A 55,043-nucleotide genomic window follows, 5' to 3' on the forward strand; every position below is an offset into this window, starting at 1 on the left:
GATGTAGTCCTCGCCGCGCGCGAGCGCCCGCGGGCAGCTCTCGCAGCGTTCGCGCACCGGCGTGTAGGAGGTCGAAGCGCCGTGGCGCACCGAGACCAGATAGCCTTCGCCGACGAAGATGTGGGTCTCGCCAAAGGCAATGCGCCCCTCGATCAATTGCGCGGTGCGCGCGACGATGAACAGGGCCTCGCCATATTGCTCGATCTTCGGCCGTTGATGGGCGTGGTTGGCGTCCTCGATCGCGAGGTCGTGCAGGTCGAACTGCTTCTGCACCGCGCCGAGCAGCGCCATGTCGGGCTCGTGCAGCCCGATCCACACGACATGGCCGGGCTTGGCTCGCCAGCTCGAGGCCTCGCTGATGGCGATATTGGCCACCCGGCGGCCGTCGACATAAGCGCCGGCGGCGACCACGCCCTCGGCGGATACTGCTTCGGCGAGAGATGCGGGCAGCGACGGGACGTTCATGGCTTCAATCCCGGTCAAATCGAGCGGCCAAAGGCGCGTGGCTATGGCCTGTGTACAAGGACGCTCCGCAACGCTAGCACTGGTAAAATCCCCGTCAAATGGTTATGTCTGTTCGCGAATTGGCCCGTTGGCCAGCTTCGATTCCCAGCCGCGTCGGAACCCTGCCATGAAAGCCGCCATCCTCGTCTTTCCCGGAATCAACCGCGAGCGCGACATGGCGCGCGCGTTGAGGCTGATCTCCGGCAGCGAGCCCGCGATGGTCTGGCACGCCGAGACCTCGCTGCCATCAGGCACCGATCTCGTCGTCGTGCCCGGCGGTTTCTCCTACGGCGATTATCTGCGCTGTGGCGCGATTGCGGCGCGTGCGCCGGTGATGGATGCGGTGCGCGACTATGCGGCCAAGGGCGGCCTCGTGCTCGGTGTCTGCAACGGTTTTCAGATCCTCTGCGAGTCCGGCCTCTTGCCGGGCGTGCTGATGCGCAACGCGCGGCTGAAATTCATCTGCCGCGACGTGCATCTGCGCGTCGAGCGTTCCGACACGCCGTTCACCCGCGGCTACAATGCCGGCCAGGTGATCCGCGTGCCGGTCGCCCATGGCGAGGGCAATTACGAGGCGGACGAAGAGACCATCAAGCGGCTCGAAGGCGAGGGGCGGGTGCTCTATCGCTATTGCTCCGCTGCCGGCGAAGTCGACGATTTCAACAACATCAACGGCGCCGCGCATTCGATCGCCGGCATCGTCAACGACCGGGGCAACGTGCTCGGCATGATGCCGCATCCGGAAAACCACGTCGAAGACATCATGGGCTGCACCGATGGTCGCGGCTTGTTCGCCGGTCTCGCCCAGCATCTGGAAAAAGCCGCGTGATTTCGCGCGTCGTGAAGCGTGCTCTCGCCGCGATCGCGGCGCTGGCGTTCGCGACATTTTCGGTAGCGACTTGCGCATCCGCGCAGGATTATCCCAAGCGTCCCATCACCATGATCGTGCCGTTCGCGGCCGGCGGCACCTCGGACGTGATCGCGCGCGCGGTGGCCGAGCAGATGGGCATCGCGCTCGGCCAGACCATCGTGATCGAGAATGTTGCCGGTGCCGGCGGTTCGACCGCGCTGGCGCGGGCCTCCCGTGCCGAGGCCGATGGTTATACGATTGCGATCGGCAATGCCGGCACCAATGCCGCGACCTACACGATCTATCCAAAACTGCCGTTCACGCCTGATTCCTTCGTGCCGATCGCGATGGTGGCGAAGACCTTCGGCATCATCGCGCTGCGCAAGGACTTTCCGGCGAAGGACCTGAAAGAGTTCATCGCCTATGCCAAGGCCAATCCGGGCAAGATCAATCTCGGCCATGCCGGCGTCGGCTCCTCGAACTATCTGATCTGCAAAAGCTTCGTCACAGCAGCCGGGATCGACGCGACGCTGATCGGCTATCGCGGCGCCGCGCCTGCGCTGACCGACGCGGTCGGTGGCCAGATCGACGGCGTCTGCGACGCGGCCGCCTCGGTGTCGCAGTCGATCAACGACAAGCTGGTGAAGGGCCTCGTGGTCGGCTCGACCGTTCGGCTCTCAACGCTGCCGGATCTGCCGACCTCGGCGGAAGCGGGCCTGCCCGAGTTCGAGGCACAAGGCTGGAACGGCCTGTTCGCGCCCAAGGGCACGCCGCAGGCCGTCATCGCCAAGCTGAATGCCGCGGCGCGCACAGCCGTCGAGACCGAAGCGGTGAAGAAGCGCTTCGCCGACCTGTCGACCGTCGCCCCCGATGCCGACGAACACGCGCCCGACGTGCTGCAAAAGCTCGTGACGCGCGACGTCGAAAAGTACCGCAAGATGCTGGCGGACGACGCCAACAAGTAGCCTGGCCAAGTTGCCTGCCGGCGGCCGGTGTATGGCCGCCCGGAAGCTTACTGGAGCACAGGAATGCGGGCGATGACCTTGATCTCGAAGTCGAAGCCGGCCAGCCAGTTCACGCCGACGGCCGTCCAGTTCGGATAGGGCGGCTCGCCAATCTCTTCGGCGCGAACGGCCATCACCGTCTCGATCTGGCTCGCCGGATCGGTGTGGAACGTGGTGACATCGACGACATCGTCCAGCGTGCATCCACCAGCGGCGAGCACGGCACGCAAATTGGCGAACGCGCGTCGGACCTGGTCCTCGAACACCGGTTCGGGTGAGCCGTCCTCGCGGCTGCCGACCTGCCCCGACACGAACAGCAGGTCACCGGAGCGGATCGCTGCGGAGTAGCGATGCACTTGGTAGAGCGCGTGGCGGTTGGCGGGGAAGATTGCCTCTCGCTGGGGCATGGCAGGAGCCTTTCAATCGATTGGTGGAGGCGGCTGGAGCGTGGGCGCTCCAGGGGTGGCGCATCACGGGGGTTTCAGATACGGTTCGTATGTGAGCCATAGTTCACATACGAGGCGTATGTCAAGAGGGTAAGGGGCATGGCGAAAGGAAAGCGCGCCGAGGCCATGGCGGAAAATCGGGCCAAGCTCATCCGCGCCGCGCGCGCGGCATTTGCCACGCAGGGCTATGCGGACGCATCGATGGACGAGCTCACGGCCGCCGTCGGTCTGACGCGGGGCGCGCTCTATCACAACTTCGAGGACAAGAAGGGGCTGCTCTGGGCCGTCGTCGAGCAGATCGATGGTGAAATGGCGGAGCGGCTCCGCATCGTCCGGGAGCAAGCGCCGAGCCCTTGGCTGGGCCTGCTCGCGGAGGGAAGCGCCTATATCGAGATGGCGCTCGAACCCGAGATCCAGCGCATCATGCTTCTGGATGGACCTGCGGTGCTCGGCGATCCCTCCAAATGGCCCGGCGAGAACGCCTGTCTCGAGATCACCATGCGCACGATCCGCGCGCTGATCGAGGAGGGAATCGTGAAGCCGGTCGACGTCGAAGCGGCGGGGCGGTTGCTGAACGGGGCTGCACTCAGCGCCGCCTTGTGGGTCGCGGCAGCCGACAATCCCAAGAGCGTGATGAACAAGGCCGTTGATGCGTTTCGAGCGCTGGCGAGCGGATTGCTACGCGAGGCGCGTGAACCCGCCTAGGTTTTGCGACGACTGACTCCTCGTCACCATTACGGCGCGCGTTCGGGTTCGCTGAATTTTGCCGGTTGAAGCAACTCAAAGTTGTATCGGCTCGATTGCGATATCAGGAGGCCGGCTGTCGTTGTGCTTTCCGGATGTCACATGCCCGTTGCTTTGGTCGTTCTGCTGCTCGATCTCACGCTGATCTATCACGCCTCGCGAACCGGACGGTTGCGGCCCTGGGCCTTCATCATCCTGCTGGTGCCGATGATGGGTGCGATCGCCTATATCGCGGTCGAGCTCATTCCCGAATGGTTTTCCAGCCCCGGCGCGCGGCAGGCGCGCCAGCGTGTCGCCAATCGCCTCGATCCGGAGAAGCGCTATCGCGAGCTGTCCGACCGGCTGGCCGGCACCGACACCATCGCCAACCGCGCGGCGCTGGCGGAAGAGTGCGCGAATATCGGCCGGTTCGGCGAAGCGGAAGAGCATTATGATCACATCCTGAAGCTGCCGATGGGCCACGATCCCGCCTACGCGCTGCGCAGGGCGCAGGCGCAATTTGCCGCCAGCCGCCCGGCCGATGCGCTGGCGACGCTGGACGATCTGCAGAAGCAATGGCCCGATTTCGATTCCGCCGACGCGCATCTGCTCTACGCCCGCGCGCTCGCCGAGGTCGGACGTGTCGACGAGGCGCTGGAGGAATATCACGCGCTCGCCGACTACTTCCCCGGCGCCGAGGCGCGGGTGCGCTACGGCATGCTGCTGCAAACGGTCGGCCGCACCGCAGAGGCGCGCATGGTCTTCAACGAGCTCCTGATCCAGATGCGGCGCGCGCCGAAATATCTGCGCAAGGCGCAGGCCGAGTGGCTGTCGATCGCGGAGAAGCAGTTGTCGGCGTGAGGAGTCCGGCCCGCGTGAGTTGTTTTGATGCCTTGGGCGATTCCTTTTGATTGTTCGGCCCACATTTGAGAGAACGTTGTGCCCGCTAACGTCGCCGAGCGGCGTCGTCATTCGCAGCAACGCCAGGAAGCATGCAACATGGTGAGTGATACAAACGTCCGGGCTGGTCAGTGCCATTGCGGGGCGGTGCGTTTCGAGGCGTCGCTGAGTGACGGTTTCAATTCGATCCGCCGCTGCACCTGCTCTTACTGCCGGATGCGCGGTGCGGTCGTCGTCATGGCGGAGATGGGCGGCATCAAGTTCCTGAAGGGCGAGGATGCGCTGACGAGCTACCGCTTCCATACCGGAACAGCGCAGCATTTCTTCTGTTCCCGCTGCGGAATCTACACGCATCATCAGCGTCGATCGGACCAGAATCTGTATGCTGTCAACGTGGCTTGCCTCGACGGGGTAAGTCCGTTCGATTTTCCTGAGGTGCCCGTCATGGACGGTGTCAATCACACCAACGACACAGGAAAACTGACGCGCCGTGCAGGTACCCTCCGCTTTATTTCGGCGGATTGACCATCGCCGTCGGCTACCGCCACTTCAACCGCTCCGCCGGCACCGTCATCGCCGCAACACCGGCCATCACCAGCAATAACCCCAGTGCGAGGTTCGACGGCACGCTCTCGCCGAGCAGCAGCACCGAGAGGCCGACGCCGATCGGAATGCGCAAATAGCCTTGGGCGTTGGTCGTCAGCGTGCCGAGCCGGCCGAGGCAGACGTAGAACAACATCAGGCCGAGCGCGCTCGAGACGATGCCCATGATGATGGTGGCGACGATCGCGGTCGGCGTTGGTTGCAGGGTCCAGGGCTGGTCGATCAGCAGTGAGGGCGGCAGCAGCACGAGGCCGCCGAATAGTAGCGATCCCGCCGCGACCACCATCGGATCGTATTCGGACAGGCGAAGGCCGAAGATCGTCGCGCAGGCAAAGGAGATGGTGGCGAGCAGGATCGCGATCTCTGCCACGATCTCGCTACCGAGCCCGCGCAGTGCGTCGAGGCCGACGATGGCGACGGTACCGGCAAGGCCGAGGATCGCGCCCGCGAGCTTGAGCAGCGTCGCCGGCTCGTGCCGCGTGATCAGCGAGGTGATCAGGAAGGCGAAGATCGGCGTCGTCGAAGCCAGCACCACCGTGTTCGACGCCGGCACGTATTGCTGCGACCAGGTGATGACCAGAAACGGAAAGGTCGAGTTGATCAGCTGCTGGGTCGCAAACAGCTTCCACGCCTTCACGTCGGTCGGCAGCTTGACGCCGCGCATCCGCAGGATCGCGAACAGAAAGAGGAACGCGATCAGCGAGCGCGCCGAGATGAAGGTGATGGGTGGGATCGTGGGAAGCGCCAGCTTGGTCAGCGGATAGGTCGAGCTCCAGCAGCAGGCGAGCGCCAGCAGCAACGCATAATCGCGCCAGTTGCGTGCGCCGGTGGCGATGGACGGCAATTGCGTTGATGCGGCCGCCGTCGCGCGACCCGCCTCGGATGTGCTCTGCGGCACCTTGTTCTTGCTCCCCGGCGCCAAAGCGCTTGGTGGGAAGTCTGGGCGAGGGCGCGCGAAAAGGGAAGGCGTCGAGCTATGCGTTTGGGTGCGGGAGCGCCTTCCGCTTCATCCGCTTGATCGTGCCGGAAAAGGTGAGCAGCACGCGCTCGCCGGACATCATCTTGCCGCGCAGGAAGATCAGCGAGCCGCCGGCGCGGGTGACCTCGCCGGTGCATTCGATCAGTTCGCCCTCGCGTGCCGCATCGAGGAATTCGCAGGCGAAGTTGGTCGTCACCGCCCGGCTGTCCAGGACATGGGTGGCGATCGCAAACAGGGAGTAGTCGGCAAAGGCCATGTAGCAGCCGCCATGGACGTTGCCGGAGCCATTGAGGTGCTTCTTCTCGACGCGGAAGGCGCTACGGACGCTCCCGTCCGCTTCGATCCGGTGCCAGAAGGGGCCGACATGGGACTCAAAACTGTCGCGAATCCAGGTCCGCCAGCCCACAAATTCGCCCTCGGTGGCGACATGGAGGTCGGGGCGGCGCGGCGGGGGCGCTTTGGTCAATTCGTGCAAGGAAATAGGCCTTCAATTGCGGGTCTTTAGACCTTAAATCCGATCCGACCGCGCCGTGCAATTCCCGTTCCCGCCGGCCCTGCCGGCGCAAAACGTGGGACAGCGGGAAAATGCGCCATAAAGGGCTTTTCGAAGCCGTCCGATGTTCCTAAGAACGGCCAAACCGCCGCCGAAAGCCTCGAATCCATGAAGAACGAACCCAAGATCACCCCGGAACTGGTTGCCGCCCACGGGCTCAAGCCCGACGAGTATGAGCGCATCCTGAAGCTGATTGGGCGGGAGCCGACCTTCACCGAGCTCGGCATCTTCTCGGCGATGTGGAACGAGCATTGCTCCTACAAATCCTCGCGCATCCATCTGCGCGGCCTGCCAACCAAGGCGCCCTGGGTGATCCAGGGCCCCGGCGAGAATGCCGGCGTGATCGACATCGGCGACGGCCAGGCTGTGGTCTTCAAGATGGAGAGCCACAACCATCCGAGCTATATCGAGCCTTATCAGGGCGCGACCACCGGCGTCGGCGGCATTTTGCGCGACGTCTTCACCATGGGCGCGCGCCCGATCGCCTGCCTCAATGCGCTGAGCTTCGGCGCGCCCGAGCATCCGAAGACGCGGCATCTCGTCTCCGGCGTGGTGGCGGGCGTCGGCGGCTACGGCAATTCCTTCGGCGTGCCGACGGTCGGCGGCCAGGTGCGCTTCCACACCCGCTACGACGGCAACATCCTCGTCAACGCCATGGCGGTAGGCCTCGCCGACGCCGACAAGATCTTCTATGCGGCGGCCTCCGGCGTGAACATGCCGATCGTCTATTTGGGCTCCAAGACCGGCCGCGACGGCATCCACGGTGCCTCGATGGCCTCGGCCGAGTTCGACGACAAGTCCGAGGAGAAGCGCCCGACCGTGCAGGTCGGCGATCCCTTCGCCGAGAAGCTGCTGCTCGAGGCCTGCCTCGAGATCATGGAAAAGGGCTGCGTCATCGCGATCCAGGACATGGGCGCAGCGGGCCTGACCTGCTCGGCGGTGGAGATGGGCGCCAAGGGCGACCTCGGCGTCGACCTCGACCTTGATGCGGTGCCGACTCGCGAGACCGGCATGAGCGCCTACGAGATGATGCTCTCGGAGAGCCAGGAGCGCATGCTCATGGTGCTCAAGCCCGAGAAGGAGAAGGAGGCCGAGGCGATCTTCAAGAAGTGGGGCCTCGACTTCGCCGTGGTCGGCTACACGACGCCGAGCAAGCGCTTCGTGGTCAAGCATGGCGGCGACGTCATGGCCGATTTGCCGATCAAGGAGCTCGGCGACGAGGCGCCGGTCTATGACCGCCCGCACGTCGCCTCGGCCGCGCTGCCGGTCGTGCATGCCCGCGACGTGCCGGCGCCGATGGGCCTTGGCCTTGCGCTGGAGAAGCTGATCGGCACGCCTGACATGTGCTCCAAACGCTGGGTCTGGGAACAGTACGACCACGTCATCCTCGGCAACACCATGCAGCGTCCCGGCGGCGACGCCGCCGTGGTGCGCGTGCAGGACGGGCCGAAGGGCCTGGCGCTCACCGTCGACGTCACGCCGCGCTATTGCGAGGCCGATCCTTATCAAGGCGGGATGCAGGCGGTCGCGGAAGCCTGGCGCAACATCACCGCGGTCGGCGGCAAGCCGCTCGCGATCACCGACAATCTCAACTTCGGCAACCCTGAAAGGCCCGAGATCATGGGCCAGTTCGTCGGCTGCCTCAAGGGCATCTCGGAAGCCTGCCGCACGCTGGACTTCCCGGTCGTGTCCGGCAACGTCTCGCTCTACAACGAGACCAACGGCCGCGCGATCCTGCCGACGCCCTCGATCGGCGGTGTCGGCCTGCTCGACGATTTCACCAAGTCGGCGTCGCTCGCCTTCAAGGCCGAGGGCGAGGCGATCCTCTTAATCGGCGAGACCCATGGCTGGCTCGGCCAATCCGTCTATCTGCGCGACATCTGCGGCCGCGAGGAGGGCGCGCCGCCGCCGGTCGATCTCGCGGCCGAGAAGCGCAACGGCGATTGCGTGCGCGGCATGATCCATGCGGGCACCGCGACCGCCGTGCATGATTTGTCGGACGGCGGCCTCCTGATCGCGCTGGCCGAGATGGCGATGGCGGGCGGCATCGGCGCCAAGCTGCTGGCGGCACCGACTGCGCTGGTGCCGCAGGCCTATTGGTTCGGCGAGGACCAGGCGCGCTATCTCGTCACCGTGCCGGAAACCGAAGCCGGCCGCGTGCTCGCCAAGATGCGCGGCTGCGAGGTGCCCTGCGTGCGGATCGGCACCACCGGCGGCGATGCCATCGCGATCGCGGGCGAGGCGCCGGTTACGATCGACAGCTTGCGCAAGTCGTTCGAGCGCTGGCTGCCGGAATATATGGGTGGGAAGGCGGCATAAGGCGCTGCCACAAATCAGATCTGTAGCCCGAATGGAGCGTAAGCGTAATCCGGGACCGCTATCACTTGTGGCGAGGTCCCGGATTGCGCTGCGCTCCATCCGGGCTACGGACCGAGAGACCGTGCCTCACAACACGCGTGACGCGCCCGGGATCTGCCGCAACGCGCGCGTCAGCGCCCAGCTCGCCGCGACAGTCAGTACAAAGCCGATCGTAGCCTTGACGATCGCCGGCAGGTCATAGTCGAACAGCCAGTATTGCAGCCACAGCGCGATCGGATAGTGCACCAGGAACATGCCGAACGCGTCGCCCTGCATTGGATCGAGCAGCCTGGCTGAGCCTGATTGCTTGAACCTCTGGAAAAGGGCCAGGATCAGAAACATGATGGCCACGCTGAAGACGGTGAAGCAGATGGCATACAGCGCTTCATACCAGTCCGGCAGCGGCGACGGGTTGCCCAGTATTTCGCGCTTGATGAAGATCAGCCCCCACAACAGGCAATACGGAACGATCGCGAGGACCATCCAGTCCCAGCTGACCTTTGCCATGCGGCCGTCGACAGAGAGCAGCCCACGATCCATTTGCGCAACGCCGATGCCGGCACCGAAAAAGAAATAGGTCGCGTACAGCATCACGCGCCCGTGCTGGACCGAGAACGGCCCGAACTCGAACCAGCTGCTGTGTCCGTAGTGAACCAGCCCGGGAATGTAGAACGCGGCGGTGACCGCCAGCATGACCGCAAAGAACACGGCGGGCCGGCGGCGACCATGTAGCGAGAGGCGATTGATCGGATCGAGCAGGTTGGGTGACAGCCGGTACAAAAGGCAGGCAACCAGGTCGAAGGCGAACAAGACCCACAGGAACCAGATCGGCCCGCTCGGCCACGGGCCCTTCGTGACCATATTCCACCAGAATTCCGCAAAACCGATCTCGGGATGGTGCCGCAGGGAGATCGCGTAATAGGCGAGCGGAATGACTGTAAAGGCGCAGATCGCGAAGGGTAGGCCAAGCCGAAGCAGGCGATCTGCCAAATAGCTCCGGACTCCCTTCCGGGCGATGCCAGACCAGGCGAACAGTCCCGACAGGAAGAAGAACATCGCCATGAAGAAGCTGTCGGTGGCGAGCACGATCATGTCGAAGCCGAAGAAATAACTCGGATCGGTATGCCCGAAATAGGTATAGGGGATCACCGCGTGATGCAGCAGCACCACCAGAGTGAGGAAGGTGCGGGCGCGATCGATCGCCAGATTGCGCACCTTGCTCGTGGGCGCGGCATGCACCTCCGCGCCGATCGTCGCTGAATGTGACATCGTCATCGTGGCCGCCCCGATCCTGACCTCGGCTGGACTGTGCCGCCGGGAACTCGATTCAGCAAGGGCCGTTTGTCCGGAGGTCGCCCCCGACTACCTCTAGGAACCAGTTCCTCGCAGCAATGTTAGCGTTCGCCGAAAACAGCGTAGGCCGTGAGACGCGGCAGTTCGGAGCTGGCGATGTCGATCCTGAAATGGGCCCTGATCTTCCTACTTGTCTCGATCGTGGCCGGCGTGCTCGGCTTCACCGGAATCTCGGCCGCCTCCGCCGATATCGCGCGCTTCCTGTTCTACGTCTTCGTGGCGATCTTCCTGGTGCTGCTGATACTGGGACTCACGATCTTCAGGACGTAGCTGATTCAGCCCTCTCCGCCGTCATGGCCAGGCTTGACCCGGCCATCCACGCCTTACCGCGTACAGAACGTGGATGCCCGGGCATGACGATTGGGGGTTGCGGCGCCTATCCCACTTCCTCGATCTTCACCTTGTCCGGATAGAACGCGAGATGGCCTGAAATCTCCGTCATCGCGGGGAAGGGTGTCTCGTAGGTCCAGATCGCGTTGTCCAGCGTCTTGCCGTCCGCCTTGACGCTGTAATAGTTCGCGTCTCCCTTGTAGGGGCAATGGGTGACACGGTCGGTACGCTCCAACAGGGCCATGTTGGCGTCCTCCCGCGGTACATATTGCACTGCCGGATATCTGGCCTCTTTCAAGGTCAGCGCCTTGCTGGTCTCGGCGATCACGATGGCGCCCGCCGTGACGCGGACGCGCCGGGGATTTGGGGTGATGGTGATCGGGTGGTCGGGCCCTGGAAGCTTCATGATTTCACGCCTTTTCGATCAATCTGCCGCGCGCGGCACTTTGTCGTGCCTTTGTCCTGATGGGATCAGGGATATAGTGCCGGAAGGCGTGACGTAGAAGGCCGTTCACGCTAAGTTTGACCTTGCCGGCGAGGGGACCCCCGGCAGCGATTCGATGATGAGGCTGTTTGCAGCCGAGATAAGGAGCAAGACCCGAATGCCCATGGACGCCCACGATATCGAGGCGATGATCAAGGCAGCGATCCCCGATGCCGAGGTGACCATCCGTGACCTCGCCGGCGACGGCGACCACTATGCCGCGACCGTGATCTCGGAATCCTTCCGTGGCAAATCGCGCGTCCAGCAGCACCAGATCGTCTACCAGTCCCTGCGTGGCCAGATGGGCGGCGTGCTGCACGCGCTGGCGCTGCAAACCGGCGTGCCAGGTAACTGACGAAGCTGCACCTGACCTGACCAGCGCCACGAGGGGACGATGATGGCTGCGGACAATCCGCACGGCGCGATGTTCCGCGTCATTGTGCCGAACCAGCACAGCCGCGTCACTTTCGTCGAGCTGTTCTTCGACCTTGTCTTCGTCTTCGCCGTCACGCAGATATCGCACACGCTGCTGCACCATTTCACGCCGCTCGGCGCCGTGCACGTCGCGGTGCTGTTTCTCGCGGTGTGGTGGCTGTGGGTTTTCACCGCCTGGGTTACCAACTGGCTCAATCCCGAGCTGACCCCGGTCCGGCTCCTGCTCTTTGCGATGATGTTGGGCGGCCTCGTGCTGTCGACCACGATCCCGACCGCCTTCGAGGGCCGTGGCCTGTGGTTCGCTATTGCCTATGCGGCCATGCAGGTGGGGCGTACCGCGTTCTGGCTGCTCGCAACGCCGCTGCATCGAACAGCGGTGCGGCATAACGCAATCCGCATCCTGACCTGGCTGTCGATCTCCGCGGCGTTGTGGATCGCGGGCGGCCTGGCCGAGGGCGAGAGGCGGCTATGGCTGTGGATCGCGGCGGTTACCTGGGAATACATCTCGCCGGCCGCGCGGTTCTGGGTGCCGAAGCTGGGCTTTTCTTCCGTTGAGGCCTGGGCGGTCGAAGGCGGCCATATGGCCGAGCGTTGCGGTCTATTCGTCATCATCGCGCTCGGCGAGGCCATTATCGTCAACGGCGCGACCTTCGCTGAACTGGAGTGGACCGCGAGCAACATTCTCGCCTTCGTCTCAGCGCTGGTCGGCGCCATCGCGATGTGGTGGATCTATTTCCACAAGGGCGCGGAGGCCGGCTTGGAGCGGATCTCGAAGTCAAGCGAGTCCGGCCGCCTGGCGCGGCTCGCCTACACCTATCTGCATATGCCGATCATCGCCGGCATCATACTGACCGCGGTCTCGGACGAACTGGTGCTGAAGCATCCGTCCGGCCATTCCGACGCCCGCACGGTTCTGAGCACGATCGGCGGCCCGCTGGTGTTTCTGATCGGCACCATCCTGTTCAAGCACGCGGTCCGCGGCTTCCTCCAGCTCTCGCACGGCATCGGCATCATCCTGCTGCTGGTGCTGTGGTGGTTCGCGTCGGAACTGTCGCCGCTGTGGCTGTCAATGGCGACGAGCGCCATCTTAATCGTGGTGGCGGTGTGGGAGTCGGTGTCGCTGGGGTCGAAGGTGGAGGAGGCCGGGGAGCATTGAAGCCCGGCCTTACTCCGCGACCTCCAGCGCGTGCACCGAGAACATCTTCGCCGCATCCGTCCAGCTCTCGCGGACCCGCCAGCCCGCGCCCTGGGCCAGCGCGGCAAAACGCGCGATGCTGTATTTGTAGCTGTTCTCTGTGTGGATGCTTTCGCCCGGGCGGAACGAGAAGCTGGTGCCCAGCAGGCGCACGGTCTGGCTCTTCCTGCTGATCAGGTGCATCTCGATGCGGTGCCGCTCGCGGTTGTAGATCGCGCGATGGGTGAAGGCGGACAGGTCGAAATTGCCGCCGAGCTCGCGGTTGATGCGCACCAGCACATTGAGGTTGAAGCGCGCGGTGACGCCGGCCGCATCGTTGTAGGCGTCGAAGAGGATCCGCTCGTCCTTCTCGAGATCGGCGCCGATGATCATCTGCGCGCCCTTGCCGAGGATCTTGCGCGCGCTTTTCAGGAAGGCCTGCGCTTCCTGCGGCTCGAAATTGCCGATGGTGGAGCCGGGGAAGAAGCCGACCTTCGGCATGGATGCAACCTGCTTGGGCAGCTCGAACGGCGTCGTGAAATCGGCCGCCACCGGATAGATGCCGAGCGCCGGGAAATCCCGCTTCAGGCCGCTCGCCTGTGCCTTCAGGAAGTCGCCGGAGATGTCGACGGGGACATAGGCTGCGAATTTGCACTGATCGAGCAGCAGGCGCACCTTCGTGGTCGCGCCGGCGCCGAACTCGACCAGCGCGGCGTGCTCCGGGATGATGCTTGCGATCTCGCTTCCGCGCTCCTTCAGGATCGATAGCTCGGTGCGCGTCGGATAATATTCCGGCAGCTTGGTGATCGCCTCGAACAGCTCCGATCCGGTCGCGTCGTAGAAGTATTTCGGCGACAGCTTTTTCGGCTGCTGCGAGAGGTCCTCGATGGCCTCGCGGGCAAAGGCGGTGGTCTGCTCGTCGGGAAGATGGGCCTCGGCCAAAGCGCTGGCGTGCACATTCATGATACTCTCCTGAACGCGCTGTCCGGCGCGCATCTGTCGTCGGAATACTTAGTCGTAATCGGCAAGCCGCAACCCGGTGAACTGCCAGCGGTGGTGCGGATAGAAGAAGTTGCGATAGGTGGTACGACTGTGGCCCTGCGGAGTTGCAAGCGAGGAGCCGCGCAGCACCAGCTGGTTGACCATGAACTTGCCGTTGTACTCGCCGAGCGCGCCTTCGACGGCGCGATAGCCGGGGTAGGGCGCGTAGGAGCTGCGGGTCCATTGCCAGACGAGGCCGAAGGCGTCGTTGAGCTGGCCAGCGCGGGCCGCGACCTCCCATTCCATCTCGGTCGGCAGGTGTTTTCCGGACCAGCGCGCGAACGCATCCGCTTCGTAATAGCTGATGTGGCAGACCGGCGCGTCCGGATCGACCGGCTTGAGGCCGGCCAGCGTCATCACCTGCCATGCGCCGTCGACCTCGCGCCAATAGCCGGGGGCTTGCCAGTCTTCCTTGCTGGCCGCGGCAAAGCCGTCCATCAGCCACAGGGTTGCGGTCCGGTAGCCGCCGTCCTGCATGAAGGCGAGCCACTCGGCATTGGTGACCAGATTGCGGGCGATCCTGACCGGGCCGACCAGGGCGCGGTGCGCCGGCTTCTCGTTGTCGAAATGAAAGCCGTCGTCGACATGGCCGACGGTGTGGATGCCTTCGTTCAGCGTCAGCCAGTCATCGCCGCCGCGCGTTGCGGCCGGGAAGCGCCAGGCCGGGTCATACGCCGGATAGATCGGGTTCTGTGCAAAGGCATGCAGGATGTCGGTGAACATCAGCTCCTGATGCTGCTGCTCGTGATTGAGCCCGACCTCGACCAGCGGCGCGATTGCGCGGAGCTTGTCCGCGCCCGCCTCGCGGAAGAATTTGCTGACGGCCGTATCGACGTATTTGCGATAGGCGCCGACCTCGTCGGCGCTGGGGCGGGTGATGTCGCCGCGATGATTGCGAGCATGTCGCGGGCCGGCGCTGACGTAGTAGGAATTGAACAGGAACGCGAAATCGGGGTGGAAGGGCCGGTAGCCCGCAGCATGCTCGCCGAGCAGGAATTGCTCCCAGAACCAGGTCGTATGGGCCCGGTGCCATTTGGTCGGGCTGGCATCCGGCATGGACTGGATCTGCTGGTCCTCGGGCGACAGCGGTGCGGCCCGGCGTTCGGTCTCATTGCGGACAGTCGAGAACGCCGCTTCCAGCCGCTGGGCGAGTTCGTCCTCGCGGGAGGACGGTGACGAACGCAGGGAGGCCGTGGCTGAGGCTTGTTTCGTCACGTTTTTCTCCAGACAGGACAAGAGAACGTTGTTCGCACGACCCGGTTCCATGAACAGGGTTCGTCCTAGATAGGGGCTCCGTTACGGTATGAAAGTCCTCTGCGGCGATGATATTGATGTCATCAGCCTATGGACCCGGCTGGGGTCAATCCGGCCGCGGGGACCCGTCGCCGCCATTTTACTTTGGATGCACAACGGTTTGGGCTACATATATGGGCAGGTATCGGGTTAAATCGGCTGAGCCGGCCCGAAGCAATTGGTGAGGGCTCTGCCCCAGAAGGACACGGATATGAGCATCGCGGAATTCATCGACAATGAAGTGAAGTCGAACGACGTGGTTCTGTTCATGAAGGGGACGCCGCAATTTCCGCAGTGCGGTTTCTCCGGCCAGGTGGTCCAGATCCTCGACCATATCGGTGTCGGCTATAAGGGCCTCAACGTTCTCGAATCCGCCGAGCTGCGCAACGGCATCAAGGAATATTCGAACTGGCCGACCATCCCGCAGCTCTATGTGAAGGGCGAGTTCATCGGCGGCTGCGACATCGTCCGCGAGATGTTCCAGGCCGGCGAATTGCAGCAGCTCTTCTCCGAGAAGGGCGTCGTCGTCGCGGCCTGACACGTGACCGTGCTGACGCGCCGGATTGGCGGCGCGGAGCTCGAGGTCATCGTCGCCGATATCACCACACTCGGCGTTGACGCCATCGTCAACGCCGCGAACACGTCGCTCCTTGGCGGGGGCGGCGTGGATGGCGCGATCCATGACGCCGCTGGTCCCGAGCTTCTCGCCGAATGTCAGACGCTCGGGGGATGCCCGACCGGCGATGCCAAGATCACGAAGGGCTATCGTCTGCCCGCCCGATACGTGATCCATGCCGTCGGTCCGGTCTGGCACGGCGGCACTCGCGGCGAGGCGGCGGCACTTCGTTCCTGTTACCGCCGTGCGCTGGAGCTCTCCCAGGCCAATGGGCTGACTTCGCTGGCGTTCTCCGCGATCTCGACCGGCGTATATCGTTTTCCTGCCGACCAGGCGGCAAAGATCGCGGTCCATGCCGCCATCGAAGCCCTGCCTGCTGCGCCGCTGGTTGCGCACGTCATATTTTGTTGTTTCTCGGAGGCAAGCGCCGCCCTCCATTCGGATGTCTTGGCGCGGTACGGCAGCCCTTGTGCCTGATGACGCGGTCGGTACACTCCGAGGCGCTATGTTCCGGGGAGGGGATATGATTTCACAATTTGGACTGCGTGCGCTCGCCTGCGGCGCGTTGGTGTCGCTTGCCGCGATCTCGCCGGCGCGCGCGGAGGGCACTTACGAGATTCCGACCGGCGCACGTTTCAACCAGGAGAAGCTCGGCAGGATCACCGAGTTCTTCAAGAACGAGGTTGCGACGGGCAAGATCGCCGGTGCAAACGTGCTGATCCAGCAGCATGGCAAGCCGGTCTATCACGAAGTCTTCGGCGTTCAGGACGTGGTCAGCAAGGCTCCGATCACGGACAAGACCATCTTCCGCCTGTTCTCGATGACCAAGGCGATCACTGCGGTGGTCTCGATGCAATTGGTCGAGGAGGGCAAGATCAAGCTGGACGATCCCGTCTCGAAATACATTCCCTCCTTCGCCAATGTGAAGGTCGGTGTCGAGAAGAAGGCGGAGGACGGCACGAAATCGCTCGAGCTGGTGCCGCCGAAGCGGCCGATGACCGTGCACGATCTGATGACGCACACCTCGGGCATCACCTACGGCTTCTACGGCGACAGCCTGGTCCGCAAGGCCTATCGCGAGGCCAACATCTATGCCGGCGACTTCGATCTGGCCGAGTTCGCCGAACGCATCGCCAAGCTGCCGTTGCACAACCAGCCGGGCGCGCTCTGGCAATACGGCCACTCGACCGACGTGCTGGCGCGTGTGATGGAGGTCGCCGCCGGCAAGCCGCTGATCGACATCATGCGCGAGAAGCTGCTCGATCCTCTCGGCATGGTCGATACCGGCTTCTTGGTCACGGACCCCGCGAAGCAGAAGCTTCTGGCCCAGCCCGTGCCGAACGATGCCGATTTCCGCGTCGGCCGCATCAATGATCCGACGGTCGTCAAGAAGATCCAGTTCGCCAGCGGCGGCATGGTCACGACCATGGCGGATTACAGGCGCTTTTCGCAGATGCTGCTCAATGGCGGCAGTCTCGACGGCAAGACCATCCTCAAGCCCGAGACGTTCAAGCTGATGACCACTGATCAGGTCGGCCCCGGCTCCGGCGTCGAGCGCGACTATTTCTATTTCCCCGGCGACGGCTTTGGCTTCGGCCTCGGGCTTGCGGTCCGTACCGAGCCCGGCAATGCCAAGCCGCCGCCGCCCGGCAACCTCGGCGAACTCAAATGGGACGGCGCCTCCGGCTGCTATTTCGTGATCGACCCCAAGCAGGACATGTTCTTCGTGCTGCTGGAGCAGACCCCGAGCGAGCGCCAGCGCGTGCAGCGGACATTGAAGCAGCTGGTTTATGAAGCCATGGAGAAGTGACATGAACGGGCGCCGCGCGCTGTTCGCGGCGCTCGTTCTTTTGTTCGGCGCCGTAAGTGCGCGGGCGGGCTCGGAGGGCCGCGCGCACAGATTCACGCCCGAAGGCCTGGCAAAAGTCTCCGACTACATCAGGAATGAGATCGCGACCGGCAAATTTCCGGGAGCGATACTGCTGCTCCAGCAACACGGCAAGCCGGTCTACTCCGAGAATTTCGGCGTCCGCGACGTCGCGACCCAACTTTCGATGAGTGCGGACACGATCTTCCGCCTCTATTCGATGACCAAGCCGATCACCTCGGTCCTGGCGATGATGCTGGTCGAGGAGGGTAAGCTTGCGATCAGCGATCCCGTCTCGAAATACATTCCGGCCTTTGCCGGCATGAAGGTCGGCGTCGAGAAGAAGGCCGAGGACGACAAGGTCTCGCTGGAGCTGGAGCCGCTCAAACGTCCGGTGACGATCGAGGATTTGATGCGGCATACCGCCGGGATCCCTTACGGCTATTATGGCGGGGACCTGGTGAACAAGCTATATGCCGACGCCGGACTGTTCGACAGGAATTCGACCAATGCCGAATTCGTCGCGAAGATCACCACGCTTCCGCTCGCCGAACAGCCCGGCACGATCTGGGACTACGGCCACTCCACCGACGTGCTCGGGCGCATCATCGAGGTGATCTCGGGGACATCGCTGCTCGAGTTCGCGAAGACGCGGCTGCTCGATCCACTCGGGATGAAGGACACGGCGTTCTACGTCGCCGATCCCGCCAAATGGCCGCGCATCGCCGAGCCGATGCCGCAGGATCGGGCGATCAGCCCGATCACGCAGGTTCGCGATATCAGGAAACCGCTGCGATGGGAGTCGGGCGGCGGCGGCCTCGTCGGCACGGTCGGCGATTATGCCCGCTTCTCGCAAATGCTGCTCAACGGCGGCACGCTTGAAGGTCGACGTTATCTGAAGCGGGAAACCATCGCCTTGATGGCGAGGGATCATATCGGTCCCGAAACCCGCGTCGAGCGCGACAAGCACTACTATCCGGGTGAGACCAGCGGCTACGGCCTCGGCTTCGCCGTACGTACCGCAGTGCCGCCGGGCACGAACTGGCCGCTTGGCGAATATCGCTGGGACGGCGTTGGCGGCACCTTCTTCTTCATCGATCCCGAAGACGACCTGTTCGGAATCTTCATGGTGCAGACCCCCTCGCAGCGCGGCCGGATCCAGCTCGAGCTGAAGACGCTGATCTATCAGGCGATGGGGCGGTGAGACCTCTCCCCCTTTGCGTAGCCGGATGGAGCGAAGCGCAATCCGGGACGTCCTCACCGCGTGGATAGATCCCGGATTTCGCTGCGCTCCATCCGGGCTACGGGGCTGAGCTTTACGCCCCGCGCACGATCTCGCGCACGTACCCGATCGTCTCCTCGATCTGGCTCGCATTGACGTCCAGATGGGTGCAGGCGCGGATGCGGCCGTCCATCATCGCGAGCGTCACGCCGCGCTGACGGAGGGCCGAGACCATCTTGTCGCCGGGAATGCCGGCGCCGTCGGGCTTGAAGAACACGAGATTGGTCTCGGGCTCCTGCACCTCCATGCCCGAGATCTGCGACAGGCCGCGGGCGAGCGCGCGCGCATTGGCGTGGTCGTCGGCCAGGCGCTCGACGTGGTGGTCGAGAGCATAGATGCACGCTGCGGCGCAGATGCCGGCCTGCCGCATCGAGCCGCCGAGCCGCTGCTTCCACTGCCAGACCGCGTCGATGAAGGCGCGCGAGCCTGCGAGCACGCCGCCGATCGGTGCGCCCAGGCCCTTGGAGAAGTCGATCCAGGCCGAGTCCCAGCCCGCGGTCATGTCGCGTGGCGAGATGCCGCTCGCGACCGTGGCGTTGAGCAGGCGCGCGCCGTCCATATGGGTGACGAGGTCGTGCTGCCTGGCGATCGCGACGATCTCGTCGAGCACCGCCTTCTTCCAGATCGTGCCGCCGCCGATATTGGCGGTCTGCTCGACGCTGACGACGGTCTGCGGCGGCTGGTACCGCGTGCGCGGATGCAGCGCCTTGCGAAGAGTCTCCGGCGTGAACTGGCCATCGGGGCCCTTGAGCTGGGTGACCTGGAAACCGCCGATTGCGGCGTGCGCGCCGCCTTCGCGCGCGATGATATGCGCGGTCTCATGGGCGAGGATCTCGTCGCCGGGGCGGCAATGCACCAGCGTGGCGGTGACGTTGCACATCGTGCCCGAGGGCATGTAGACCGCAGCTTCCTTGCCGAGCAGATCGGCCACGCGCTCGCACAGCGCGTTCACGGTCGGATCGTCGCCGACCTGTTCGTCGCCGACTTCCGCCCGCGCCATCGCCTCCCGCATCCCTGCCGTCGGCTTGGTCTGCGTGTCCGAGAGCAGATTGATGCGCACCGGCGGCGCCTTGGGATCGACGGGGGGAGGGGTGTAGAGCATGGCGTGTCTCATCTCTAGTCGAACAATTGCGACGTATTGCGTGCGTGCCCCGATGACCTGTACTAGCCACGAGAACGTTGAGCGACGCGCTGTCGCGCGGCGAGGAGGATGTCGTCTGGCGTGTCTGCTGTGAAGATATTGCAATCGGGCAGAGCGAACAGCCCCTGATATCGGCAGATCTGCTCGGCGCGGGAGAGGGCCTCCCACGCGCGAAGCGCCGCTTCAGTCGGCGTTGCAGAAGGCAGAGTGTTGGCGAACTGGTCGGCCGCGCGAGACATCGATGACATGCTACCAAACAAAAAGGCCCCGGAGAACCGGAGCCTTTTGAATGTCGATCTGCCGAAACTTATCAGCGCGAATAGAATTCGACGACCAGATGCGGCTCCATCTGCACCGGGAACGGCACGTCGGAGAGGCCGGGGATGCGGGCGTACTTCGCGGTCATCTTGCCGTGGTCGACTTCGAGATAGTCGGGGACCTCGCGCTCGGGAAGCTGGCTGGCTTCGAGCACGTGGGCGAGCTGCTTGGAGGCTTCCTTGACCTCGACCACGTCGCCGACCTTGAGCTGATAGCTCGAAATGTTGACCTTGCGGCCGTTCACCTTGATGTGGCCGTGGTTGATGAACTGGCGTGCGGCGAAGATCGTGGAGACGAACTTGGCGCGGTACACGACCGCGTCGAGACGACGCTCCAGCAGGCCGATCAGGTTCTCGCCGGTGTCACCCTTGAGGCGGCTGGCCTCGACATAGATGCCGTGGAACTGGCGCTCGCTGATGTTGGCGTAATAGCCCTTCAGCTTCTGCTTGGCGCGCAGCTGCACGCCGAAGTCGGAGAGCTTGCCCTTGCGGCGCTGGCCATGCTGGCCGGGGCCGTATTCGCGGCGGTTGACGGGGCTCTTCGGGCGGCCCCAGATGTTCTGGCCCATACGGCGATCGATCTTGTACTTCGCCTCACTGCGCTTAGTCATCGCGTCCTCTTAGGTCATGGTTTGAGGAAACGCGCCCTCCTGTGTGACGGGATGATCCCGGCACCGACAGGTCCGATCCCCAAAGCTTAAGGGAGAGGACCACGGGTCGCGAAACGCTTCGCGGGCCGAAATCGCCCGCGAGCAGGCGGCTTTTAGGGGAGTTTGGGGTTGGCTGTCAATTCTTTAGCTTGTCAGTCCGGGGCGTGCGACGACGGTATTCTCACGTCCTGACCGCCCGGACCGGCTTTGACCCCGCCGCCCGCAATTCGGCAGCAATTTCAGTGTTGAGGACCTGTTCCAGCCGGGTCAGGACCCGCGCGATCGGGGCGGCGTCGGTGACGCGGTGGTCCCAGCGGATCACGACATGGATGGTCTGATCCGGCTCGACCAGCCCATAGCTCAGGACAAAGGGGCCCGGCGTGATCGGGTGGAGCTCGCCGCCGCCGTAGGCGGCGACCGAGCTTACCGCAAAGCTGCCGAACCAGTTACCGCGCTGACGGCCGAAATTCAGACCGATGGCCAAGGACAGGCGCCGCAATGGCAACGGCAGGCGGGTCGCCCGCATGATCTTGCGGTACATCGGAACATCCTCGATCGGGGCCGTCTTGCCGCGTCGGATTTCCGCATCGACTTCTGCCAGCGAAAGAGCCTCGGGACCCGCGATTCGCTGCAGCAGCACGCATTCCTCGCCATCCTCGACCCGCGCGATCGCGACCGTCGCCACGCTCTTTGGAAGCTCATACAGAGCCGGCCAGGGCCATTTGACGTAGAGGGTGCGCAGGATCGGCTCGTCCTTTGCAACCAGGGCGAAAGCCTTGACGAACATCGCGGCCCAGCCGGCGGGCGCGGCCGCGTCCGCGCGGGCCTCCAGCAGGGGGCGGATATTGAGCGAACGGGCCAATGAAACGAAAGGTACGCCCTTCGAGGCGTGCATGAGGTCGCAGATCACACGACGACGCAGCGAAATGGTCTTGGGCGTCCCGCGCATAGGCCTCCGGTTCCAAATCAAAAGATCAAAATATGTGCAACGAGCGGGGCCCGCCTGCTCGCTCTAGCACGAACCAACCCGCTTGGGGCCGGTCGGTTCGCCGCACCGAGCAGCGCCAAAGATGGACCCCCCTTTAGACCAAAAAATCATCCATTTTCAATGATTTATATCTCGATCAGGCGCTCTTGGTCGCGTCGGTCGGTCATGCGTCGATCGGCCCGATCAGCGCCTGACCCCCTCGTAGGCCGCCATGATGCCGCGCTGGAACAGCGACCAGTCGAAGCCCAGCGCAATCGCGCGGTAGCCGCGGTCGATCAGCGCATTGGCCTGATCGGCGGTGCGCGCCACCCCGCCGATCGGCACCCCGCTCTTGAGGATGCCCGCCTCGGCGCGCGCGATCAGGTCCAGCAATTGCGGATCGTCCATCTGGCCGCGCTTGTTGATGGAGGTGGCGAGATCGCCGGGACCGATGACCGCGACGTCGATACCGGGCGTTGCCATGATCTCGTCGATGCGATCGACCGCATCGACGTGCTCGATCGTGATCATACAGATCATCTCGTCGTCGGCAGAGGCCATGTAATCAGGCATCGACTGGCCCCAGCGGAACGGCGCGTGGAAGGGACCCCAGAGCCGATCGCCGCGCGGCGGGTAACGCACGCTGCGCACCGCTTTCTCGGCATCCGCGCGGCTCGTGATCATCGGGAAGTTGATGCCGAAGGCACCGATGTCCATCGGCGCTTTCGCCAGCCACGGCTCGTTGGCGGCGATCCGCACCAGAGGCGTGCACGGCGTGCCCGTGGTCGCGGCGATCATCGCGTGGGCTTCGGTCAATCCGATCGGGCCGTGCTCGAGATCGACGATGATCCAATCGAGCGAGCGCGCCATGATCTGCACCATCTGCACGCTCGGGATGGTCGCGATCGCACCGAAGGCGGGGCGACCCTCGCGCCAGAGCTGACGGAGACGGTTCAGCGGCTTTGCGGGGACCGACATGGAAAATCCTGCGGGACGATGGCGACGGCAAAGCCTAGCAGCGCGCCGCCAGTGCGCAAGCTCAGGCCACCGCGCGTCCGCCGAAGAACGGCGTCAGCGTGGCGCTGAGACCATGCACGCGGTTCGATGTAAAAATCATCTCGGCGCCGGACTGCGCGATGCCGCCGGTCGGCGGGCCGAGCAGGTCGGAGACGCGGCGGGCGATCGCGGGCGCTGGATCGATCCAGTCGACCGGCCAGGGCGCGAGCTTCTTCATCCGGTCGAGCAGAAGCGGGTAGTGCGTGCAGGCGAGCACCACAGTGTCGGTGCGCGCGCTCGCATCCGAGGCGTCGCCGACGAAGCAGGGAGCGAGCTCGGCGAGGATGGCTTCGTCGCTGATCGGGCTACCGCCGAGCGCGGCTTCGGCCAGCGAAGCGAGCTCGGGCGAGCCGACCAGCGTCACCTCGCATCCTTGTGCGAAATCGCGGATCAGCGCCTTGGTGTACTCGCGCTTCACCGTGCCCTTGGTGCCGAGCACCGAAACGCGGCGGGTCCTGGACTGCGCACAGGCCGGCTTGATCGCCGGCACCGTGCCGACGAAGGCTACGGAATAGGCGGCGCGCAAGTGAGACAGGACCAGGGTGGACGCCGTGTTGCAGGCGATGACGACGAGGTCTGGACTATGCCGGCCGATCAGCTCCCCCATCAGCGGCACGACGCGGGCGATGATCTCGTCCTCGCTGTGGTGGCCATAGGGGAAGAAGGCGTCGTCGGCGACGTAGACGTAATGCGCGTCGGGCCGCGCCGCCACGACCTCGCGGAGCACCGTGAGCCCGCCAAGGCCGGAATCGAACACCAGGATCGTCGGAGAATTGGTCACGTCGCCACCCTAGCCCGGCATGGTTACCATTCGGTTTTTAGGGCGATTTTGCGGCGATCCCGCAAAGACCCGGGGGGCGTCTCGTGTCACGGACGCGCTGCGTCGACATCCCCGGCGTCACATTGGCCGCGCGGCGCTCACGCGATCCTGTTGGTGGTGGTCCCGCGCTCGGTTGCCAGCTGCTTCTGCAGGCGATCGATGTTCTGCAACAGGCGCTGGCTGGTCAGCACCAGGAAGTAATAGCCGAATTGCGGATCCTGGAAGTAGATCTCGAGCAGCCGGTCATAGGTGATGGTCAGCACCTGGCCGTCCTCGATGCATTCGACCGTCCCCGTGCGCCGGTTGTCCGGCGTGAGGAAGCCGAGCTCGCCCATCAGCGCCCCGGGCCCGATCTCGACGTTGATCTCCTTGACCAGGAACTTGCCGGTGACGGTGAGGAACATTTCGTTGGCTGGGTCACGCATCTTGAAGAGGATGTCGCCGTGCCGGTATCTGCGCTCGGTCATGAATGGCTTGAGCCATTCGATCGACATGTCCCCTTCGGCCGCATGGCGCGCCTTCTTGACCAGCTTCAGCATCTGCCGCAGGCGCAGCGCGTTGATCGGAAGCATCAGGAGATAGAGCAGGAACGTCGCGACGTTGGCGGAGAGCGCGCCGAAGAGAGCGAAGAACGCGCAGCCGATCATGTTGGCGACGCGCAGCGGCACCATTGTCCGCATCAAGAGGGTGGCGACGAAGAAGACCGCCCCGACCACGGCGAACAGATTGGCGAGCGTGATGTTGTGGACGAAGATCTCCAGGAGCCGGTTGAAGATCGCCTCGTAGGTGACGCTGTCGGGATCGAGCCCCATCTGGACCAGGATTTTCGCGATCCTGAGGTTGTCCGTGGCCGCTTCGAGGATGCGGTCGAGGATCGACGAAACGTCTGCGCTGCCGGACGGCATGGTACTAACCCCACGTAAGGCATTCAGTCCTGGTCGGCACCCGTATAGCCGAAATCGAATGACGACCGCTTGAATGACGCTTCCGGCCATCGTGCCGCAAGGGGCAAATTTTAGCCTGATCGGGCGTTTCGGCAATTGCCCGTTGGTTGCGCGTCCGGCCGCGCAGGCCCGTGATTCGGGCCAGCCGTGCGGGCTTGAGCGTCGCTGACGGGCCCGAAGCGACCTTCGTTTACGGCTTGGCGGCGGGTTGCACGACCCGCTGCTCGACGAGGCCGAGCCGCCCCGGCAGAGAGCCGGCGCGCAGCAGCATGGCGACGCTGTTGGCCTCTTCCAGGGTGAAATTGCCGGAAATCTGGCCGGAGCCGCCGGTGATGGGCTCGCGGATCACGGGCGCGGAGATCACCTTGTCGTCGAGCACGATGGCAAAAGGCTTTCCGACATTCTCTGCCGTGATATGGGCGAAGCGCCGCGTGCCGCGGCCGTTGAAGCGGAACGATGCGATCGGCTCCTTGCTGTCGCCGGTCAATCCCGGGCCGGCATAGCTGATCTCGCCGCCCTCGAGGGCGCTGTCCTTGGCGACGAGATAAGGAAGCTTGTCCTTGAAGCCGAGCAGGACTTCCGTGCCCGCCGGCGGTGTGCCCGATTGCGCCTGCTCTGCGGACATCGAGAGGTCGATCAGGCGGAAGCCGACCTTGACCTTCCTGGCGAAGATCGCGGTGATTTGCTCGGGCTCCATCAATCCGGGCAGCAAGATGCGGATACGGTCCATTCCCTCGGGCTGGACGCTGGCGAGCTTGACGCCGGCGTCCTTGAGGCGCTGCTCGATCATGGCGATGGAATCTTCGACGAGATCGCGCAGCCGCGCGGCGGATGCGGCATCGGTCGGCGCGAGCCTGAGCAGCCCGTCGCCGGCGTCGGTGACGTTGAGCGCGTGTGTCGGCAACCCCTCCGCCGCCGCGACGAGCTTGCGCGTGAGCTGTTCGCGGCCTTTGCCGTCAGCGATCTTCACGTCGACGCCGCCGTCGCGGATCGCAAGTCCGGAGAACGCGATGCGGCCCTCGCGCAGGATCTTGTAAACGTCGTCGCGCAAATCCGTGACGACCGCCTCCCGCAAGGCATCGGTGTCGACCCCGTAGACGATCCGCGATCCGCCCAGCTTCTCTATCTTGTCGGCGATGAAGGCGGCAACCTTGACCCGCACCTTGTCGAGCTGGCTGTCGGCAAGCGCGGCGCCGGGCAGGGCGATCGCGGATACCATTGTGAACGCAGCGACCAGCCGTGCGATCCGGTTCCGCAGGGGCGTCGTCATGATGACCTCTTGTCTTGCGGCAGGGCGCTGGCGAGTGAAGTCAGCGGCAGTTCTTGGTCCCTCGATCAGGCGCAGAGGTTCAAGTGGCGCAGCCGGTAGGCAATGGACGAACGGCAAATCATCCATCATTCTGGTCCGGCTCGGCCGAACACGGCCGAGACCTCGTCGAACCAAACTGTCAAAAGATACGGCGGCGGGGACATGCATCTGAGGGAGGACGGAATTCATGGCGGGCATCCACGCGCTCGATCGGTTGATCGGCAACGACTATCCGGAACTGTTGACGGACGAGGAGGTCCGGGCGTTCGAGCAGGTCCCCTACGCCGACCGCGTCGCGGCCGAGAGCACCTATGACGCCATCAGGCTTGGTGCCGAGCGCAATCCCGACGGGGCGGCGATCCAGTTCCTGCAAAATGCCGATCCCGCCGACGCGCCGCTGGTCGTCACGCACCGCGATTTCATCGCGCGCGTCACCCAGGCGGCCAACATGTTTCACGCGCTCGGCGCCGAGAAGGGCGACGTCATCAGCTTCATGCTGCCCTTGGTGCCGGATGCGTTCGTCACTCTGTTCGGCGCCGAGGCCGCCGGCATCGCCAATCCCGTCAATCCGCTGCTCGAGCCGCACCAGCTCGCCGAAATCCTGGAAGCTGCGAACACCAAGATCCTGGTGGCGCTCGGGCCGATGCCGGGCACCGACATCTGGCAGAAGGTCGAGCAGATCCGCCCGCATCTGAAGCATCTGAAAGCCATCGTGCAGGTGTTCGGCGGCGGCGATCCGGCCAATGGCATCTTCGCCTTCAGCGACCTGATCAAGCAGCAGCCGTCGGATCGGCTGGTCAGCGGGCGCAAGATTCGCGGCAGCGACATCGCAGCCTATTTCCACACCGGCGGCACCACGGGTACGCCCAAGCTGGTGCGGCATACCCATGCCAACCAGGTCTATCAGGCCTGGGCACTCAATCTGCTGTTGAAGGGCAAGCCCGGCGCCAACCTGCTGTTCGGCATGCCGCTGTTTCACGTCGGTGGATCGCTGACTCAGGTGCTGACGACGCTGTCGGGCGGGGGCTCGCTGGTCGTGCTGTCGCCGAGCGGCTGGCGCAACCCGAATGCGGTGAAGAACATCTGGCAGCTCGTCGAGCGCTTCAAGCCCGAAGCGCTGTCGAGCGTGCCGACCGTGCTCGCCGCGACGCTCGCGGTGCCGCCGGGGAATGCGGATATCTCGAGCCTGAAATATGCGGCCGGCGGCGGCTCGGCGATTCCGGTCGCGGTCGGCTCGGCGATTCAGGAGACGCTGAAGCTGCCGGTGGTCGAGGTCTACGGCATGACCGAGACCTCGAGCGTGCACACGCTCGCTTATCCGGGCCGGCCGATCCGGCTCGGCTCGGTTGGCCTTCCCATGCCCTATGCGCGCGTGCGCATCGTGCAGCTCGACGCCGACGGCCGCCTGATCCGCGACTGCAAGCCGGACGAGATTGGTGTCGTCATCATGGCCGGGCCCGGCGTGTTCGGCGGCTATCTCAACGACGAGCACAACAAGGGTGCCTTCATCGACGGGGTCTGGGTCAATTCCGGCGATCTCGGGCGGCTCGATGCCGACGGCTATCTGTGGATCACCGGCCGCGCCAAGGATCTCGTGATCCGCGGCGGCCACAACATCGATCCGGCGCCGATCGAGGAGATCATGTTCCGCCATCCCGCCGTCGGCTTCGCCGCGGTGGTCGGCCAGCCCGACGCTTACGCCGGCGAACTGCCGGTGGGCTACGTGCAGTTGAAGCCGGGCGCAAAGGTCGAGCCGGGCGAGCTGGAGGCCTGGGTGCGCGAGCGCACGCCGGAGCGCGCCGCCGTACCGGTGCAGGTCATCCCGATCGATCCAATGCCGGTGACGGGCGTCGGTAAGGTGTTCAAGCCGCAGCTGCGCTGGGACGCGGCCGCGCGCGTGTTCACCAAGGTGCTGGCGCCGCTGGTCGAGCGCGGCATCGATTGCAAGGTGAAGGTCGGCCCGCACGGCAGCCACGGCTCGATCGCGACCGTGACGCTGACGGGCCTGCCGGCTGGGCAGCGCGAAGCGGTGGAGGGGGAGGTGCACGCACTGCTCGCACCCTTCGTGATGCGCCACGAGGTGGTGCAGGCGTAGGTCCGCGCCTGCGGGGCGAGGGCTGACTGCATTAGCTATAAGCCGCGATCGAGGAGTTTATGTGATGGGCCTCACATAGAAAAATTTGGCTTTCATCGACGCTCCGAATAGTCTCAGGGAATTGCATCCGAGGGGGCTGCAGTGATTCCGTTTCGGCTATTTGGTTTATTGATTTTTGCGACCTTACTGGCCTGCGGATCGGCACACGCCGATCGGCGGGTTGCGCTCGTCATCGGAAATTCCGCCTACAAGAGCGCGCCCAAGCTCACCAATCCCGCGAACGATGCCACGCTGATTGGCGGCATGTTCAAGAAGGCGGGCTTCGATTCCGTCGACGTCAGGCTGGATCTCAGTGCGAGCGAGATGAGGCGCATGTTGCGCGAGTTCGCCGGCAGGTCACGCGATGCGGACATGGCGGTGATCTACTATGCCGGCCACGGCATCGAGCTCGACGGCAACAATTATCTCATTCCGACCGACGCGACGCTGGAGACGGATGGCGACGTTCTCGACGAAACCATTCCTGTCGAGCGCGCATTGTTCGCGGTCGAGCCGGCCAAGCAGCTGCGCTTGATCATCCTCGATGCCTGCCGCGACAACCCCTTTGCGAAGACGATGAAGCGCACGCTGGCCTCGCGGGCGATCGGACGCGGCCTCGCTAAGGTCGAGCCAACCAGCCCGAACACGATGATTGCCTTCGCCGCGAAGGCCGGCTCGACTGCATCCGACGGCGATTCTCGCAACAGTCCGTTTGCTGCCGCGCTGGTCGAGCACCTGCCGAAGCCGGGCCTCGATCTGCGCAAGGCGTTCGGCTTCGTGCGCGACGACGTGCTCAAGACCACCGGCTACAAGCAAGAGCCCTATGTCTATGGCTCGCTCGGCGGCGACGACGTGCCGCTCGTAATGAAGCCGGCCGCAACCGGTCCGCAGGCAAACCCTCAGGACGCGGTTCGCAGGGACTACGAGCTCGCGCTCCAGCTTGCGACGCGCGATGCCTGGGAAGCCTTTTTGGCGACCTATCCGGACGGCTTTTATGCCAGCCTCGCCAAGGGACAGTTGAACAAGATCGGTGCCGAAGAGACGCGTCTGGCTGCCGAGCAAAAGGCCAAGGCGGCCGAGCAGGAAAAGGCAAGGCTGATCGCCGAGCGAGCTCAGAAAGCCGAGCAGGAGAAGGCGGCTGCTGCTGCGAAGGCCGCTGAAGAGGCGCGAATCGCTGCGGAGAAGCAAAAGCAGATTGAACAGGCCAGGGCGGAAGCGGCCGAGCAGCAGCGCAAAGCTGCCGAGGCGGCGGCCGCGAAAGCGCTGGCCGAGAAACAGGCGGCAGAGAGGGCCAAGGCCGAGCTGGCGGCCAAGCAGGCCGCCGAGAAAGCGGAGCAGGCCGCCAAGCCGGCCGCCGATCGGCAGATGCCCGAAGTCGAGAACCAGAAAGTGGCTGCGCTCTCGCCCGGACCCACATCCACATTATCGGCGGCCGAGCTTTCCAAATCGGTACAAAGCGAACTGCGCCGCGTCGGTTGCCTGACCTCGTCTGCGGAAAGCGAGTGGAGCTCGGCCGCGCAGCGCTCGCTGACGCTGTTCAACAAATATTCCGGCACCAAGTTCGACGTGAAGCTGGCCAGCGTCGACGCACTCGATGCTTTGAAGGCCAAGCCGGGACGGGTTTGTCCGCTGGTGTGCAATTTCGGATTCAAGGCCGACGGTGACCAATGCGTCAAGATCACCTGCCGGGCCGGTTATCGTGTCAACGACGATAACGAATGCGAAAAGGTGCAGGAGAAGAAGCCGGTTGCGACGCGCGAGAATTCCAGACCGCGAGACGATGAGCGGAAGGCAAGCGAGTCCGCGCCGTCAAAACCGCAGGCGACCGGTCAGGTCTTTTGCAACAGTGCAGGGTGCCGGCCGGTCCGGCAGGGTTGTCGGCTCGAGACGTGGGGCAATAGGACTGCCGGCCAAACGGCCGGCGGCGGCACCAGCATGGTCGAAGTCTGCAACTGAGCTGGTGATTGCCCGCCTGCTACCCCGCAGGCATTCGTGTTTCCACCAGCCGCGCCCAGAACGAGGCGCCGTGACCCAGAATGTTGTCGTTGAAGACGTAAGCCGGGTGGTGACACTCGTTGCCGTCGCCCATGCCGACCAGCACCATCGCGCCGGGGCGTGCTTCCAGCATGAACGAAAAGTCCTCGGCGCCCATCATCGGGACGAACTTGTCGTTGACGCGCTCAGTGCCGACGATGTCGCGCGCGACGTCGGCGGCGAGTGCGGCCTCGCGGGCATGGTTCATCGTCACCGGATACATCCGCGTGTATTTCGTTTCGGCCGAGCCACCATAGGCGCGGGCGATGCTGTCGGCGACTTCGCCGATGCGGCGTTCGACGAGATCGCGCACTTCGGGGTCGAGCGTGCGCACGGTGCCGGCGAGCTCGGCGACCTCCGGGATGATGTTGAAGGCGGTGCCGGAGTGGAATTGTGTGATCGAGATCACCGCCGATTTCAGCGGATCGACGTTGCGCGCCACGATCGATTGCAGCGCGTTCACGATTTGCGAGCCGATCAGCACGCTGTCGACAGATTTGTGCGGACCGGCGCCGGCGTGGCCACCCTTGCCGCGGACCGTGATCTGGATGTTGTCGGAGGAGGCGAGCATCGCACCCGGCGTGGTGGCGAAATGGCCCTCGGGCAGGTTCGGCATGTTGTGCATGCCGTAGACCTCCTGGATGTTCCAGCGCGTCATCAGTCCGTCCTCGACCATCGCCTTGCCGCCGCCGCCGCCTTCCTCGGCGGGCTGGAAGATCATCACGGCCGTGCCGTCGAAATTGCGCGTCTCAGCGAGATATTTGGCCGCGCCCAGCAGCATCGCGGTGTGGCCGTCATGGCCGCAGGCGTGCATCTTGCCGGGGACCTTTGAGGCATAAGACACGCCCGACGTCTCCATGATCGGCAGCGCGTCCATGTCCGCGCGCAGGCCGATCGTCTTGCCGGAGGCCGACTTGCGGCCGCGGATCACGCCGACCACGCCGGTGCGGCCGATGCCCGTCACCACCTCGTCGCAGCCGAATTCGCGCAAGCGATCGGCGACGATGCCGGCGGTGCGGTGGACTTCGTAGAGCAACTCGGGGTTCTCGTGGAAGTCATGGCGCCAGGCGGCCATTTCGTCGGAGAGGGCGGCGACGCGGTTGACGATGGGCATGAGGGAATCCGCTTTCTGGTTGTCGTTTGTAGGGTGGGTTAGCCCCGTGGATGCGCAAGCGCATCCACGGGGCTAACCCACCACGGTTTCCGTGGGAGCGAAAGAGGTGGGTTACGCCCAGCGGACTGCGCTTCGCGGAGGCCGCAAGGCTAACCCACCCTACGATCCTACGCTTCCCCGAACACGCGCCTGAAGATCGTGTCGACGTGCTTGAGGTGATAGCCGAGGTCGAACTGCTCCTCGATCTCGGCGTCGGTGAGATATGTCTTCACCTCACTGTCCTTCTTCAGCAGCTGAAGGAAGTCGCCTTCGCCGCGCCAGACCGGCATGGCGTTGCGCTGCACGAGCTTGTAGGCGTCCTCGCGGCTGGCGCCCTTCTGCGTCAGCGCCAGCAGCACGCGCTGCGAATGCACGAGGCCGCCGAGGCGGTCGAGGTTCTTTTGCATGTTGGCGGGATAGACCAGCAGCTTGTCGATCAGGCCGGCGAGGCGCACCAGCGCGAAGTCGAGCGTCACGGTGGCGTCCGGGCCCATCATGCGTTCGGCCGAGGAGTGCGAGATGTCGCGCTCGTGCCAGAGCACGACGTTCTCCAGTGCCGGCGTCACATAGGCGCGCACCATGCGGGAGAGGCCGGTGAGGTTCTCCGACAGCACCGGGTTACGCTTGTGCGGCATGGCGGAGGAGCCCTTTTGTCCCTCCGAGAAGAACTCTTCGGCCTCCAGCACCTCGGTGCGCTGCATGTGGCGGATCTCCACGGCGATGCGCTCGATCGAGGAGGCGATCACGCCGAGGGTCGAGAAATACATCGCGTGACGGTCGCGCGGGATCACCTGGGTCGAGATCGGCTCCGGCACGAGTCCCATGGCCTTGGCGACATGCTCTTCGACTCGCGGATCGATCTGCGCGAAGGTGCCGACGGCTCCGGAGATCGCGCAGGTCGCGACCTCCTTGCGCGCCGCGATCAGACGTTCCTTGGCACGCGTGAATTCGGCATAGGCATAAGCGAGCTTGAGGCCGAAGGTCACGGGCTCGGCATGGATGCCGTGGCTGCGGCCGATGGTCGGCGTCATCTTGTGCTCGAAGGCGCGCTTCTTCAGCGCGGCCAGCACCTTGTCGAGGTCGGCGAGCAGCAGGTCGGCGGCGCGGGTGAGCTGGACGTTGAGGCAGGTATCGAGCACGTCGGAGGAGGTCATGCCCTGGTGCACGAAGCGCGCCTCGGGGCCGACGATCTCGGCGAGGTGGGTGAGGAAGGCGATGACGTCGTGCTTGGTCTCGCGCTCGATCTCGTCGATGCGGGCGACGTCGAAGATGGCGTCCTTGGCCTTGGCCCAGACCGTCCGGGCGGCCTCCTTGGGGATGGTCCCGAGCTCGGCGAGGGCGTCCGCCGCATGCGCCTCGATCTCGAACCAGATCTTGAACCGGGTCTGCGGCTCCCAGATCGAGGCCATTTCCGGGCGGGTGTAGCGGGGGATCATGGGGCGGCTCCAGGAAGGTGGGCGGGCGGTCCCGAGAACGGCGGCGCCGGCCAAAATGCTTTTTACGCCGTGATGTAACAGAGCAGGCAGGGCGAAACAAACGGTCTGGGCCCCGGAAGAAGGGCATCGCCGACCTTTCCACCGGACCGGCCGGCCGGGATGGCGGCGCTCGGCCGCAGATATTAACTGTCAATCACGGATCATTGACTGACAGATATTGAAATCTGTCAGCGAGACGTGTATATCCGTTCTCGGACGCTCCGATTGGGCGTCCCGCGACAAGCCCCGGGGAGCCCGACATCCGAGCCACGCTCGGATCGGAGGGCGGATTGAAGAGCGGGGACCGCGGACGAATGGAGACTTAGACAATGACGACCGAAATCCTCAATTTCACCGGCGTGATTGGGCATTGGCTCAATTTGCTGGTGGCGCGCCAGATCGCGGCGCAGGCTGCAAAACTGCCGCATTAAGGCATAGGCTTTCCGAAACGACCGGCCAGGGCGCTTCGGAAGCAGCCCTACTGTCGGAGTAAACTGAGCCCTGAATGGGAACATGGTGCTGGCATGAATGAAGCCGTTGTCTTGACGCCGGAGCGGATCCTCGAAGTCACCGAGGACGTGCTCAGGCGTTACGGACTTGCCAAGGCCACCGTGGTCGACGTTGCCCGTGCGCTCGATGTGAGCCACGGCAGCGTCTACCGTCATTTCCCCAGCAAGGCCTCGCTCCGCGAGGCCGTTGCCAAGCGCTGGCTGGACCGCATCGACGCGCCGCTCCGCGCGATCGCGGAGGAGAAAGGGCCGGCTCCCGTGCGGCTCGACCGCTGGCTGCGGACGCTGTTTGCCGCCAAGCGTTCGCGCGTCCTCGACGACCCCGAGATGTTCGAGACCTATCTGACCTTGGCACGCGAGGCCTGTGCGGCGGTCAAGTGTCACAAGGACACCATGATCGACCAGATCGCGGCGATCCTGACCGATGGCGTCAGGAAGGGCGAATTTGCCGTAGGCGACGTCAAGGCGACCGCGCGCGCGATCTTCGATGCGACCGTCCGCTTCCACCATCCCGCCCATGCCGACGAGTGGAAGGACGCCGATCTCTCCGCGCGCGTCGATGCGACGCTGGCGCTGCTGCTGCGCGGGTTGAAGGCGGCCTGAGGCCGCAAGGACTGAGCCGCGTGCCGCCGATCAGCCTCTTGCCTTGTGAAGAAGGGCGCCGTCGCGCAGCGACGGCGAGTGCCTTCGCGCGTTGAGCGCCGGGTCGGACGACGGCACCACCGGCGGACTATCCGGATAGGCGTTGACTGCGATTTCGACGGCGTCCTTCGACCGCTTTCGAAGCCGGTAGAATGTCAGCTCCTGATCGAACATCGGGCAGCGAAAGTGGACGACGGCCGTGTCGGGCAGGCGGCAAAGTTCGTCGATGAGCTCGCCTACCGTGATGATTGGGGGATGGTCGACTGCTTTGTGGTGACCCTTACTCATGACCCTTTACTCCTTCTCTGCCGTACCAACCGGCGCCGGATCGGAACCGTTCCTATTTCGCCAGCAGATTGAGGAGCGTCGAGGGATCGGGTAGTGCGGCAGCCTGGCTGCTAGATCCTCGTCAGCCCGCAGGTCGCGGCGAGCCGCACCAGCTGCGCATCGGTGCGCGCGCCGGTCTTCGACTTGATCAGGTAGTGATAGTTCTGCACGGTCTTGACGCTGAGATTGAGATGCGCCGCGATCTCTTCGGTGGTGGCGCCGCCGGCGAACTGGCGCAAGATCTCGATCTCGCGCTCGCCCAGCTGGTCCAGCACCGAGCCGGTCGGGGACAGGCTGTCCTCCGCCAGCACATGCGCGATGTCATCGCTCATGGCGCGCTCGCCGCGGGCGACGCTGCGAATGGCGTTCACGACCGCGGACGGCTCGCTGCTTTTGGTGACGAAGCCGGAGGCGCCAGCGCCGAAGGCCGCCTTCACCAGCACGGCCTCATTGTGCATGGTGAAGACGAGAATGCGCGCCCGCGGGCTGCGGGCGCGGATGTTGCGGATCGCCTCCAGCCCGCTCGCGCCGGGCATCGAAATGTCGAGCACCACCACGTCGGGGTCATGCGCCTTGAACGCGCCGTAGGCGTCGGCGGCGTTGTCGGCTTCCGCCACGACATGCAAATCGCCCTGGCTCTCCAGCACGCGCCGATAGCCTTGCCGCACGATCGGATGGTCGTCGACCAGCAGCACGGAGATGCCTGTTGCCGCCACCTCGTTCATTCCGGCCTCATGCAGCGAGCGGAATGGTGGCGGCGATGCTGAGGCCGCGGTTCGCGGGCAGGATCGACAGCGATCCGCCGGCGGCCGTGACGCGCTCGCGGATTCCGGTGAGGCCGAAGCCGGCCGATTGCGCGACTCGCTCCGCATCGCCGCCGCCGTCGTCCTCGACGCGGATCAGCAGCGCATCGTCCTCGCCGGCGCGCCGCTCGACGCGGAGCGAGATCTCGCGCGCTGCACTGTGGCGCAGCGCGTTGGTCAGGCATTCCTGTGCGACCCGATAGGCGGTGGTGGCGGCCGGGCCGCTGATGTCGGTGAGGTCGCCCCTGAGATCGAGCTGGATCGCCGGCCGCGCGGCGCTGTGCGAGCGCCAGCTGTCGACGAGATTGACCAGGCTCGCCTCGAGCCCGAGCTCCTCCGGCAGCGGATTGCGCAGCCGGTTCAGCGCGTCGCGCAGCGAGGCCATCAGATGGTGCGTCGCCTGCGAGATCATGCGCGCGTCTTGCGCGATCCCATCATCCTTGTGCTGCTTCGTACTCGCCGTCTCGATCGTGTTGGCGAAGGCGAGAATGGCGGACAGATTCTGCCCGAACTCGTCGTGCAGCTCGCGGGCGAGCGCGCGGCGCTCGTCGTCGCGGATCTCGATCAGGCGGCGCGTCAGCGCGGCGCGCTGCTCGGTCGCTTCCTCCAGCCGGCCGCCGAGCTCGCCGACGGCGCTGCCGATCATCGCCAGCTCCATCGAGCGGAAGCGCGGCAGCCTGGTGCGATATTGGCCGCGCGCCATGCGCTGAAGCGCGGTGACGATCGCGCGCGCCGGCGCCAGCGCGTGCGCGATGGCGAGCGAAGCAAGCAGGGCGATCGCCGCCGCCATCAGCAGCGCGACGTCGATGACGTTGAGGACGTAGTCCCAGGCGAGCGCGATCGCGGCGGCCGCATGGGGCGTCGCAACGACGGCGCCGGCGGCTGCGGCGCGGGGACTGACGGGCCGCACCACCTCGGCGTGGCTGCCGAGGAAGCTCGGCACGATGGCGGCGAACCAGCGCGGCGGCGTCTTGCCCAGCCCCTCGCTCTGGCCGCAGAGCGGCTTCTCGAAGGCCGCCGCGGGCTGGAACTCGACGCAGACGCCGGGCGAGATCAGCTTCATCGTCTCCAGCGTGCGCCACTCCGGAACCGGCAGGAGATGCTCGCGCGCCCTGCTGCTGCGCAACAACAGCTCGCGCCAATACAGCGCCTGAAGCGCCTGCGCGACCCGCTGCGCCGACGCCGCCGTCGCCCGATCGACGCTGCGATAGGCATCGAACGTGGCCCATACGGTCGCGGCTCCCAGGCACAGAGCTACGATTAGAAGCAGGCGAGCTACAAGCTGAAGCACGAGGCGCATGCGATCACCCCCGACGTTTGCTAAGGTCAGCCTAACAACGCCGCCGTGCCTTGCCAATCGCAGAACGCTAGGGATTGCAGCTCGGGCAAATTTCCCAAGCCGGATTGGGCATGGGTCTTTGGACCTGAAACGGCGGCTTTGATCTAATCGGTGAGGACACGTTGCAGGCCGGCGCCTGCAAGCCAGGAGCGGTGCAGCATGAGTTCGATAACGATTGGACCAATCGCAAGCCAGGCTGCCGATCCATCCGAGCGCAGCGCGCTGCTGTTCTGGATGATCTTCACCGGGCTGTCGATCTTCGCTGTCGTGCTGCTGTGGCGCTTCGGCCTGATTCACCTGATGCTGACCTCGGATCGCACCTACATTTCAGCGGTGATCGCGGCGCTCTACGTCCTCACCTGCGGCCACTGCTTCCTGCGGACCCGGGCCATCGCGCGGGAAGGGGCGGCGACGCGGCGCTGCCGCGCGGTGCTGTCGGCAGCGGGCGGCAGCAAGGCGCTCGATGCGAGCGCCGTGGCGCTGCCGCGCGGTCTGGTGCGCGACCACATCGAAAGCCTGGTGACCAAGGCCGCGGCGCAGGACTACCGGCCGGTCGACCAGACGCTGCTGCTACGTAATCTCGCCGATCGCTTGCGCGGCTCCAACGGGTTCGGCGCCTTCGTCTCCGATACGCTGATGAAGCTCGGTCTGCTCGGCACCATCATCGGCTTCATCATCATGCTGGCGCCGATCGCGGGGCTGGACGCCGCCGACAAGGTCGCGATGCGCTCCTCGATGGGCTTGATGAGCGACGGCATGGCGATCGCGATGTACACGACGCTGGCCGGCCTTGTCGGCTCGATCCTGATCCGCATCCAGTACTACATGCTCGACGCCGCGACCCAGCGGGTGTTCTCGGACGCGGTGGTGCTGACCGAGACCTATGTGACGCCGGTGCTGGAGCGCAAGGGTTCGGGAACGCCGTCATGATGGATGATTTCGGTCTCTATCCGCGCGAGGAGCCGTTCGACCCGCTGGGCGTGATGCTGTTCAAGGCGCTCCAGGTGATCGCCTTCCTGTTCTTCCTGGCGCTGCTGGCGGTCTCCCCCGACGCCAAGGACGGCAAGATCGATTCCAAGGCGGAGTTCATGATCACGCTGGACTGGCCGGACAACCACCCCGACGATCTCGACCTGTTCGTGCAGGATCCCGCCGGCAACATCGCCTGGTATCGCCACCGCGAGGCCGGCTTCCTCACGCTCGACCGCGACGACCGCGGCGGGGCCAACAATTTCATCATCGTCAACGGCAAGAAGATCGCCTCGCCGATCCGCGAGGAGATCGTCACCGTGCGTGGCATCCTCGCCGGCGAGTACGTCGTGAACGTCTCGCATTTCGTCGCCACCACGGGCGAGCCTGTGACGGCCAGTGTGAAGGTGCAGAAGCTCAATCCGACCGCGCAGGTGATCTTCGACAACAAGTTCACGCTCGACCACACCGGCGACGAGAAGACCGCGGTCCGATTCCGGATCGATGCGGAAGGCAAGGTCGTCGATGTCGATCAGCGGCCGAAATCGCTGTTGGAGACGTTCCGCAGCAGCTGGCGCAACGGCGGCGATCTCGATGCCAGGACCGGTGTGAGCAGGAACGCTACGAGGGTACGCCGTGAGTAACCTGCAAACGGTCATCCTGACGCTGTCGATCGCGTATGCCGTCATCGGCGCGCTGCTGCTGGTCGTTCTGGTCTATGCGCGGCTGCACTGGTCCCTGAAGGCGGTCGCCGTGGTCGTGACCAGCACCTTCTACATCGTCAGCTTCACCGAAATGCGCGGCCTGCTCGGTTGGGCCAGCACGGAGCGGCTGCCGACCACCTTCAAGCTGCTGAAGGCCCGCATCGTCGAGCCGCATTCGCTTGAGGGCGATCCCGGCTCGATCTATCTCTGGGTCGAGGCGCTGGACGAGGACAATCGCCCGAGCGGCATCCCGCGCGCTTTTCGTGTGCCGTACAATGACCGGCTGGCCGACAAGACCCACGCCGCCGAGAACGAGATCGCGGCCGGACATCCGCAAGGAGGGCGCGCGGCGGATTTCGGCGGCGGCGACGGCAGCCTGATCGACCTGGTTCGAGAATATGTGACGCCGAAGACCATCCTGGAGACCAGCGGCGGCGATTCCTCGACCGGCGAGTTCACTGCGCCGCCGGCCGGTGCCCAGGACGCGGTGTTCACGCCGATTCCGCCGCCCCGGATGCCGCCGAAGGACGAGCAATAGGCCCATCACCATCATCGTAGAGCAGCGCTGGCAAACGGCCCAGTGCTGGCGCATCCTGTTGACCTCCCTCAATTTGGCCTCATCGGCCCCGAATAAGAATCTGAGGGTGGAGGGTACGTGCTTCTCGCTGTCTTCTCGGATATCCATGGCAACAGGCAGGCGTTCGAGGCCTGCCTGAAGATCGCGCGTGCGAAGGGCGCGGAGAGCATCGTCCTGCTCGGCGACTTCGTCGGCTATGGCGCCGATCCGGAATGGGTGGTGGACACCGCGATGGAGCTGGTCGCGCAGGGCGCCGTCGCGGTGCGCGGCAATCATGACCAGGCGATCAATTCCACGGCCGAGACGATGAACGCCGAGGCGCAGATCGCGATCGAATGGACCCGCGGCCGCCTCGACACGGCGCAGCGGCGGTTTCTGGCCGAATTGCCGATGCAGGTGGAGGACGATGGCCGCCTGTTCGTGCATGCGGAAGCCTCGCATCCCCAGCGCTGGCACTATGTCCGCTCGACCGTGGACGCCGCCAAGAGCCTGATTGCGACACGGGCCCACGTCACCTTTTGCGGCCACATCCACAGGCCGGCGCTCTATTCGATGTCGGTGACGGCGAAGATGACGAGCTTCGTGCCGAAGACCGACGTCCCCGTGCAGCTCCTGCGCGGACGGCAATGGCTCGCCGTGCTCGGCTCGGTCGGCCAGCCCCGCGACGGCGATCCGTCGGCGGCCTTCGTGCTGTTCGACACCGAGTCGTGCCAGATCACCTATTGCCGCGCGCCCTATGACGTCGAGACCGCAGCGAGCAGGATCCGCGACAACGGCCTGCCGCCTTGGCTTGCCGACCGCTTGTTGCAGGGGCGCTGACGGATGCCGAAACCCCTGGTCAAGTCAGGCGCGGAGATCGACGGTTTTACGATCGGCGAATGCGTTCATGCCGGCGGCATGGCGACGCTGTGGACCGTCACCCATCCCGGCATCGACGTGCCCTCGCTGATGAAGATCCCGCGGGTGTCGGAGGGCGAAGACGCCGCCGCGATCGTTTCCTTCGAGATGGAGATGATGATCCTGCCGCGGCTGGCGGGGCCGCACGTGCCGGCCTGCTTCGGCACCGGTGATTTCGCCCGCCAAGCCTATGTCGTGATCGAGCGCATTCCAGGTGCCACGCTGTACAAGCGGCTCCCCGACCTGCCGCTGCCCTATGACGAGGCGCGGCAGCTCGTCGCCAGGATCGCCACGGCGCTTGCGGATCTGCACCGGCAGAACGTGATCCACCACGACATCAAGCCGAGCAGCATCATGTTCCGCGAGAGCGGCGAAGCGGTGCTGATCGACTACGGCCTGTCGCATCACAACCACCTGCCGGACCTGTTGCAGGAGGAATTCCGCCTGCCTTACGGCACCGCGCCCTATATGGCACCCGAGCGGCTGCTCGGGGTGCGCGACGATCCGCGCAGCGATGTGTTTTCGCTCGGCGTGCTGCTCTATTTCTTCACCACCGGCGAGCGGCCGTTCGGCGAGGGCGAGACGCTGCGGGCGATGCGGCGCCGGCTGTGGCGCGATCCGCATCCGCCGCGGAAGCTTCGTGCGGATTATCCGCCCTGGCTTCAGGAGGTGGTGTTGCGCTGTCTGGAGATCGAGCCGGTGTGGCGCTATCCGACCGCGGCCCAGCTTGCCTTCGATCTCGCTTATCCGGACCAGGTCAAGCTCACCGCGCGCTCGGAGCGGGTGAAGCGCGATTCCCTCGGCATCGTCTGGCGCCGGCGCTTCAACCAGGGCGCAATGGTGCCGCGCGCGAAATCGGATGTCGCAGCCCAGATCGCATCGAGCCCGATTCTCGCCGTTGCGCTCGACACGGCGGAGGGCGCTCCGGAGCTGAACGAGGCGCTGCGCGTGACCACCGAGCGCATCCTCGCCACTTTGCCCTCGGCGCGGCTTGCCTGCGTCAACGTGCTCAAGCTGAACCGGATTGCGATCGATCGGACGTTGGACGAGCAGGGCTCCAACAAGCATATCGATCGTCTGGTCGCGCTCAGGCATTGGGCAACGCCGCTCAAGCTGGACGAGAGCCGGCTGTCGGCTCATGTGCTGGAGGCGGTCGATCCCGCCGCCGCGATCCTGGAGTTTGCCAAGGCCAACCAGGTCGACCACGTCATCATCGGCGCGCGACAGAGCTCGTTCCGGCGCATGCTGCTCGGCAGCGTGTCGGCCAAGGTGGCCTCGGAGGCGAGCTGCACCGTCACCGTGGTGCGGCCGCCGCGATTGGCGGGGGACGGCGGCGGGCCGGAGGCTGGCGAAGGCTAGGCCGGCCGGGGCGATTTGCGGGCCGGATCAGGCCGCGTGGACGGCAAATGCGCGCTTGCGGCGGATCGGCCAGGCGAATTGCGGTCCCGGCTCGCCGTGATCGGCGCTGCCGCCGAAATACTGGATGATCTCGCGGCAGGGCTCGCAATTGAACAGGTTACGCGACGCGGACGCCTTGGTCATTTCCTTCAGGCAGTTCGGGCAATGCGGTTTCATGGGCGGTCCGGAAAAGAGGTCTTAGTGTCGGCGCGGCGAGCCAAGCGAACGGTCGAGGTCCGAATTGTCGAGCCCGGCATCGTCGTCCAGCGTGCCATCGGCGCGCTCGAGGCGGCCGAAGAAATAATCGAGGCTCGGATGCGGGCGCCGTGGAATCCGGCACCGGCGCTTCGGCTGACGCCTCACGAGTGCGATCTGCATGACGTCAGCCTCTGGTGCGGTCGCGGCGGATGTTGCGGGCCGGACGTGCCGGGGCCTCGACCGGTCCGGCCGAGGGACCGAACACCACAAACGCACTGAAACCAATCCACAACGCCACGCCAGTCCAAACCAGGGTCGTCGTCATGATGTGCTCCCGCGAAAACAGGCAGGAATCACTTGCAATGATTTGCGCGAATCAGTGAAGTCCGGATGAGTACGGACCAAGGCTACAATTTTAAGCTTTGCGCCTTGCAGAACCCGTGGAAGCCGCAGTTCTTCCCGCGTGCGACCGACGTACTTTGCCGGTGCGCGCATGATCGAGGATATCCCGGATGCGCCTTGCGTCTCGAACACAGCGAAACCCATAGCGCCCGGTGTAGTCGGTATCGGGCGAACGGGTCGAGCGCCCTGACGCAAAGTTCAGGTGGCCGACGCCGCCGCCGATGTCGAGGATTTCGAACACTTCATCCATGGCGTCGAACGAAGTAGCGGTCACGCTGCGTCTGCTCCAGGCCGTGCGCACGATCAGCGCGCGGCGGTCGGTGATCACATAAAGCGTCTGCAGGTCTTGCAGCAGCATCACGAACGGAGCTGCAATCATCCCGACTCCAATCATTGCCAGAGGTTGGGTCGCTTGGTCGATCCAATCGTTGCTGACGGCGATGACGGTCAGCAACAACCAGGGAAATCCGATCCACCAGAGAAATCGCCACATTGTCGCGTTGGCGATGGCGTCGGGCTGCCCCTGCCAGACCACTTGCTCTCCATCATGAAGGGACTCGGCGAGAAGACGAAGCAGGCCGGCAGTAAACGGAGTGGCGCGGAGTTTATCCATTCCACTTGGTCGTAGCGGCCGCGGCTCCGGTTCGGATAGCGATGGTCTCAGATCGCCTCGCCGCGTGCCCCAAGTGCCGCGTTGCGGATCGCGGCGATGTTGGTCTTGTAGGCCTCCTGCGTGCCGCCTTTGAACACCGAGGTGCCCGCGACGAAAGCGTTGGCGCCGGCTGCGGCGAGCGCACCCGCGACATCGGGGCCGACGCCGCCGTCGACCTCGATGTCGATCGGGCGGCCCGCGACCATCGCGCGGATGTCCCGGATCTTGCCGATCGCGGAGGGGATGAAGGCCTGGCCGCCGAAGCCGGGATTGACCGACATCACCAGCACGAGGTCGACGAGGTCGAGAACGTATTCGAGCGCGCTGATCGGCGTCGCCGGATTGAGCGAGACGCCGGCCTTCTTGCCGAGCGCGCGGATCGCCTGGAGCGAGCGGTGCAAATGGGGACCTGCCTCCGCGTGCACGGTGACGTGGTCGCAGCCGGCCTTCGCGAAGGCCTCGAGATAGGGATCGCAGGGCGAGATCATCAGATGCGCGTCGAAGATCTTCTTGGTGTGCGGGCGCATCGCCCTGATGACGTCAGGGCCGTAGGAGATGTTCGGAACGAAGTGCCCGTCCATCACGTCGAGATGGATCCAGTCGGCGCCCGCGGCGTCGACGCTGCGCACCTCCTCGCCGAGCTTCGAGAAATCCGAGGCCAGGATCGAGGGCGCGATGGCCAGGGGGCGGGGGGCGAAAGCTTGGGTCATGGCGCGTTTTCCCGGGGGCGTACGGACGACGAATGGCCTCGCCTAACATGGGCTCTTGTGGCGGGCAATGCAGGAGGGGCGCGCTTCCTGTGGGCGGAAATTTCTGCCGCCGGCGGCATGAATTGCCGATGTTCCCGCGGCCTGCACGACCCGACGGATGCGGAATTCGTTGAGCTTTTCGCGATGGCACGGCGCTTGCTGAGTTCAGCCGCAGAACATTGGTCGCGGCATGCCGCATCCTGTTGGAGTTGTGCAATGTTGTTCGCCCTTGGTGCGGTATCGAGCGCGCTCGACGCGATCCAGTCGCTGACGAACGCGAAATCGTCGTCGGCGGCGCACAAGTCGGGCTCCTCGCAGAGCGCGCCGACCAATCCGTTCGCAATCGACAGCGGCAGCAGCACGACCGGCGCGACCTCATCGGTCAATGCAGGTAAATATCCGCAGATCTCGGCGGAGACGATGAATGCGCTGTTCGCGGCGCAGGGCCAGTCGGCCAACGGCACATCCTCGTCGTCGAAGAGCCGGGAGGCTGCGCTGAAGGATCTGTTCTCGCAGATCGACGCTGACGCCGACGGCAAGATCACCAAGTCCGAGTTCGAGGACGCGCTCGGCGCGGGCGGCACCAACCTGGCCCAGGCCGACGACGTGTTCTCGAAGATGGACGCGAATGCGGATGGCAGCGTCAATCTCGGCGAGATGACGAAGGCGCTGAGGGGCGGTCACGGCCGTGATCACGCGGAAGGCGCGGGCGATGGCTCGGATTCCTCGTCGCAATCCAGCCGCGGCTCGACGTCGACCACGACGACCAATGCCGACGGCTCGACCACCACCACCGTCACCTATGCCGACGGCTTCAAGATGTCGACCACGGTGCCGGGCGCCGCCAGCTCGTCGAATGCGAAAGGTGGCGGCAATTCGCCTTATGATTGGTTCGGGCAGATGATGCAGCGCCAGGCGCAGGCCACTGCGGGATCAGCAGCTTCATCGATGTCGATCAGCGTGTGAGCGCGTCCCGAAGTTACCCGGCAAGTTCGTGCGTGATGTCACGACAAGCATAGCGGTCGCGGATCTCCCGATTGAAGAACGTTCCCTTCGAGCGCGAATCCCCGAACGCGGCAGCGACCTCGGGCGGAACATCCGCATAAACATAGAGGCGCCCGCTGACGAACGTCACCTTCAGCTCGCGTTTCTCTGGCGAATAGCGAAAGAAGCGGATGACGGAAGAGGGCATGGCCGCACACCTTGTCCGCCGGATAACGCTTGGGTGACGGTTTCGTTTCTCGTCTAGCCGAACCGGTCCTTCCAAGCCGCCTGCGCGCCCGGAAACGGTAGGGCCGTCGCGCTGTAGACGCCGCGGGCGATCGCGCGGGCGACCACGTTGGCGGCGATCGTGCCGAGCTCGGTGAGGCCAACCAGCGGCTCGATCGGCTTTTCGCACGTGGCGGCGGCGAACAGCACGTCGCCGTCGGTCGGCGCATGCACCGGATAGATCGCGCGGGCGAAGCCGGTATGCGCGATCATCGCCAGCCGCTTGGCCTGGGGCTTGGTCAGCACCGCGTTGGTCACGACGGCGCCGATGGTGGTGTTCTCGCGCGCGCTCGCGGCAGGACCGCCCTTGATGCGCATGCGGAGCATGTCCTCGGTGAACTTGTCCGGCAGGCCGCGCCCACCGAATTCGCCGTCCACCTCGAACGGCGCCGCCCAGAACCATGGGCCATTGCCGACGGTGACGCTGCCCACGGCGTTGACGGCGACGATCGCCGCGACCTTGATTCCGCTCGGCGTCACGGCCGATGCCGAGCCGAGCCCGCCCTTGAACGTCGCGGTGGTGGCGCCGAAGCCGGCGCCGGCGCTGCCAAGCGCGAAATCCGCGCTGGTGGCGGCAGTCGCCGCGGCATAGCCGAGGTCGCGATACGGCGAGAAGCGTCCCCAGGCCTTGTCGCCGCCATTGAGCAGGTCGAACAGGATCGCCCCCGGCACGATCGGGATCAGCGCTTCGCGAACCCGGTGGCCGCGGCCCTGCTCGGCGAGCCAGGCCTGCACGCCGCCGCCGGTGTCGAGGCCGAAGGCCGAGCCGCCCGACAGCGCGATGGCGTCGACGCGCTCGACCGCGTTGGCGAGATCGAGCAGTGCATCCTCGCGCGTGCCGGGGCCGCCGCCGCGCACGTCGATCGCGGCGATCGCAGGAGAATCGAAGATGATCGCGGTCGCACCGGAACCGACTTTCGGATCTTCGGCGTGGCCGACCCGGACGCCGGCGATATCGGTGAGAAGGTTCTTCAAGGCGGCCTCGTGTTTGAGAATTCACGATCTGCGATAGCGCAGCAATGCCGCAGGCTCAACCGGCGAGCGCGGTCCTCAGCATCTTGGCGAGCTCGGACTTGCGGTAGGGCTTGGCCAGCAGCAGCACGCCGGAATCGAGCCGGCCGTGATGGACGATGGCGTTCTCGGTGTAGCCCGAGGTGAACAGCGTCTTCAGGTCGGGGCGGCGCTTGTGGGCTTCGTCGGCCAGCTGGCGGCCATTCATGTTGCCGGGCATGATGATGTCGGTGAACAGCAGGTCGATGGTCTCGTCGCTGTCGATGATATTGAGCGCCTCGGCGCCGTTGGCGGCCTCGAGCGCGGTATAGCCGAGGCTCTTGACCTGCGTCACGACATACTGCCGCACCAAGGCATCGTCCTCGACGATCAGGATCTTCTCGTTACCGCCGGTGATTGGCGCATTCTGGAGCGATTCGAACTCGGTCTCCTGCACACCGGTCGAGCGCGGCAGGTAGATCTTCACGCTCGTGCCGTGGCCTTCCTCACTGTAGATCTTGATGTGCCCGCCCGATTGCTTGACGAAGCCGAACACCATGCTGAGGCCGAGGCCAGTGCCCTTGCCAACCTCCTTGGTCGTGAAGAAGGGATCGAACACCCGGTCGATCAGCTCGGCAGGAATTCCGGTGCCGGTGTCGCTGACCGCGATCATCACGTAATTGCCGGCAACGACGTCGGGGTTCATGCTGGCATAGCCGTCGTCGAGGAAGATGTTGCGGGTCTCCAGCACCAGGGTGCCGCCCTCGGGCATGGCGTCGCGCGCGTTCAGCGCGAGATTGAGGATCGCGGTGGAGAGCTGGCCCGGGTCGACCAGTGTCGGCCAGGCATCCTCGGTGAGCTGCGGCATGATGGTGATCTGCTCGCCGAGCGTCGGATGCAAGAGCTTGGCGGCTTCGAGCGCCAGTGCGTTGACGTCGATCTCGCGCGGCTGCAGCGGCTGCTTGCGGGCGAAGGCGAGCAGGTGCTTGGTCAGCTGCGCGCCGCGCTCGGCGGCGTCGTCGATCAGCTTGGTGATCGCGGCAAGATCGGGCCGGTCGGCGACCGCGTCGCTGAGAATGCCGATCGTGCCCGTGATCACGGTCAGCACGTTGTTGAAGTCGTGGGCGACGCCGCCGGTCAATTGGCCGATCGAGTCCATTTTTTGGACCTGTCGGAGCTGGGCTTCGGCGGCCTGCTTGTCGGTGAGGTCGCGGCCGATGAAGAAGTGGCGTTTCACCGGCTCGGACCAGGTGCCCATCCAGTTCAGCGTGACCTCGTGACCGTCGTAATGGTAGTAGCGCGCCTCGAAGCTGCGCTTGACCGCGCCGCGACGGGCCGCGCGCATCTCGCTCCGCGTCTTCTCGAGATCGTCGGGATGGATGAACTCGATCGCGCTGTGCCCGACCATGTCCTCGGGGCTGTAGCCGAGAATGTTCTGCACGCTCGGGCTGACCTGGACGAAATTGCCGTAGCCGTCGGTGACCAGGATCAGGTCCTGCGATGTCTCGAAAATCCGCTGGCGTTCCTCGGTCTCGCGGCGCAGCTTCTCTCTAGCCTGCTTTTCTTCCGTGATGTCGTGGGCGATCTTGGAAGCGCCGATGATCTCTCCATCGTCGGTCCGCAGCGGCGAGACGTTCAGGACGACGTCGAGCGGGCGGCCGTCTTTGCGGATTCGGACCGTCTCGTGCTGGGCGATCGATTCATTGCTGGCGATCTGGTTGAGGGTGCTTCTGATCTCGCCCTTGCGATCCGGCGGCACGATGATGTCGATCGGCTTGCCGACGGCCTCGGCGGCGGAGTAGCCGAATAGGTTTTCGGCGGCCTTGTTCCAGCTGGTGATGATGCCGTCGAGCGACTTGGTGATGATCGCGTCATTGGAGGATTCGACCACGGCGCCGTACAGCGCGAGGCGCTTGCCGAAGTAGTCGCGTTGCGAGGCCGATTGCTGGCGCAGCTTTCCGACGAGGCCCACTGTATGCGCCTGGAGGCGGACATTCTCGATCAGAAGCACCGCGAGCACGAAGGTCGCCGCGGCGAGGCCGTAGAGCCGGCCGGCATAGAATCCGAGATCGAAGCGCGCGACGTTGACGATCGCCGACAGGGCGATGTCGAACAGCCAGGCGCACATGACCACCATGAGCCAGATGTCGATTACCGTATGTGGCCTGCGGAACCAGAGCGAGACCAGCGCGGCAAAGCTCAGCGACCACACGAAGGACACGACGCCGATCATGGTCGCCGTGTAGCGGCCCTCGCTCAACAGGACCGGCAACAGATCGTGCTGCGCGGTGACGATCCAGGCGAAGACCGCCATCGCGGCGACGACGCCGAGCCCGCAGGCATAAATCGCGGTGCTTACCGCGCCGCGGATCCGGGGCCCACCGTCTTTCTCCTTCAGCCAGGCATATGCCATCACGCAGAGCGGAAAGCCGGCGTGCCAGATCATGTAGAGCCACACCGTGGTCTGTCGGCCCGCGCCCAGGAGTCCGGTCGGGGTGAACAGCCCTGGGAAGGTGAGGGCATGAACCAGCGCCGCCGCGGCGGTGAAGAGATAGCCGCTGGCGAGCCACAGCAGCGCGCGGGTGCGCAGGATCGCAAATTGCGACAGCAGCAGCACTGCCGTGACGATGTCGCTCACGGCCAGCGCGGATTGATAGCTGGCGACGAAGGCTGGCACCGGCAGGAGCGGGGTACCGGCGAAGGGCACGGCTGCGGCGAACAGGAGCGAGGACACACCGACAATCGTCAATGCTGCAGTGCGGTCGGCCGACGTGGCCGGCAGGGTCGACAGAAATGTGCTTCGGTCGATCGGCGCAGGCACGTCCATTTCGCGCGAGTCGATGGGCTTGAGCATCTCCGCTAGTCTCATTCGCCGGCAGTCCGTTCATCGTAGCGGGTTCTGGGCGCAGGTGGTCACGGAACCGGTTTACGACTCAACCGAGGGTTACAGCTTACCTAATTTCGGTGAGAGCACGGAACAGGGATTGGTAAGGGGCACTTTACTGGGCGGTGTCATAATGCCCTGCCGCTGCGGCCGGTTCCAGGCTTGAAACAGGCGATTTTGATTTCGAGATCGGGAGTTTGCCCATGCCCCGCGTTCTCATCATCGACGACCAGAAGGACGTCCGCGCGATGGTGGCGATCGTGCTTCGGGTCAACCATTTCGAGGTCGTGGAGGCCGAAAGCGGCGCGGCGGGGCTGAAGGCCTTTGCGGAAAGCCGCTTTGACGCGGCGATTGTGGACATCTTCCTCGGTGATACCAGCGGCGTCGACGTCATCACCGCCTTGCGCGAACGCGCGCCGGCGCTGCCGGTGATTGCGGTATCCGGGATGACGGCACTCGATTTCATGGACCAATCGCCCCACCTCGCCAACGTGGTCGGCCTGCAAAAGCCGTTTCGGCCGAACGATCTGCTGCAGGCCCTACGGAAGGCCCAGGCCGCGGCCGGCGGCGAGATTTCGGCCGCGGTCTGACCGGCAAAAGAACGCCCCGGCAAGCCGGGGCGTGGTAGCGATGGCGGGAGCTTTCGGGGGATCGCTGATCGGGATCCCCGAAGAGCATTCTCGATCAAGAGCCCTTGGCGCCGAGCTCGGCGTAATTGCCCTTGGCGTCCCACTTGTAGACGACATAGTCGATCTGCTTGAGGTCGCCCTTGGCGTCAATTTCGATCGGGCCGAGCACCGTGTCCCACTTGCCGGCCTTGATGGTCTCCATGACCTTCTTGGCGTCGGTGGTGCCGGCCTTCTTGACCGCCTGAGTCCAGACCTGCAGCGCAGCGTAGGTATAGAGCGTATAGCCTTCCGGATCGATGCCCTTGGCCTTGAACGCCTCGACGATCTTCTTCGCGGTCGGCTTGTTGCGCGGGTCGGGACCGAAGGTGAACAGCGTGCCTTCGCCGGCGGGACCGGTGATGGAGGCGTACTCCTTGTCGGCGAGCGCGTCGCCCGACATCAGCACCGTCTTCATGCCCTGATCGCGCATCTGGCGGAGGATGAGGCCGGCTTCCTGATGGTAACCGCCGACATAGACGAGCTCGACATTGTCCTTCTTCAGGCGCGAGACGATCGCGTTGAAGTCCTTGTCGCCCTTGTTGTAGGATTCGTACATCTTCTCGGTGATGCCGGCCTTGTTGAGCGCCTTCTTGGTCTCGTCGGCAAGACCCTTGCCGTAAGTGGTCTTGTCGTTGAGGATCGCGATGTTCTTGCCCTTGTAGTTCTTGGCGATGTACTGCGCGGCGATCAGGCCCTGCTGGTCGTCGCGGCCGCAGACTCGCGCCACGTTCCACAGCTTGCGCTCGGTGAAGAGCGGGTTGGTCGAAGCCGGGGTGATTTGCAGGACGTTGCCGTCCGCATAGGCTTCAGAGGCCGGGATCGAAGACGACGAGCAGAAATGGCCGGCGACGAACGGGATCTTGGCGCCGGCGATCTTTTCCGCGATCGAGCGGGCCTGTTTCGGATCGCAGGCGTCGTCCTCGGCGTTGAGCGCGAGCTTCTTGCCGTTGACGCCACCGGCGGCGTTGATGTCGGCGACGGCCATCTCGGCGCCGTTCTTCATCTGGCGGCCGAAGGCGGACTCGCCGCCGGTCATCGGGCCTGCGACTGCGACGGTGACATCCTGCGCGAATGCCGCGCTCGATAGCGCGAGCGATGCGCCGAATGCCAGACCGATGAGCTTCAGTGATTTCATGAGATACCTCGCGGGTGGTCGCCTGTGGAAGTTGCCGGGCTTGCCCGGTTCAAACCGGCGCCATTCTTGAATGAATTCGAGGAGAAGTCACCGGCAAAATACGGGCATACGCCAAGATATCTAGCCGCATTCTCGCGCAGGGCGGGGCCGGTCAGTGCCGGCCGCCTTCCAGATAAGCGGCGCGGATTTCGGGGCGCTGCAGCAATTCGGCGCCGCTGCCGGCCAGCGTGATCAGGCCGTTGACCATGACATAGCCGCGATGGGCCAGCTTGAGGGCGTGGTTGGCGTTCTGCTCGACGATCAGCACGGTCAGGCCGTCCTGCCGGTTCAGTGTGCGGATGGCGTCGAAAATCTGCCGCGCGATGAGCGGGGCGAGCCCCAGCGAGGGTTCATCGAGCAGGAGCAGGCGAGGGCGGCTCATCAAGGCGCGGCCGATCGCCAGCATCTGCTGCTCGCCGCCGGACAGGGTTCCGCCGCGCTGGGCGAAACGTTCCTTCAGGCGGGGAAACAGGGCGAACACGCGCTCGAGTGTGCTCTCCCGTTCCGCCGGCGTGCTCTCGGTGACGTCGGCCCCCATCTGGAGGTTCTCGGCGACGCTCATGCGCGGGAAGATGCGGCGGCCTTCGGGCGACTGCGCGATGCGCAAATGGGCGATCTCGTGGGTCGGGACGGCCGTGATGTCCTTGCCCTCGTACAGGATCTGCCCGGCGCGGGCGCGCGGCTTGCCGAAGATGGTCATCATCAGCGTCGACTTGCCGGCGCCGTTGGCGCCGATCAGCGCCACGATCTCGCCGGAATTGATGTCGACGTCGACGCCCTTCAAGGCCTCGATCTTGCCGTAGGCCGCGCGCAGGCCCCGGATCGCGAGCAGGGGGGATGCCGCCGTCACGATCCGCTCTCCATGACGGCCACGGCCTCTTCCTCGTCGGTGCCGAGATAGGCGGCGATCACCTTGGGATCGTCGCGCACCTCGCGCGGCGTGCCTTGTGCGATCTTCACGCCGTGATCCATCACCACGATGTGGTCGGAGATCTCCATCACCACCGACATGTCATGCTCGATCAGCAGGATCGACGTTCCCAGGTCGTTGCGGATCGAAAGCAGGAGCTCGTTCAACGCGGCGCTCTCTCGCGCGTTGAGGCCGGCAGCCGGTTCGTCGAGGCACAGCAGTGCGGGCTCGGTGCACATCGCGCGCGCGATCTCGAGGCGGCGCTGATCGCCATAGGCGAGATTGCCGGCGGCATCGTCGGCGCGGTCCAGCAGGTTGACCCGCTTCAGCCAGTCGGAGGCGAGATCAATCGCGCGCTTTTCTGCGTCGCGATAGGCGGGCGCGCCGACAAGGCCGAGCAAGGTGAAGCCCGAGGCGCGCATCAGCATGTTGTGCTGCGCCACCATCAGGTTTTCGAGCACGGTCATCCCGGGAAACAGGCGGATGTTCTGGAACGTGCGCGCGACCTTGGCCTGTTTGGCGATACGGAAGTCGTTGAGCCGCTGGAGCGCGATTTCCTTGCCGTCATCGTGGGTGAGGCGGATGGCGCCGCCGGTCGGCTTGTAGAAGCCGGTGATGCAGTTGAACACCGTGGTCTTGCCGGCGCCGTTCGGCCCGATCAGCGCGGTGATCTTCTTCCGCTCGGCGGCGAACGAGAGATCCTGCACGGCGACGATGCCGCCGAAGCGCATCGTCAGCCGGTCGACGCTGAGGATCTTGTCGCCGCTCATCCGTGTCCTTCCTTGACGAGGTCGGAGGAGATGGCCTGCGCCTTCTTCAGATAAACGGTCGGCGCGCGATGGCCGACCAGGCCGCGTGGCCGCCAGATCATGATCAGCACCATGGCCCAGCCGAACACCAGCATACGATAGGTCTCGAGGCCGCGGAACAGCTCGAAGCCGCCGATCATCGCCAGCGCGGCGAGCGCGACGCCCAGCTGCGAGCCCATGCCGCCGAGCACGACGATGGCGAGCACCAGCGCCGATTCCTGGAAGGTAAAGGATTCCGGGCTGATGAAGCCCTGGCGGGTGGCGAAGAACGCACCGGCGAAGCCGCCGAACATGGCGCCGGTCGCAAATGCCGTGAGCTTGGTCGTCGTGGTGTTGATGCCGAGCGCGCGGCAGGCGACCTCGTCCTCGCGCAAGGCTTCCCAGGCACGCCCGATCGGCAGCCGGCGCAGGCGGATCGTCGCCCAATTGGTGAGCAGCGCCAGCGCCAGGATCAGATAGAACAGGAAGACGATACGGTGGGTCGCCGAGTACTCGATGCCGAGCTTGTTGGCCAGCCCATCGTCAGTGTTGCTCAGCGGAATGCCGAACAGGGTCGGACGCGGAATACCGGACACGCCGTTCGGTCCCCCGGTCAGATCCTGCCAGTTGATCAGGACGAGGCGGATGATCTCGCCGAAGGCGAGCGTCACGATGGCGAGGTAGTCGCCGCGCAGGCGCAGCACGGGGAAGCCGAGCAGTACGCCCCAGAACGCGGCGAGGATGCCGGCGAGCGGCAGGCAAATCCAGAACGACCAGCCGAAATTGGTGGCGAGCAGCGCGTAGGAATAGGCGCCGACGGCATAGAACGCGACGTAGCCGAGATCGAGCAGGCCGGCGAGCCCGACCACGACGTTGAGGCCCCAGCCGAGCATCACATAAGTGAGCACGAGAATGGCGAGGTCGAGGATGTAGCGCTGGTTATAGAAGATCACGGGCACCAGCAGCGTGAAGATCAGCAGCGCGGGCGCAAGGTAGCGGCCGACCAGCGACACGCCCTTCTGCAACGCTGGCGGCACCAGCCTCTCGGTGCCGGCCGGGCCGATCCATTGCCTGAGCAGCTCGATCACGATCGAGCCGCCGAACACCGCGGCGACGAGGGAGGCGAGCTCGCCGAATCGCGTCCAATAGGTGAGCTGGCCGTCGGAGCCCGCCTCGGTGCGGACGCCACCATCAGCGAAAACAGCACCAGCGCGATCACTGCGTTGATGACGGCGGTCTTGAGGAGAGCGGGGAGGCTCGTTGCAGGTTTGGTCGTGTGGGTGGAGGGTGCTGTCACGCGGCCGGTCCGTCAGACTTTCTCGACTTCGGGACGGCCGAGCAGGCCGGTCGGCATGAAGATCAGCACGACGATCAGGATCGAGAACGCCGCGACGTCCTTGTATTCGACCGAGAAATAGGCCGACCAGAGCGTCTCGATCAGGCCGATCAAAAGCCCCCCGAGCATGGCGCCTGGCAGCGAGCCGATGCCGCCGAGCACGGCGGCGGTGAAGGCCTTGATGCCGGCGACGAAGCCCATGAAGAAATCGACCAGGCCGTAATAGAGCAGGTACATCAGGCCCGCCACGGCGGCGAGCGCCGCGCCGATCACGAAAGTCATGGAGATGGTGCGGTCGACGTCGACGCCGAGCAGCGCCGCCATGGTCTGATCCTGCTCGCAGGCGCGCATGTCGCGGCCGAGCCGGGTGCTCGACACCAGCCAGGTGAAGATCGCCAGCAGCACGATGGTGGTAATGACCACCATGATCTGAATGTTGGAGAGCTGGATCACGAAGCCCTCCTGGCTCTCGTGCAGCGTGTAGCCGCCGGTGATGAAGGGCGGGATCGGCTTGACGCGGGCGCCTTGCGCCACTTGCGAATAGTTCGTCAGCACGAACGACATGCCGATGGCCGACAGCATCGGGGCGAGGCGGAAGGAATGGCGGAGCGGCCGGTAGGCGATGCGCTCGATGGTCCAGCCATAGAGCGCGGTGATCGCCATCGAGACCAGCAGCACCACGAGCAGGATCAGGGGAATGGCCGTGAGGCCGAGCGAGATCAGGATCAGGAAGGTGATGAGGGCGATGAAGCCGCCGATCATGAAGACGTCGCCATGGGCGAAGTTGATCATGCCGACGATGCCGTAGACCATCGTGTAGCCGATCGCGATCAGGCCGTAGATCGAGCCGAGCACGAGGCCGTTGATGAGCTGCTGGGCGAAATAATCCATAAGCTGCCGTACCCAAACTTGACGCGGCTCAAAGGGAGCTCTTGCAGAGAGTTCTTGGGCCCCGGCAGCCCTTGAGCGTTTGGGTTTTGTAACAGGAGGGAACTGGCGGCTGCAACTGGCCCGGTCTCCACCTTAAGGCTTGTACAGAGATCATTTCGGCGCCGGGTTCCCTGAGGTCTGCGGGGAACCCGGTTCCCGAGGCAACCAAAGTGGATGCCGGCCGTTGTCTCCCCTCTGACGTCCAACAAGGGAGTTTCCCCGAATGACGAAGCAGCAGAACCAGAATCCGGGTCAGCAGAATCAGAATCCCGGCCAGCGCAATCCGCAGCAGGGTGGTGGCCAGAAACCCGGACAGCAGCAGCAGGACCCGCGCCAGGGCGATCGCCCGGGCCAGCAGCAGGGCGGCCAGCGCGATCAGGAATAGCGAGTTTGGGAGCCCGGTAGTGAGGAGAGGTCCCGCCGCGAGGCGGGGCCTTTTTCTTTGCGGAAGAGTCATTCCGCGTCTGGTGCTGCGCACCACCCCGGAATGACGCCGCGCGAGAGGGCAGTTAAGGTAAACAAAGGGTTTAAATTGCCGCCACAGTCTGATGCGAGTTAGCTCCGGCATGGCCGCCGCCTTCCATCGAAGGCTCGGCAAATCAGGCGGGAAGCGGCATGTTCAGGAATTGGCGGATCGGCTCGGTCACCGGCGCGCTGCTGGCGGCCTATTTCATTCCCGTCTGGAGCCTCGTCGCCTTCAGCATCTTTGTCGCGCCCGTGCGCGGCCTCTACGAGCGGCCGAGCGTTGCGGTGGCGCTGTACCTGAGCGACCATCTGCAGATGGCGGGCATGGACACGGTGCGTGCCGCCTGGCTGCTCGCGCTCGGGCGGCTGACCGTGGTGGCGTTCTTCGCGATCTACCTCGTGCTGCTCTGCATTCCCCGCACCCGCAAGGGCGGCGGCAGTGACGAGGCGCTCGGGATTGCGCTTGGGATCGGCAGCCTGATCTCCTTTGCCAGCATGGTGATGGCCTCGAAGGTCGGCGAGCTGGCGGCGCTCCGGCTGCACGCCACCGAGCTTCTGATGCTGCTCGGTGCCGCGGTCGTGCTCGTGATCGAGAAGCCGGCGGCTGCGCCGAAGACGGCCGAGGTCGCCGCGCCGCCAAATCTTCAGCCTCTAGGTCTTGAGCAGGC

The 55,043-nt window shown here is 64.9% G+C and carries 59 protein-coding genes and 1 pseudogene (2 of these 60 cut by a window edge); 25 read left to right on the forward strand and 35 right to left on the reverse strand.

Going from position 1 to position 55,043, the window contains the following annotated elements; translation table 11 throughout:
• Positions 1-465 (reverse strand): CorA family divalent cation transporter (locus tag XF30_RS15515; protein WP_283811139.1); only part of this gene is annotated, 465 nt, incomplete at its 3' end.
• A 166-nt stretch (positions 466-631) separates the two neighbouring features.
• Between XF30_RS15515 and purQ the strand changes: the two genes are divergently transcribed.
• Both purQ and XF30_RS15525 read left to right on the forward strand, forming a co-directional pair.
• Positions 632-1,333, forward strand: coding sequence for a phosphoribosylformylglycinamidine synthase subunit PurQ (gene purQ, locus XF30_RS15520; RefSeq protein WP_109143222.1), 702 nt, complete (start codon positions 632-634; stop codon positions 1,331-1,333).
• Complete coding sequence (locus tag XF30_RS15525; protein WP_109143223.1) at positions 1,330-2,319, forward strand: tripartite tricarboxylate transporter substrate binding protein BugD; 990 nt, start codon at positions 1,330-1,332, stop codon at positions 2,317-2,319. The genes purQ and XF30_RS15525 overlap by 4 nt, the downstream gene beginning before the upstream one ends.
• Positions 2,320-2,366: 47 nt before the next feature.
• On the opposite strand, the gene XF30_RS15530 is transcribed toward XF30_RS15525, so the two are convergent.
• Positions 2,367-2,765 carry a RidA family protein gene (locus tag XF30_RS15530; RefSeq protein ID WP_109143224.1) on the reverse strand — a complete coding sequence of 133 codons (399 nt, stop codon included), beginning with the start codon at positions 2,763-2,765 and terminating at the stop codon, positions 2,367-2,369.
• Positions 2,766-2,903: 138 nt separating this feature from the next.
• Between XF30_RS15530 and XF30_RS15535 the strand changes: the two genes are divergently transcribed.
• The 3 genes from XF30_RS15535 (at position 2,904) to XF30_RS15545 (ending at position 4,952) form a co-directional block, all read left to right on the forward strand.
• Entirely contained in the window at positions 2,904-3,509 is a 606-nt protein-coding gene (locus tag XF30_RS15535; RefSeq protein WP_109143225.1) for a TetR/AcrR family transcriptional regulator, read from the forward strand.
• A gap of 141 nt (positions 3,510-3,650) precedes the next feature.
• Positions 3,651-4,388, forward strand: coding sequence for a tetratricopeptide repeat protein (locus XF30_RS15540; RefSeq protein WP_109143226.1), 738 nt, complete (start codon positions 3,651-3,653; stop codon positions 4,386-4,388).
• A 138-nt stretch (positions 4,389-4,526) separates the two neighbouring features.
• Positions 4,527-4,952 (forward strand): GFA family protein, encoded by a 426-nt coding sequence (locus XF30_RS15545; RefSeq protein WP_109143227.1) that lies wholly within the window; start codon positions 4,527-4,529, stop codon positions 4,950-4,952.
• 13 nt (positions 4,953-4,965) lie between these two features.
• Here the strand turns inward: XF30_RS15545 and XF30_RS15550 are convergent, their stop codons facing one another.
• Complete coding sequence (locus XF30_RS15550; RefSeq protein ID WP_109145727.1) at positions 4,966-5,928, reverse strand: DMT family transporter; 963 nt, start codon at positions 5,926-5,928, stop codon at positions 4,966-4,968.
• A gap of 76 nt (positions 5,929-6,004) precedes the next feature.
• On the reverse strand, positions 6,005-6,484 hold the full coding sequence (locus XF30_RS15555) for a PaaI family thioesterase (protein WP_036027836.1): 480 nt from the start codon (positions 6,482-6,484) through the stop codon (positions 6,005-6,007).
• A gap of 186 nt (positions 6,485-6,670) precedes the next feature.
• Here XF30_RS15555 and purL point away from each other — a divergent pair, with 186 nt between their 5' ends.
• Positions 6,671-8,881: a phosphoribosylformylglycinamidine synthase subunit PurL gene (purL, locus tag XF30_RS15560; protein WP_109143228.1), complete on the forward strand. Its 2,211-nt coding sequence runs from the start codon at positions 6,671-6,673 to the stop codon at positions 8,879-8,881.
• A 126-nt stretch (positions 8,882-9,007) separates the two neighbouring features.
• Here purL and XF30_RS15565 read toward each other — a convergent pair whose 3' ends face one another.
• Positions 9,008-10,195, reverse strand: a complete 1,188-nt coding sequence (locus XF30_RS15565; protein WP_085972307.1) for an acyltransferase family protein — start codon at positions 10,193-10,195, stop codon at positions 9,008-9,010.
• Positions 10,196-10,369: 174 nt separating this feature from the next.
• On the opposite strand from XF30_RS15565, the gene XF30_RS15570 reads away from it, so the two are divergent.
• On the forward strand, positions 10,370-10,543 hold the full coding sequence (locus XF30_RS15570; RefSeq protein ID WP_036012969.1) for a DUF1328 domain-containing protein: 174 nt from the start codon (positions 10,370-10,372) through the stop codon (positions 10,541-10,543).
• A gap of 106 nt (positions 10,544-10,649) precedes the next feature.
• Here the strand turns inward: XF30_RS15570 and XF30_RS15575 are convergent, their stop codons facing one another.
• Complete coding sequence (locus tag XF30_RS15575; protein WP_109143229.1) at positions 10,650-11,009, reverse strand: DUF427 domain-containing protein; 360 nt, start codon at positions 11,007-11,009, stop codon at positions 10,650-10,652.
• A 196-nt stretch (positions 11,010-11,205) separates the two neighbouring features.
• On the opposite strand from XF30_RS15575, the gene XF30_RS15580 reads away from it, so the two are divergent.
• Together XF30_RS15580 and XF30_RS15585 are read left to right on the forward strand one after the other, a co-directional pair.
• A complete protein-coding gene (locus XF30_RS15580; RefSeq protein WP_036012929.1) occupies positions 11,206-11,442 on the forward strand; it encodes a BolA family protein in 237 nt (78 codons plus the stop codon).
• A 42-nt stretch (positions 11,443-11,484) separates the two neighbouring features.
• Positions 11,485-12,678, forward strand: coding sequence for a low temperature requirement protein A (locus XF30_RS15585; RefSeq protein ID WP_192893417.1), 1,194 nt, complete (start codon positions 11,485-11,487; stop codon positions 12,676-12,678).
• A gap of 9 nt (positions 12,679-12,687) precedes the next feature.
• Here the strand turns inward: XF30_RS15585 and egtD are convergent, their stop codons facing one another.
• Positions 12,688-13,659: an L-histidine N(alpha)-methyltransferase gene (gene egtD, locus XF30_RS15590; RefSeq protein ID WP_192893154.1), complete on the reverse strand. Its 972-nt coding sequence runs from the start codon at positions 13,657-13,659 to the stop codon at positions 12,688-12,690.
• 48 nt (positions 13,660-13,707) lie between these two features.
• The gene (gene egtB / locus XF30_RS15595; protein WP_192893155.1) at positions 13,708-15,003 is read right to left on the reverse strand and encodes an ergothioneine biosynthesis protein EgtB; all 1,296 of its coding nucleotides are present in this window, start codon (positions 15,001-15,003) and stop codon (positions 13,708-13,710) included.
• A gap of 238 nt (positions 15,004-15,241) precedes the next feature.
• On the opposite strand from egtB, the gene grxD reads away from it, so the two are divergent.
• From grxD to XF30_RS15615, 4 genes are read left to right on the forward strand one after another with little or no spacing between them, the layout of a single operon-like run.
• On the forward strand, positions 15,242-15,568 hold the full coding sequence (gene grxD, locus XF30_RS15600; RefSeq protein WP_018647423.1) for a Grx4 family monothiol glutaredoxin: 327 nt from the start codon (positions 15,242-15,244) through the stop codon (positions 15,566-15,568).
• A gap of 3 nt (positions 15,569-15,571) precedes the next feature.
• Positions 15,572-16,123 (forward strand): O-acetyl-ADP-ribose deacetylase, encoded by a 552-nt coding sequence (locus XF30_RS15605; RefSeq protein ID WP_109143232.1) that lies wholly within the window; start codon positions 15,572-15,574, stop codon positions 16,121-16,123.
• Positions 16,124-16,169: 46 nt separating this feature from the next.
• On the forward strand, positions 16,170-17,456 hold the full coding sequence (locus XF30_RS15610; protein ID WP_192893156.1) for a serine hydrolase domain-containing protein: 1,287 nt from the start codon (positions 16,170-16,172) through the stop codon (positions 17,454-17,456).
• A 1-nt stretch (position 17,457) separates the two neighbouring features.
• Positions 17,458-18,717: a serine hydrolase domain-containing protein gene (locus tag XF30_RS15615; protein ID WP_192893157.1), complete on the forward strand. Its 1,260-nt coding sequence runs from the start codon at positions 17,458-17,460 to the stop codon at positions 18,715-18,717.
• 112 nt (positions 18,718-18,829) lie between these two features.
• On the opposite strand, the gene XF30_RS15620 is transcribed toward XF30_RS15615, so the two are convergent.
• The 8 genes from XF30_RS15620 to XF30_RS15655 all read right to left on the reverse strand — a co-directional run bounded on the left by XF30_RS15620 (position 18,830) and on the right by XF30_RS15655 (position 25,960).
• The gene (locus XF30_RS15620) at positions 18,830-19,897 is read right to left on the reverse strand and encodes a threonine aldolase family protein (RefSeq protein ID WP_036027826.1); all 1,068 of its coding nucleotides are present in this window, start codon (positions 19,895-19,897) and stop codon (positions 18,830-18,832) included.
• A gap of 62 nt (positions 19,898-19,959) precedes the next feature.
• Positions 19,960-20,175, reverse strand: coding sequence for a hypothetical protein (locus XF30_RS15625; protein WP_225132719.1), 216 nt, complete (start codon positions 20,173-20,175; stop codon positions 19,960-19,962).
• A 71-nt stretch (positions 20,176-20,246) separates the two neighbouring features.
• Positions 20,247-20,864, reverse strand: coding sequence for a 30S ribosomal protein S4 (gene rpsD / locus XF30_RS15630; protein WP_036012915.1), 618 nt, complete (start codon positions 20,862-20,864; stop codon positions 20,247-20,249).
• A gap of 220 nt (positions 20,865-21,084) precedes the next feature.
• Positions 21,085-21,852 carry an acyltransferase gene (locus XF30_RS15635; RefSeq protein WP_036012914.1) on the reverse strand — a complete coding sequence of 256 codons (768 nt, stop codon included), beginning with the start codon at positions 21,850-21,852 and terminating at the stop codon, positions 21,085-21,087.
• Positions 21,853-22,074: 222 nt separating this feature from the next.
• On the reverse strand, positions 22,075-22,848 hold the full coding sequence (locus tag XF30_RS15640) for an HpcH/HpaI aldolase family protein (RefSeq protein WP_109143236.1): 774 nt from the start codon (positions 22,846-22,848) through the stop codon (positions 22,075-22,077).
• A 61-nt stretch (positions 22,849-22,909) separates the two neighbouring features.
• The gene (gene murI, locus XF30_RS15645) at positions 22,910-23,707 is read right to left on the reverse strand and encodes a glutamate racemase (protein ID WP_036027824.1); all 798 of its coding nucleotides are present in this window, start codon (positions 23,705-23,707) and stop codon (positions 22,910-22,912) included.
• Between the two features lie 137 nt (positions 23,708-23,844).
• Positions 23,845-24,651 (reverse strand): Crp/Fnr family transcriptional regulator, encoded by an 807-nt coding sequence (locus XF30_RS15650; RefSeq protein ID WP_192893158.1) that lies wholly within the window; start codon positions 24,649-24,651, stop codon positions 23,845-23,847.
• 229 nt (positions 24,652-24,880) lie between these two features.
• Positions 24,881-25,960 (reverse strand): SecDF P1 head subdomain-containing protein, encoded by a 1,080-nt coding sequence (locus XF30_RS15655; RefSeq protein ID WP_109143238.1) that lies wholly within the window; start codon positions 25,958-25,960, stop codon positions 24,881-24,883.
• A 226-nt stretch (positions 25,961-26,186) separates the two neighbouring features.
• Here XF30_RS15655 and XF30_RS15660 point away from each other — a divergent pair, with 226 nt between their 5' ends.
• Both XF30_RS15660 and XF30_RS15665 read left to right on the forward strand, forming a co-directional pair.
• A complete protein-coding gene (locus tag XF30_RS15660; protein ID WP_109143239.1) occupies positions 26,187-28,094 on the forward strand; it encodes an acyl-CoA synthetase in 1,908 nt (635 codons plus the stop codon).
• 168 nt (positions 28,095-28,262) lie between these two features.
• Complete coding sequence (locus tag XF30_RS15665) at positions 28,263-30,089, forward strand: caspase family protein (protein WP_225131932.1); 1,827 nt, start codon at positions 28,263-28,265, stop codon at positions 30,087-30,089.
• A gap of 19 nt (positions 30,090-30,108) precedes the next feature.
• On the opposite strand, the gene XF30_RS15670 is transcribed toward XF30_RS15665, so the two are convergent.
• Complete coding sequence (locus tag XF30_RS15670; RefSeq protein ID WP_036012899.1) at positions 30,109-31,281, reverse strand: M20 aminoacylase family protein; 1,173 nt, start codon at positions 31,279-31,281, stop codon at positions 30,109-30,111.
• Positions 31,282-31,448: 167 nt separating this feature from the next.
• Positions 31,449-32,756: an adenylosuccinate lyase gene (gene purB / locus XF30_RS15675; protein ID WP_109143240.1), complete on the reverse strand. Its 1,308-nt coding sequence runs from the start codon at positions 32,754-32,756 to the stop codon at positions 31,449-31,451.
• 563 nt (positions 32,757-33,319) lie between these two features.
• Here purB and XF30_RS15680 point away from each other — a divergent pair.
• Positions 33,320-33,907, forward strand: coding sequence for a TetR/AcrR family transcriptional regulator (locus tag XF30_RS15680; protein ID WP_192893159.1), 588 nt, complete (start codon positions 33,320-33,322; stop codon positions 33,905-33,907).
• Positions 33,908-33,937: 30 nt separating this feature from the next.
• Here XF30_RS15680 and XF30_RS15685 read toward each other — a convergent pair whose 3' ends face one another.
• The 3 genes from XF30_RS15685 to XF30_RS15695 all read right to left on the reverse strand — a co-directional run bounded on the left by XF30_RS15685 (position 33,938) and on the right by XF30_RS15695 (position 36,376).
• On the reverse strand, positions 33,938-34,234 hold the full coding sequence (locus tag XF30_RS15685; protein ID WP_109143242.1) for a hypothetical protein: 297 nt from the start codon (positions 34,232-34,234) through the stop codon (positions 33,938-33,940).
• Positions 34,235-34,344: 110 nt separating this feature from the next.
• A complete protein-coding gene (locus XF30_RS15690) occupies positions 34,345-34,998 on the reverse strand; it encodes a response regulator (protein WP_036027820.1) in 654 nt (217 codons plus the stop codon).
• A gap of 7 nt (positions 34,999-35,005) precedes the next feature.
• Entirely contained in the window at positions 35,006-36,376 is a 1,371-nt protein-coding gene (locus tag XF30_RS15695) for a sensor histidine kinase (protein WP_036012890.1), read from the reverse strand.
• A 198-nt stretch (positions 36,377-36,574) separates the two neighbouring features.
• Here XF30_RS15695 and XF30_RS15700 point away from each other — a divergent pair, with 198 nt between their 5' ends.
• The 5 genes from XF30_RS15700 to XF30_RS15720 all read left to right on the forward strand — a co-directional run bounded on the left by XF30_RS15700 (position 36,575) and on the right by XF30_RS15720 (position 40,921).
• Positions 36,575-37,345: a MotA/TolQ/ExbB proton channel family protein gene (locus tag XF30_RS15700; RefSeq protein ID WP_036027818.1), complete on the forward strand. Its 771-nt coding sequence runs from the start codon at positions 36,575-36,577 to the stop codon at positions 37,343-37,345.
• A complete protein-coding gene (locus XF30_RS15705) occupies positions 37,342-38,028 on the forward strand; it encodes a DUF2135 domain-containing protein (RefSeq protein WP_036043556.1) in 687 nt (228 codons plus the stop codon). Before XF30_RS15700 ends, XF30_RS15705 begins: the two co-directional genes overlap by 4 nt.
• Positions 38,021-38,626 (forward strand): hypothetical protein, encoded by a 606-nt coding sequence (locus tag XF30_RS15710; protein ID WP_109143243.1) that lies wholly within the window; start codon positions 38,021-38,023, stop codon positions 38,624-38,626. Before XF30_RS15705 ends, XF30_RS15710 begins: the two co-directional genes overlap by 8 nt.
• Positions 38,627-38,743: 117 nt before the next feature.
• On the forward strand, positions 38,744-39,484 hold the full coding sequence (locus tag XF30_RS15715) for a metallophosphoesterase family protein (protein WP_109143244.1): 741 nt from the start codon (positions 38,744-38,746) through the stop codon (positions 39,482-39,484).
• A gap of 3 nt (positions 39,485-39,487) precedes the next feature.
• Positions 39,488-40,921 carry a bifunctional serine/threonine-protein kinase/universal stress protein gene (locus XF30_RS15720; protein WP_109143245.1) on the forward strand — a complete coding sequence of 478 codons (1,434 nt, stop codon included), beginning with the start codon at positions 39,488-39,490 and terminating at the stop codon, positions 40,919-40,921.
• Positions 40,922-40,948: 27 nt separating this feature from the next.
• Here the strand turns inward: XF30_RS15720 and XF30_RS15725 are convergent, their stop codons facing one another.
• The 5 genes from XF30_RS15725 to rpe form a co-directional block, all read right to left on the reverse strand.
• A complete protein-coding gene (locus XF30_RS15725) occupies positions 40,949-41,137 on the reverse strand; it encodes a hypothetical protein (RefSeq protein ID WP_109143246.1) in 189 nt (62 codons plus the stop codon).
• A gap of 21 nt (positions 41,138-41,158) precedes the next feature.
• Positions 41,159-41,338, reverse strand: a complete 180-nt coding sequence (locus XF30_RS15730) for a hypothetical protein (protein WP_036012879.1) — start codon at positions 41,336-41,338, stop codon at positions 41,159-41,161.
• 4 nt (positions 41,339-41,342) lie between these two features.
• Positions 41,343-41,483 carry a hypothetical protein gene (locus tag XF30_RS38510; RefSeq protein ID WP_167361692.1) on the reverse strand — a complete coding sequence of 47 codons (141 nt, stop codon included), beginning with the start codon at positions 41,481-41,483 and terminating at the stop codon, positions 41,343-41,345.
• A 90-nt stretch (positions 41,484-41,573) separates the two neighbouring features.
• A complete protein-coding gene (locus tag XF30_RS15735) occupies positions 41,574-42,173 on the reverse strand; it encodes a hypothetical protein (RefSeq protein ID WP_109143247.1) in 600 nt (199 codons plus the stop codon).
• Between the two features lie 47 nt (positions 42,174-42,220).
• Positions 42,221-42,922, reverse strand: coding sequence for a ribulose-phosphate 3-epimerase (rpe, locus tag XF30_RS15740; RefSeq protein ID WP_109143248.1), 702 nt, complete (start codon positions 42,920-42,922; stop codon positions 42,221-42,223).
• A 255-nt stretch (positions 42,923-43,177) separates the two neighbouring features.
• Between rpe and XF30_RS15745 the strand changes: the two genes are divergently transcribed.
• A complete protein-coding gene (locus XF30_RS15745) occupies positions 43,178-43,927 on the forward strand; it encodes an EF-hand domain-containing protein (RefSeq protein WP_109143249.1) in 750 nt (249 codons plus the stop codon).
• Positions 43,928-43,940: 13 nt separating this feature from the next.
• On the opposite strand, the gene XF30_RS15750 is transcribed toward XF30_RS15745, so the two are convergent.
• The 3 genes from XF30_RS15750 to XF30_RS15760 are packed head-to-tail and all read right to left on the reverse strand — an operon-like array spanning position 43,941 to position 48,074.
• Positions 43,941-44,153: a KTSC domain-containing protein gene (locus XF30_RS15750; protein WP_109143250.1), complete on the reverse strand. Its 213-nt coding sequence runs from the start codon at positions 44,151-44,153 to the stop codon at positions 43,941-43,943.
• A 53-nt stretch (positions 44,154-44,206) separates the two neighbouring features.
• Positions 44,207-45,205, reverse strand: a complete 999-nt coding sequence (locus tag XF30_RS15755; protein ID WP_109143251.1) for a P1 family peptidase — start codon at positions 45,203-45,205, stop codon at positions 44,207-44,209.
• A 55-nt stretch (positions 45,206-45,260) separates the two neighbouring features.
• A complete protein-coding gene (locus XF30_RS15760) occupies positions 45,261-48,074 on the reverse strand; it encodes a PAS domain S-box protein (RefSeq protein WP_036043571.1) in 2,814 nt (937 codons plus the stop codon).
• A 233-nt stretch (positions 48,075-48,307) separates the two neighbouring features.
• Here XF30_RS15760 and XF30_RS15765 point away from each other — a divergent pair, with 233 nt between their 5' ends.
• Entirely contained in the window at positions 48,308-48,694 is a 387-nt protein-coding gene (locus tag XF30_RS15765) for a response regulator (protein WP_109143252.1), read from the forward strand.
• A gap of 94 nt (positions 48,695-48,788) precedes the next feature.
• On the opposite strand, the gene XF30_RS15770 is transcribed toward XF30_RS15765, so the two are convergent.
• The 5 genes and pseudogenes from XF30_RS15770 to XF30_RS15790 form a co-directional block, all read right to left on the reverse strand.
• Positions 48,789-49,907 carry a branched-chain amino acid ABC transporter substrate-binding protein gene (locus XF30_RS15770; protein WP_036012868.1) on the reverse strand — a complete coding sequence of 373 codons (1,119 nt, stop codon included), beginning with the start codon at positions 49,905-49,907 and terminating at the stop codon, positions 48,789-48,791.
• 151 nt (positions 49,908-50,058) lie between these two features.
• On the reverse strand, positions 50,059-50,796 hold the full coding sequence (locus XF30_RS15775) for an ABC transporter ATP-binding protein (RefSeq protein ID WP_025037253.1): 738 nt from the start codon (positions 50,794-50,796) through the stop codon (positions 50,059-50,061).
• Positions 50,793-51,626, reverse strand: a complete 834-nt coding sequence (locus XF30_RS15780) for an ABC transporter ATP-binding protein (RefSeq protein WP_036043573.1) — start codon at positions 51,624-51,626, stop codon at positions 50,793-50,795. The genes XF30_RS15775 and XF30_RS15780 overlap by 4 nt, the downstream gene beginning before the upstream one ends.
• Positions 51,623-52,941 (reverse strand): annotated as a pseudogene (gene livM, locus XF30_RS15785) (high-affinity branched-chain amino acid ABC transporter permease LivM). The gene XF30_RS15780 and the pseudogene livM overlap by 4 nt, the downstream one beginning before the upstream one ends.
• 12 nt (positions 52,942-52,953) lie before the next feature.
• Entirely contained in the window at positions 52,954-53,871 is a 918-nt protein-coding gene (locus tag XF30_RS15790) for an ABC transporter permease subunit (RefSeq protein ID WP_109143253.1), read from the reverse strand.
• A 262-nt stretch (positions 53,872-54,133) separates the two neighbouring features.
• Here XF30_RS15790 and XF30_RS38515 point away from each other — a divergent pair, with 262 nt between their 5' ends.
• Together XF30_RS38515 and XF30_RS15800 are read left to right on the forward strand one after the other, a co-directional pair.
• Positions 54,134-54,295, forward strand: coding sequence for a hypothetical protein (locus XF30_RS38515; protein WP_192893160.1), 162 nt, complete (start codon positions 54,134-54,136; stop codon positions 54,293-54,295).
• Between the two features lie 230 nt (positions 54,296-54,525).
• On the forward strand, positions 54,526-55,043 hold the 5' portion of the coding sequence (locus XF30_RS15800) for a hypothetical protein (RefSeq protein ID WP_109143254.1). Its footprint extends 22 nt past the window's final position; only the first 518 of its 540 coding nucleotides appear in the window; its start codon is at positions 54,526-54,528; the stop codon falls past the right edge of the window.
• Positions 55,027-55,043, reverse strand: partial view of a carboxymuconolactone decarboxylase family protein gene (locus XF30_RS15805; RefSeq protein WP_024340834.1) — the final stretch only. 376 nt of this gene lie beyond the right edge of the window; only the last 17 of its 393 coding nucleotides appear in the window; its start codon lies off the right edge, out of view; it ends in the stop codon at positions 55,027-55,029. The two genes, XF30_RS15800 and XF30_RS15805, sit on opposite strands and share 39 nt — an antisense overlap.

Origin of the sequence: Bradyrhizobium sp. SUTN9-2 (genome assembly GCF_003122645.1) — a bacterium.
GTDB classification, from domain to species: Bacteria; Pseudomonadota; Alphaproteobacteria; order Rhizobiales; family Xanthobacteraceae; genus Bradyrhizobium; species Bradyrhizobium yuanmingense.

Coding starts and splice junctions, on each gene's coding strand:
- purQ (WP_109143222.1), top strand. CDS start 632: ATGAAAGCCGCCATCCTCGTCTTTCCCGGAATCAACCGCGAGCGCGAC.
- XF30_RS15530 (WP_109143224.1), bottom strand. CDS start 2,765: ATGCCCCAGCGAGAGGCAATCTTCCCCGCCAACCGCCACGCGCTCTAC.
- XF30_RS15535 (WP_109143225.1), top strand. CDS start 2,904: ATGGCGAAAGGAAAGCGCGCCGAGGCCATGGCGGAAAATCGGGCCAAG.
- XF30_RS15540 (WP_109143226.1), top strand. CDS start 3,651: ATGCCCGTTGCTTTGGTCGTTCTGCTGCTCGATCTCACGCTGATCTAT.
- XF30_RS15545 (WP_109143227.1), top strand. CDS start 4,527: ATGGTGAGTGATACAAACGTCCGGGCTGGTCAGTGCCATTGCGGGGCG.
- purL (WP_109143228.1), top strand. CDS start 6,671: ATGAAGAACGAACCCAAGATCACCCCGGAACTGGTTGCCGCCCACGGG.
- XF30_RS15565 (WP_085972307.1), bottom strand. CDS start 10,195: ATGACGATGTCACATTCAGCGACGATCGGCGCGGAGGTGCATGCCGCG.
- XF30_RS15570 (WP_036012969.1), top strand. CDS start 10,370: ATGTCGATCCTGAAATGGGCCCTGATCTTCCTACTTGTCTCGATCGTG.
- XF30_RS15575 (WP_109143229.1), bottom strand. CDS start 11,009: ATGAAGCTTCCAGGGCCCGACCACCCGATCACCATCACCCCAAATCCC.
- XF30_RS15580 (WP_036012929.1), top strand. CDS start 11,206: ATGCCCATGGACGCCCACGATATCGAGGCGATGATCAAGGCAGCGATC.
- XF30_RS15585 (WP_192893417.1), top strand. CDS start 11,485: ATGGCTGCGGACAATCCGCACGGCGCGATGTTCCGCGTCATTGTGCCG.
- egtD (WP_192893154.1), bottom strand. CDS start 13,659: ATGAATGTGCACGCCAGCGCTTTGGCCGAGGCCCATCTTCCCGACGAG.
- egtB (WP_192893155.1), bottom strand. CDS start 15,003: ATGGAACCGGGTCGTGCGAACAACGTTCTCTTGTCCTGTCTGGAGAAA.
- grxD (WP_018647423.1), top strand. CDS start 15,242: ATGAGCATCGCGGAATTCATCGACAATGAAGTGAAGTCGAACGACGTG.
- XF30_RS15610 (WP_192893156.1), top strand. CDS start 16,170: ATGATTTCACAATTTGGACTGCGTGCGCTCGCCTGCGGCGCGTTGGTG.
- XF30_RS15615 (WP_192893157.1), top strand. CDS start 17,458: ATGAACGGGCGCCGCGCGCTGTTCGCGGCGCTCGTTCTTTTGTTCGGC.
- XF30_RS15620 (WP_036027826.1), bottom strand. CDS start 19,897: ATGCTCTACACCCCTCCCCCCGTCGATCCCAAGGCGCCGCCGGTGCGC.
- XF30_RS15625 (WP_225132719.1), bottom strand. CDS start 20,175: ATGTCTCGCGCGGCCGACCAGTTCGCCAACACTCTGCCTTCTGCAACG.
- rpsD (WP_036012915.1), bottom strand. CDS start 20,864: ATGACTAAGCGCAGTGAGGCGAAGTACAAGATCGATCGCCGTATGGGC.
- XF30_RS15635 (WP_036012914.1), bottom strand. CDS start 21,852: ATGCGCGGGACGCCCAAGACCATTTCGCTGCGTCGTCGTGTGATCTGC.
- XF30_RS15640 (WP_109143236.1), bottom strand. CDS start 22,848: ATGTCGGTCCCCGCAAAGCCGCTGAACCGTCTCCGTCAGCTCTGGCGC.
- XF30_RS15650 (WP_192893158.1), bottom strand. CDS start 24,651: ATGCCGTCCGGCAGCGCAGACGTTTCGTCGATCCTCGACCGCATCCTC.
- XF30_RS15655 (WP_109143238.1), bottom strand. CDS start 25,960: ATGACGACGCCCCTGCGGAACCGGATCGCACGGCTGGTCGCTGCGTTC.
- XF30_RS15660 (WP_109143239.1), top strand. CDS start 26,187: ATGGCGGGCATCCACGCGCTCGATCGGTTGATCGGCAACGACTATCCG.
- XF30_RS15670 (WP_036012899.1), bottom strand. CDS start 31,281: ATGCCCATCGTCAACCGCGTCGCCGCCCTCTCCGACGAAATGGCCGCC.
- purB (WP_109143240.1), bottom strand. CDS start 32,756: ATGATCCCCCGCTACACCCGCCCGGAAATGGCCTCGATCTGGGAGCCG.
- XF30_RS15680 (WP_192893159.1), top strand. CDS start 33,320: ATGAATGAAGCCGTTGTCTTGACGCCGGAGCGGATCCTCGAAGTCACC.
- XF30_RS15685 (WP_109143242.1), bottom strand. CDS start 34,234: ATGAGTAAGGGTCACCACAAAGCAGTCGACCATCCCCCAATCATCACG.
- XF30_RS15690 (WP_036027820.1), bottom strand. CDS start 34,998: ATGAACGAGGTGGCGGCAACAGGCATCTCCGTGCTGCTGGTCGACGAC.
- XF30_RS15695 (WP_036012890.1), bottom strand. CDS start 36,376: ATGCGCCTCGTGCTTCAGCTTGTAGCTCGCCTGCTTCTAATCGTAGCT.
- XF30_RS15700 (WP_036027818.1), top strand. CDS start 36,575: ATGAGTTCGATAACGATTGGACCAATCGCAAGCCAGGCTGCCGATCCA.
- XF30_RS15705 (WP_036043556.1), top strand. CDS start 37,342: ATGATGGATGATTTCGGTCTCTATCCGCGCGAGGAGCCGTTCGACCCG.
- XF30_RS15720 (WP_109143245.1), top strand. CDS start 39,488: ATGCCGAAACCCCTGGTCAAGTCAGGCGCGGAGATCGACGGTTTTACG.
- XF30_RS15725 (WP_109143246.1), bottom strand. CDS start 41,137: ATGAAACCGCATTGCCCGAACTGCCTGAAGGAAATGACCAAGGCGTCC.
- XF30_RS15730 (WP_036012879.1), bottom strand. CDS start 41,338: ATGCAGATCGCACTCGTGAGGCGTCAGCCGAAGCGCCGGTGCCGGATT.
- XF30_RS38510 (WP_167361692.1), bottom strand. CDS start 41,483: ATGACGACGACCCTGGTTTGGACTGGCGTGGCGTTGTGGATTGGTTTC.
- XF30_RS15735 (WP_109143247.1), bottom strand. CDS start 42,173: ATGGATAAACTCCGCGCCACTCCGTTTACTGCCGGCCTGCTTCGTCTT.
- rpe (WP_109143248.1), bottom strand. CDS start 42,922: ATGACCCAAGCTTTCGCCCCCCGCCCCCTGGCCATCGCGCCCTCGATC.
- XF30_RS15745 (WP_109143249.1), top strand. CDS start 43,178: ATGTTGTTCGCCCTTGGTGCGGTATCGAGCGCGCTCGACGCGATCCAG.
- XF30_RS15750 (WP_109143250.1), bottom strand. CDS start 44,153: ATGCCCTCTTCCGTCATCCGCTTCTTTCGCTATTCGCCAGAGAAACGC.
- XF30_RS15760 (WP_036043571.1), bottom strand. CDS start 48,074: ATGCTCAAGCCCATCGACTCGCGCGAAATGGACGTGCCTGCGCCGATC.
- XF30_RS15765 (WP_109143252.1), top strand. CDS start 48,308: ATGCCCCGCGTTCTCATCATCGACGACCAGAAGGACGTCCGCGCGATG.
- XF30_RS15770 (WP_036012868.1), bottom strand. CDS start 49,907: ATGAAATCACTGAAGCTCATCGGTCTGGCATTCGGCGCATCGCTCGCG.
- XF30_RS15780 (WP_036043573.1), bottom strand. CDS start 51,626: ATGAGCGGCGACAAGATCCTCAGCGTCGACCGGCTGACGATGCGCTTC.
- XF30_RS15790 (WP_109143253.1), bottom strand. CDS start 53,871: ATGGATTATTTCGCCCAGCAGCTCATCAACGGCCTCGTGCTCGGCTCG.
- XF30_RS38515 (WP_192893160.1), top strand. CDS start 54,134: ATGACGAAGCAGCAGAACCAGAATCCGGGTCAGCAGAATCAGAATCCC.